The 57,180-nt window shown below is 43.6% G+C and carries 56 protein-coding genes and 2 tRNA genes (2 of these 58 running past the window's edge); 34 read left to right on the top strand and 24 right to left on the bottom strand.

Translation table 11 applies throughout. The features are described 5' to 3' along the window. Positions 1-214, top strand: partial view of a caspase family protein gene (locus LEP1GSC058_RS12100; protein ID WP_016549776.1) — the 3' end only. It extends 2,057 nt beyond the left edge of the window; the window shows 214 of its 2,271 coding nt (coding positions 2,058-2,271); the start codon falls outside the window, past its left edge; it ends in the stop codon at positions 212-214. Between the two features lie 11 nt (positions 215-225). Here LEP1GSC058_RS12100 and LEP1GSC058_RS12095 read toward each other — a convergent pair whose 3' ends face one another. Further along, positions 226-2,154 (bottom strand): gamma-glutamyltransferase family protein, encoded by a 1,929-nt coding sequence (locus tag LEP1GSC058_RS12095; RefSeq protein WP_039948347.1) that lies wholly within the window; start codon positions 2,152-2,154, stop codon positions 226-228. A gap of 409 nt (positions 2,155-2,563) precedes the next feature. Between LEP1GSC058_RS12095 and LEP1GSC058_RS12090 the strand changes: the two genes are divergently transcribed. Next, the gene (locus tag LEP1GSC058_RS12090) at positions 2,564-4,084 is read left to right on the top strand and encodes a hypothetical protein (RefSeq protein WP_016550309.1); all 1,521 of its coding nucleotides are present in this window, start codon (positions 2,564-2,566) and stop codon (positions 4,082-4,084) included. 23 nt (positions 4,085-4,107) lie between these two features. Here the strand turns inward: LEP1GSC058_RS12090 and LEP1GSC058_RS12085 are convergent, their stop codons facing one another. The 4 genes from LEP1GSC058_RS12085 to LEP1GSC058_RS12070 form a co-directional block, all read right to left on the bottom strand. Further along, a complete protein-coding gene (locus LEP1GSC058_RS12085; RefSeq protein ID WP_016550971.1) occupies positions 4,108-5,226 on the bottom strand; it encodes a hypothetical protein in 1,119 nt (372 codons plus the stop codon). Positions 5,227-5,277: 51 nt separating this feature from the next. Continuing rightward, positions 5,278-5,565 carry an acylphosphatase gene (locus tag LEP1GSC058_RS12080; RefSeq protein ID WP_016549327.1) on the bottom strand — a complete coding sequence of 96 codons (288 nt, stop codon included), beginning with the start codon at positions 5,563-5,565 and terminating at the stop codon, positions 5,278-5,280. A 64-nt stretch (positions 5,566-5,629) separates the two neighbouring features. Next, positions 5,630-6,049, bottom strand: a complete 420-nt coding sequence (locus LEP1GSC058_RS12075; protein WP_016550479.1) for a globin domain-containing protein — start codon at positions 6,047-6,049, stop codon at positions 5,630-5,632. Next, complete coding sequence (locus LEP1GSC058_RS12070; protein ID WP_039948609.1) at positions 6,046-6,531, bottom strand: RNA pyrophosphohydrolase; 486 nt, start codon at positions 6,529-6,531, stop codon at positions 6,046-6,048. Before LEP1GSC058_RS12070 ends, LEP1GSC058_RS12075 begins: the two co-directional genes overlap by 4 nt. Before the next feature lie 265 nt (positions 6,532-6,796). Here LEP1GSC058_RS12070 and LEP1GSC058_RS12065 point away from each other — a divergent pair, with 265 nt between their 5' ends. Beyond that, positions 6,797-7,228, top strand: a complete 432-nt coding sequence (locus tag LEP1GSC058_RS12065; protein WP_016550693.1) for an SET domain-containing protein-lysine N-methyltransferase — start codon at positions 6,797-6,799, stop codon at positions 7,226-7,228. 53 nt (positions 7,229-7,281) lie between these two features. Here the strand turns inward: LEP1GSC058_RS12065 and LEP1GSC058_RS12060 are convergent, their stop codons facing one another. Next, a complete protein-coding gene (locus tag LEP1GSC058_RS12060) occupies positions 7,282-8,352 on the bottom strand; it encodes an alpha/beta hydrolase (RefSeq protein WP_039948346.1) in 1,071 nt (356 codons plus the stop codon). Between the two features lie 310 nt (positions 8,353-8,662). Here LEP1GSC058_RS12060 and LEP1GSC058_RS12055 point away from each other — a divergent pair, with 310 nt between their 5' ends. From LEP1GSC058_RS12055 to LEP1GSC058_RS12040, 4 genes are all read left to right on the top strand, one after another. Then, complete coding sequence (locus LEP1GSC058_RS12055) at positions 8,663-9,262, top strand: tyrosine-type recombinase/integrase (protein WP_016549375.1); 600 nt, start codon at positions 8,663-8,665, stop codon at positions 9,260-9,262. Between the two features lie 144 nt (positions 9,263-9,406). Beyond that, positions 9,407-9,742 (top strand): STAS domain-containing protein, encoded by a 336-nt coding sequence (locus LEP1GSC058_RS12050; protein WP_010415527.1) that lies wholly within the window; start codon positions 9,407-9,409, stop codon positions 9,740-9,742. Positions 9,743-9,770: 28 nt separating this feature from the next. Continuing rightward, complete coding sequence (locus LEP1GSC058_RS12045) at positions 9,771-11,279, top strand: ArnT family glycosyltransferase (RefSeq protein WP_016550289.1); 1,509 nt, start codon at positions 9,771-9,773, stop codon at positions 11,277-11,279. Positions 11,280-11,282: 3 nt separating this feature from the next. Beyond that, positions 11,283-11,921: an SGNH/GDSL hydrolase family protein gene (locus LEP1GSC058_RS12040; RefSeq protein WP_016549983.1), complete on the top strand. Its 639-nt coding sequence runs from the start codon at positions 11,283-11,285 to the stop codon at positions 11,919-11,921. 14 nt (positions 11,922-11,935) lie between these two features. Here the strand turns inward: LEP1GSC058_RS12040 and LEP1GSC058_RS12035 are convergent, their stop codons facing one another. Then, positions 11,936-12,427 (bottom strand): acyl-CoA thioesterase, encoded by a 492-nt coding sequence (locus LEP1GSC058_RS12035; RefSeq protein ID WP_039948344.1) that lies wholly within the window; start codon positions 12,425-12,427, stop codon positions 11,936-11,938. Positions 12,428-12,510: 83 nt separating this feature from the next. Then, entirely contained in the window at positions 12,511-13,554 is a 1,044-nt protein-coding gene (locus LEP1GSC058_RS12030) for a hypothetical protein (protein WP_039948343.1), read from the bottom strand. A 117-nt stretch (positions 13,555-13,671) separates the two neighbouring features. Between LEP1GSC058_RS12030 and LEP1GSC058_RS12025 the strand changes: the two genes are divergently transcribed. Then, positions 13,672-13,929 (top strand): LIMLP_16025 family protein, encoded by a 258-nt coding sequence (locus tag LEP1GSC058_RS12025; RefSeq protein WP_010415511.1) that lies wholly within the window; start codon positions 13,672-13,674, stop codon positions 13,927-13,929. A gap of 75 nt (positions 13,930-14,004) precedes the next feature. Beyond that, a complete protein-coding gene (locus tag LEP1GSC058_RS12020; protein WP_016551006.1) occupies positions 14,005-14,823 on the top strand; it encodes a penicillin-binding transpeptidase domain-containing protein in 819 nt (272 codons plus the stop codon). Positions 14,824-15,210: 387 nt separating this feature from the next. Here LEP1GSC058_RS12020 and LEP1GSC058_RS12015 read toward each other — a convergent pair. After that, positions 15,211-15,282: transfer RNA gene (locus tag LEP1GSC058_RS12015), tRNA-Pro, on the bottom strand. A 72-nt stretch (positions 15,283-15,354) separates the two neighbouring features. Continuing rightward, complete coding sequence (gene sixA / locus LEP1GSC058_RS12010; protein ID WP_016550271.1) at positions 15,355-15,837, bottom strand: phosphohistidine phosphatase SixA; 483 nt, start codon at positions 15,835-15,837, stop codon at positions 15,355-15,357. Positions 15,838-15,936: 99 nt separating this feature from the next. On the opposite strand from sixA, the gene LEP1GSC058_RS12005 reads away from it, so the two are divergent. The 3 genes from LEP1GSC058_RS12005 (at position 15,937) to LEP1GSC058_RS11995 (ending at position 19,302) form a co-directional block, all read left to right on the top strand. Then, positions 15,937-16,866 (top strand): ABC transporter ATP-binding protein, encoded by a 930-nt coding sequence (locus LEP1GSC058_RS12005; protein WP_039948607.1) that lies wholly within the window; start codon positions 15,937-15,939, stop codon positions 16,864-16,866. After that, a complete protein-coding gene (locus tag LEP1GSC058_RS12000) occupies positions 16,841-17,689 on the top strand; it encodes an ABC transporter permease (RefSeq protein WP_232224686.1) in 849 nt (282 codons plus the stop codon). The genes LEP1GSC058_RS12005 and LEP1GSC058_RS12000 overlap by 26 nt, the downstream gene beginning before the upstream one ends. Before the next feature lie 89 nt (positions 17,690-17,778). Further along, on the top strand, positions 17,779-19,302 hold the full coding sequence (locus LEP1GSC058_RS11995; RefSeq protein ID WP_016550559.1) for an HDOD domain-containing protein: 1,524 nt from the start codon (positions 17,779-17,781) through the stop codon (positions 19,300-19,302). An 18-nt stretch (positions 19,303-19,320) separates the two neighbouring features. Here LEP1GSC058_RS11995 and rsmA read toward each other — a convergent pair whose 3' ends face one another. From rsmA to LEP1GSC058_RS11955, 8 genes are all read right to left on the bottom strand, one after another. Next, positions 19,321-20,202, bottom strand: a complete 882-nt coding sequence (gene rsmA / locus LEP1GSC058_RS11990) for a 16S rRNA (adenine(1518)-N(6)/adenine(1519)-N(6))-dimethyltransferase RsmA (RefSeq protein WP_016550196.1) — start codon at positions 20,200-20,202, stop codon at positions 19,321-19,323. Next, entirely contained in the window at positions 20,174-22,084 is a 1,911-nt protein-coding gene (locus tag LEP1GSC058_RS11985; protein ID WP_016550994.1) for a ComEC/Rec2 family competence protein, read from the bottom strand. Before LEP1GSC058_RS11985 ends, rsmA begins: the two co-directional genes overlap by 29 nt. A 92-nt stretch (positions 22,085-22,176) precedes the next feature. Beyond that, on the bottom strand, positions 22,177-23,154 hold the full coding sequence (gene trpS, locus LEP1GSC058_RS11980; RefSeq protein ID WP_016550386.1) for a tryptophan--tRNA ligase: 978 nt from the start codon (positions 23,152-23,154) through the stop codon (positions 22,177-22,179). Next, entirely contained in the window at positions 23,151-24,992 is a 1,842-nt protein-coding gene (locus LEP1GSC058_RS11975; protein ID WP_016549451.1) for a hypothetical protein, read from the bottom strand. Before LEP1GSC058_RS11975 ends, trpS begins: the two co-directional genes overlap by 4 nt. A 3-nt stretch (positions 24,993-24,995) precedes the next feature. Next, on the bottom strand, positions 24,996-25,586 hold the full coding sequence (locus LEP1GSC058_RS11970; RefSeq protein ID WP_016550844.1) for a LolA family protein: 591 nt from the start codon (positions 25,584-25,586) through the stop codon (positions 24,996-24,998). Positions 25,587-25,618: 32 nt separating this feature from the next. Further along, positions 25,619-26,578 carry an electron transfer flavoprotein subunit alpha/FixB family protein gene (locus tag LEP1GSC058_RS11965; RefSeq protein ID WP_016550093.1) on the bottom strand — a complete coding sequence of 320 codons (960 nt, stop codon included), beginning with the start codon at positions 26,576-26,578 and terminating at the stop codon, positions 25,619-25,621. 11 nt (positions 26,579-26,589) lie between these two features. Further along, a complete protein-coding gene (locus tag LEP1GSC058_RS11960) occupies positions 26,590-27,351 on the bottom strand; it encodes an electron transfer flavoprotein subunit beta/FixA family protein (RefSeq protein WP_016550694.1) in 762 nt (253 codons plus the stop codon). A gap of 97 nt (positions 27,352-27,448) precedes the next feature. Next, the gene (locus LEP1GSC058_RS11955) at positions 27,449-27,745 is read right to left on the bottom strand and encodes an LIC10362 family protein (protein ID WP_016549855.1); all 297 of its coding nucleotides are present in this window, start codon (positions 27,743-27,745) and stop codon (positions 27,449-27,451) included. Positions 27,746-27,993: 248 nt separating this feature from the next. Here LEP1GSC058_RS11955 and LEP1GSC058_RS11950 point away from each other — a divergent pair, with 248 nt between their 5' ends. The 9 genes from LEP1GSC058_RS11950 to LEP1GSC058_RS11910 all read left to right on the top strand — a co-directional run bounded on the left by LEP1GSC058_RS11950 (position 27,994) and on the right by LEP1GSC058_RS11910 (position 37,313). Beyond that, positions 27,994-29,178, top strand: coding sequence for an acyl-CoA dehydrogenase family protein (locus LEP1GSC058_RS11950; RefSeq protein ID WP_016549413.1), 1,185 nt, complete (start codon positions 27,994-27,996; stop codon positions 29,176-29,178). A 157-nt stretch (positions 29,179-29,335) separates the two neighbouring features. Next, positions 29,336-30,427, top strand: a complete 1,092-nt coding sequence (locus LEP1GSC058_RS11945) for an LIC_10091 family lipoprotein (RefSeq protein WP_016550399.1) — start codon at positions 29,336-29,338, stop codon at positions 30,425-30,427. A gap of 11 nt (positions 30,428-30,438) precedes the next feature. Next, complete coding sequence (locus tag LEP1GSC058_RS11940) at positions 30,439-31,581, top strand: CapA family protein (protein WP_039948339.1); 1,143 nt, start codon at positions 30,439-30,441, stop codon at positions 31,579-31,581. A gap of 204 nt (positions 31,582-31,785) precedes the next feature. Further along, entirely contained in the window at positions 31,786-32,622 is an 837-nt protein-coding gene (locus LEP1GSC058_RS11935; RefSeq protein WP_232224685.1) for an aldo/keto reductase, read from the top strand. A 102-nt stretch (positions 32,623-32,724) separates the two neighbouring features. Continuing rightward, positions 32,725-33,621 carry an alpha/beta fold hydrolase gene (locus LEP1GSC058_RS11930; RefSeq protein ID WP_016549731.1) on the top strand — a complete coding sequence of 299 codons (897 nt, stop codon included), beginning with the start codon at positions 32,725-32,727 and terminating at the stop codon, positions 33,619-33,621. A gap of 190 nt (positions 33,622-33,811) precedes the next feature. Further along, a complete protein-coding gene (locus LEP1GSC058_RS11925) occupies positions 33,812-34,633 on the top strand; it encodes a hypothetical protein (protein WP_016550220.1) in 822 nt (273 codons plus the stop codon). Positions 34,634-34,751: 118 nt separating this feature from the next. After that, the gene (locus LEP1GSC058_RS11920; RefSeq protein ID WP_039948338.1) at positions 34,752-35,108 is read left to right on the top strand and encodes a PilZ domain-containing protein; all 357 of its coding nucleotides are present in this window, start codon (positions 34,752-34,754) and stop codon (positions 35,106-35,108) included. Between the two features lie 96 nt (positions 35,109-35,204). Next, positions 35,205-35,984 (top strand): GNAT family N-acetyltransferase, encoded by a 780-nt coding sequence (locus tag LEP1GSC058_RS11915; RefSeq protein WP_016551015.1) that lies wholly within the window; start codon positions 35,205-35,207, stop codon positions 35,982-35,984. A gap of 234 nt (positions 35,985-36,218) precedes the next feature. Continuing rightward, complete coding sequence (locus LEP1GSC058_RS11910; RefSeq protein WP_039948606.1) at positions 36,219-37,313, top strand: hypothetical protein; 1,095 nt, start codon at positions 36,219-36,221, stop codon at positions 37,311-37,313. A 102-nt stretch (positions 37,314-37,415) separates the two neighbouring features. Here the strand turns inward: LEP1GSC058_RS11910 and LEP1GSC058_RS11905 are convergent, their stop codons facing one another. The 3 genes from LEP1GSC058_RS11905 to LEP1GSC058_RS20025 form a co-directional block, all read right to left on the bottom strand. Then, positions 37,416-40,760: an efflux RND transporter permease subunit gene (locus tag LEP1GSC058_RS11905; RefSeq protein ID WP_016551050.1), complete on the bottom strand. Its 3,345-nt coding sequence runs from the start codon at positions 40,758-40,760 to the stop codon at positions 37,416-37,418. 174 nt (positions 40,761-40,934) lie between these two features. After that, complete coding sequence (locus LEP1GSC058_RS11900) at positions 40,935-42,035, bottom strand: DegT/DnrJ/EryC1/StrS family aminotransferase (RefSeq protein WP_016550253.1); 1,101 nt, start codon at positions 42,033-42,035, stop codon at positions 40,935-40,937. 165 nt (positions 42,036-42,200) lie between these two features. After that, positions 42,201-42,428, bottom strand: coding sequence for a hypothetical protein (locus LEP1GSC058_RS20025; protein WP_016550867.1), 228 nt, complete (start codon positions 42,426-42,428; stop codon positions 42,201-42,203). A gap of 162 nt (positions 42,429-42,590) precedes the next feature. Between LEP1GSC058_RS20025 and LEP1GSC058_RS11890 the strand changes: the two genes are divergently transcribed. Then, positions 42,591-43,619, top strand: coding sequence for a helix-turn-helix transcriptional regulator (locus LEP1GSC058_RS11890; RefSeq protein ID WP_016549687.1), 1,029 nt, complete (start codon positions 42,591-42,593; stop codon positions 43,617-43,619). Positions 43,620-43,631: 12 nt separating this feature from the next. Here LEP1GSC058_RS11890 and LEP1GSC058_RS11885 read toward each other — a convergent pair whose 3' ends face one another. Next, positions 43,632-44,054, bottom strand: coding sequence for a VOC family protein (locus LEP1GSC058_RS11885; protein ID WP_016550231.1), 423 nt, complete (start codon positions 44,052-44,054; stop codon positions 43,632-43,634). Between the two features lie 513 nt (positions 44,055-44,567). On the opposite strand from LEP1GSC058_RS11885, the gene LEP1GSC058_RS11875 reads away from it, so the two are divergent. Continuing rightward, entirely contained in the window at positions 44,568-44,903 is a 336-nt protein-coding gene (locus LEP1GSC058_RS11875; protein ID WP_016550025.1) for an LIC10421/LIC12816 family protein, read from the top strand. 114 nt (positions 44,904-45,017) lie between these two features. Here the strand turns inward: LEP1GSC058_RS11875 and LEP1GSC058_RS11870 are convergent, their stop codons facing one another. Then, on the bottom strand, positions 45,018-45,278 hold the full coding sequence (locus tag LEP1GSC058_RS11870) for a hypothetical protein (RefSeq protein WP_016550635.1): 261 nt from the start codon (positions 45,276-45,278) through the stop codon (positions 45,018-45,020). Between the two features lie 124 nt (positions 45,279-45,402). On the opposite strand from LEP1GSC058_RS11870, the gene LEP1GSC058_RS11865 reads away from it, so the two are divergent. Further along, entirely contained in the window at positions 45,403-46,959 is a 1,557-nt protein-coding gene (locus LEP1GSC058_RS11865) for an LA_3751/LA_3752 family putative glycosyltransferase (protein ID WP_016549468.1), read from the top strand. Positions 46,960-46,983: 24 nt separating this feature from the next. Here LEP1GSC058_RS11865 and LEP1GSC058_RS11860 read toward each other — a convergent pair whose 3' ends face one another. Beyond that, a complete protein-coding gene (locus LEP1GSC058_RS11860; RefSeq protein ID WP_016550454.1) occupies positions 46,984-47,895 on the bottom strand; it encodes an NAD-dependent epimerase/dehydratase family protein in 912 nt (303 codons plus the stop codon). Positions 47,896-48,096: 201 nt separating this feature from the next. Between LEP1GSC058_RS11860 and LEP1GSC058_RS11855 the strand changes: the two genes are divergently transcribed. The 10 genes from LEP1GSC058_RS11855 to LEP1GSC058_RS11805 form a co-directional block, all read left to right on the top strand. After that, positions 48,097-49,050: a helix-turn-helix transcriptional regulator gene (locus LEP1GSC058_RS11855; RefSeq protein WP_016550495.1), complete on the top strand. Its 954-nt coding sequence runs from the start codon at positions 48,097-48,099 to the stop codon at positions 49,048-49,050. A gap of 186 nt (positions 49,051-49,236) precedes the next feature. Further along, positions 49,237-50,130 carry a 4-(cytidine 5'-diphospho)-2-C-methyl-D-erythritol kinase gene (locus tag LEP1GSC058_RS11850; protein ID WP_016550910.1) on the top strand — a complete coding sequence of 298 codons (894 nt, stop codon included), beginning with the start codon at positions 49,237-49,239 and terminating at the stop codon, positions 50,128-50,130. 10 nt (positions 50,131-50,140) lie between these two features. Continuing rightward, a tRNA-Gln gene (locus LEP1GSC058_RS11845) sits at positions 50,141-50,216 on the top strand. A gap of 24 nt (positions 50,217-50,240) precedes the next feature. Beyond that, positions 50,241-50,999 carry a sugar phosphate nucleotidyltransferase gene (locus LEP1GSC058_RS11840; RefSeq protein WP_016549860.1) on the top strand — a complete coding sequence of 253 codons (759 nt, stop codon included), beginning with the start codon at positions 50,241-50,243 and terminating at the stop codon, positions 50,997-50,999. Continuing rightward, positions 50,996-51,931, top strand: a complete 936-nt coding sequence (locus tag LEP1GSC058_RS11835) for a ribose-phosphate diphosphokinase (RefSeq protein WP_016550612.1) — start codon at positions 50,996-50,998, stop codon at positions 51,929-51,931. The genes LEP1GSC058_RS11840 and LEP1GSC058_RS11835 overlap by 4 nt, the downstream gene beginning before the upstream one ends. 18 nt (positions 51,932-51,949) lie before the next feature. Further along, positions 51,950-52,579 carry a 50S ribosomal protein L25/general stress protein Ctc gene (locus tag LEP1GSC058_RS11830; RefSeq protein ID WP_016550507.1) on the top strand — a complete coding sequence of 210 codons (630 nt, stop codon included), beginning with the start codon at positions 51,950-51,952 and terminating at the stop codon, positions 52,577-52,579. A gap of 43 nt (positions 52,580-52,622) precedes the next feature. Beyond that, positions 52,623-53,186, top strand: a complete 564-nt coding sequence (gene pth, locus LEP1GSC058_RS11825; protein WP_010571095.1) for an aminoacyl-tRNA hydrolase — start codon at positions 52,623-52,625, stop codon at positions 53,184-53,186. Between the two features lie 250 nt (positions 53,187-53,436). Further along, on the top strand, positions 53,437-55,404 hold the full coding sequence (gene ftsH, locus LEP1GSC058_RS11815) for an ATP-dependent zinc metalloprotease FtsH (RefSeq protein WP_016550123.1): 1,968 nt from the start codon (positions 53,437-53,439) through the stop codon (positions 55,402-55,404). Beyond that, positions 55,401-55,880, top strand: a complete 480-nt coding sequence (locus tag LEP1GSC058_RS11810; RefSeq protein WP_016549905.1) for an EVE domain-containing protein — start codon at positions 55,401-55,403, stop codon at positions 55,878-55,880. The genes ftsH and LEP1GSC058_RS11810 overlap by 4 nt, the downstream gene beginning before the upstream one ends. A 9-nt stretch (positions 55,881-55,889) precedes the next feature. Then, on the top strand, positions 55,890-57,180 hold the 5' portion of the coding sequence (locus LEP1GSC058_RS11805) for a 7TM diverse intracellular signaling domain-containing protein (protein ID WP_039948335.1). The gene runs 746 nt beyond the window's last position; the window shows 1,291 of its 2,037 coding nt (coding positions 1-1,291); the start codon lies at positions 55,890-55,892; the stop codon falls past the right edge of the window.

The following is a 57,180-nucleotide window of genomic DNA, read 5'->3' as shown; positions in this document are numbered from 1 at the left end:
GGAATCCATTATAACCGGCCATGGACTATTAACGACGAGCATATTGGAAGCTTTCGAAGGAAAAGCAGGTAAAGCAAAGACCATGTCCGTAGGAGAATTAATACCTTACATTAACCGAAGGGTTCCCGAGATTGCTAAAGAGTATTTTAAAAAAGAACAATATCCTTATACGGCTCAACATGGACAAGACTTTCCAATAGCTACGGTAAAGTAATACTGCGACTTTCATTCCCCTTCTGCCCAAGATTCTTTTCTAGGGTCCGCTCCTCCGAAAAGTTTACCGGTATTCGGGTCACGCATGGAAACACAAGGTGCTCCAAAATCATACTCCCATTTTTCACGGCCCTTGACGTCGTAACCTATCGATCTAAGAGCGGAGGCTTGCTTGTCGTAGATATCTTTTTCCAACTCGATTCGTCCGGGAGAATAGGTATGCGGAGAAAATGAATCCGGCCAGTTTAAAGATCGGAAACGAGGCGCGTTAACTGCCTCTTGAGGGTTCATCCCGAAAACGACTATATTTAAAAAAGTCTGAACAATGCCTTGTGTTTGCATATCGCCGCCGGGCGTACCTAAACTCATTAAAAATTTTCCATTTTTGAATACCATAGAGGCATTGGGAGTGATCGTAGGCCTTTTTCCGGGAATCAAAGAGGAAGGATGAAGCGGATCTAAACGAAATTGAGTCATTCGAATTCCTAAGGTTAAATCACCGTCGATCATCGGAGACTGAGGAAAATCGCTAGGAGTTAATGAGAGCGAATTTCCTTTTGAATCGATGATACTTAGATACGTCGTGTCTCTTCCGAATTTACCGCTTCCGGTTTTCTCCCAAAAATTGGGAGTCATAATAGAATACTCTGTTTTAGCAATGTATTCTTTGCCGTAATTTTCTTTAAATTCGATATCTAATCCTTGAGTCGAAAGTCTTGTCGATTCAAAAGCGAAAGGATTACCGTGGGGAGGCATTTTAGCGAAGGCAAATTTTCGAAGAAGCGTTCTTCTGCTTTCCGCATATCCTTTACTAAGCAATCCTTTGATTGGAACATACGTAAATTCAGGGTCTCCGAAATATTTTTCCCGATCGGCCATGGCCAGCTCGATCGCTTGTATCACGGTATGAACATATAGAGGGGAATTATGGCCCATCGATTTTAAATCGATGCCATCCAATATCTGAAGAACGATGGGCACTACCGCACCTTGGTTCCAGGTCCTATTGGCGAATATTTTATAAGATCCGAATGTACCCGTTAGAGGTTCCTCCCAACCGCCTGCGTAACTGGTGAAATCCTCTAAAATCATAGTTCCGTCCTGTTTTTCATGAGCCTCCACAATTTTTTTCGCGATAGGGCCTTTGTAAAAATAGTCGCGAACCGCCTCCAAGGAGGATTCCCGATTCTTACCTTCTTTCTTCGCTGCGAGCTCGGCACCTGCTAGTTCTCGAAATGTTTTTGCTAAATCGGGACGGGTAAATCTCTCGTTCAGGTGTAACGGTCTCCACCATCTACCGTGCATGTAGATTTGAGCATTATAGGGTAGTAATATCGAAAAACCGAGTCTTTTGAAGAAATTCATATTAACGTTTCGTAATAAAATTTTATGAACAGGGAAACCTTCTTCGGCGATTCTGACAGCGGGCTCGCTTATTTCGGAAAATGACATAGTTCCGTATTTCTTTAAAAGCGATATGATTACGTCGGGGGAGGCGGGGATTAGTTGTGAAGAATATTTCAACGTTGGAACGGTTTTATAACCTCTTGATTTAAAATATTCTATTGTTGCTTTTGCCGGGGCCTTACCGGCGCCTATGTAGCTTTCTACCTTTCCGGTTTGTGCATTGAAATATAAAAGGGGTGCGACCCCGGGAAACGATGCCTCCTCTCCTTGGGTTACGTTTAAAACTAGTAGCGCGGCGACGCCTGCGTCCGCTGCGGTTCCACCTTTTTTCAGTATGTCGAGTGCAACCTTGGTCGCAAACGGATGACCGCTCGCTACCATTATGGTCGATCCTTTTGCGACAGGACGATCCTGGTGATAAGGGTCCTGCCATTTCATTACATCGGTGGGATGATAGTTTACGATGTAAACAAGCGAAAATACGCTTACTATAATAGAAACCGCATATATTATTGATTGGAGTAAATTCTTCATATTGCCGCCGTCATCGGTAATTGACCGAAGTAAATGAGGCTTTTTTATCGAATGAATTCAAGCTAATTCTATGCAGAATATAGATACGATTTTCGCTTTTATAATCTTCAAATTTGCGTATAAGAATTTCCTTTCAGGATTATCGTTAAAATAATTCCCGCTTACGAAAAGTTTGTGCCGAAGTTTATTTCTGATTTTCAGTAAATGCCGCGTTCGGAGCGGTTAAAAAGAGGGTTCAGGGCCTATGTCTCTTATGAAAGAATTAGTAGTTTAAAATATTATAATCTAATCCTTTCGTATTACAAAAAAGATTAGGATGTTTAAAAAAAGAGATAAACGAATGAAATTTTGAAAGCAACTAAGGCAAAACTGGTGTTAAATGGAGTGGGGAATCAGGGAACCTTCGCTAATGAAAGCCGAAACGATCGAATCTTCTGCGAAAGAAAACATCGCGAGGATGAACCATCCGAGTCTGCGAATGGAGTTAAAAATTCATTCGGGACCGCGCTCTTATTTTGATACGGAAACGGAAAGTCTATTAACGTTATCGAGAATTAATTCCCGCCCGGAAGGTTTGTCGGACGGAAAGCTTCCAACATTGAATGCGGAGATTGATTGGGATCGTAAGACGTACTCCCGAGTGGAATCGCTATTAAAGGAAGGTTTGGTTGTTCTGGTTCCACGAATAAAGTATCGTAAGGAAAAACGCGAAGGAGAAGTAGTATTACATCTCGTTTCGGCAAAAGGAGATACTGTTCGCGATCGAGAAGCGTTCAAAAATTTAATCCTGGAAATTCATCGTCGATCGGCCTGGGCTGTCAGAAATTATACGATCGAAAATCAAACTAGTCGAAACCGCAAATTGGACGTTCTTTTAGACGAGGTTCTTTCCGGAAAATGGATCGGGCCGCGCCGTTCGTCTAACGAAGTCTTAATCGGCTATTTGGAAAGAATTCGCATGCCGGAACTTATTCGCGACGATGCGGTGGCTGAAGCAGAGGAACAGATCGACGCTTTTATGAGGGAAGAAGGATTCGTAATTCCCACCAAGAATTTCGGCTACGTGTATGTGCCGGAGGCCGAAGCGGATTCTCTTTTTAAAAAAACGAAAAATCTTTATAAATATCAATTACTACCGAAATTGACCAATGCGATTCCTACGCTTGAAAATGAAATACGAACTTATCGAGAATCTTTCTTGGACGTTTCTTACGATGAATTAATAGAAGCTCCTATACTCACCAGAGATAGGATGTTCGTCGGGGAATGGCATAAATTTTCGCAAACGATCGTTTCTTCTTTTGAATCCGATATCTTGGCGATCTTGTCTTCGATCGGTACGAAGGCAATCGCATCGGAAGAATATAAGAAGGAGATGGAAAATCGCAAAATTGATCGAAGTTTGCGCCAAGCCCTTCCGGGTGCGGATCCGCCGATGGCAAGATTCTTGAGATTGGAGGGCGCCGATTTTTCCGGAACAAAACTTCCTAAAAGTTTGGAGGAAGATTCGGAATTTCTTAGCATCGTATACTTTGGAGCAAAAGGACCTTGTCTCTGCGTTTGTCCTAATTCGGAAGCGACAGTTTTGGCAATTTTCGGCCAATTAGAGGATAAATATTCCTTTGAGTCTGAAACCGCGTTATCATTTCTCTTAATGATTTATGCTAGGAGAAATCGAATCGGAACTTGGTTTAATAAAGAAGCGTTTCGTGAGGCCTTTTGCGGAGCCGCTTTGGCTTGCTTGGGGAAGAAAGTTCCGTGGCTGTATCGTATGGCTTTTTTTGTCGGCTTTAGAGAATCTCTTTTATCCGAGGTATTCCACGTTCTTTCCGTGCTCGACTACGACCAACTGGACAGAAAATTGGAAGGAGAAAATCAATCTCGAAGAAAATACGATACACTTAGGCAGGAATTTTTGAAAGTAATTTGATCTTACCGGTGGATCGAATCGCTCTACTCTAACAATTCCGCTTTTCCATAAAGCGGTGCGATCACGCGAATTTGATCTTTCTTATAATCCAACGCGTACAAAGTAAAACTAGTATACGGTTTATATTCGCCGTCCTTGCTACCGTTCACTATATGGGGATCTCCCAAAAAATATGCATAGCCATTCTTAACGATCGGGAAGGAGCCGAGATAAGACGATTCGAATCTGCGTTTAGCGATCAAATCGACGACCACTATATAACTGGATTTTCCTTCCGAACGTTCCGTAAAGGCAACCGACTTGCCGTCCGTCCCGACGCTAAGACTAAATTGCTCCTTCGAATTCCCGTCTGTCTTTGGGGGATAAAAAGGTCTGTCTAACTTAACTAACTCGCCTTGCGAAGCCCCTAAAATGTACAGCTTATTTTCCTTTTCGGTGGCCGCACGAATGACTACAAGGTCGTCTATTAAGGAATATACATCTAGAATTTGTAATTTTTCTTTTCCAGTTTCGATCCAAGCTAACGTCGTTATTATACCGGTTTCTGTCGAAAATTTATGAATCGGTACTCGAGTCGAGTCTTCACCGTGCTCCGAATATTTGACCTCGTTTCCCACTAGATAAACGTAATTTTGATCGGCGGATATAAACGGCTGAAGTCCGGGTGTAACGCTTACTTCCTTTTCTTTCTCGTAATCAAAGACGACGGTTTCCCATCGTTCATTAGTTTTTCGCGAAAACAAAAGCCAAGGCTTTCCCCTAAAAAAACCAGAATTTCCCGGAAACGCATCTTTAGAACCGACAATCGTCTTGCCTTTCCCCGATGTTAGGTTGAGTAGAAAGAGCTCACTACGAGTTTTAAATAATATATAATTCTGCTTACGAAATATCGGAAGTCCTTTCTCCAAGGCACCGGTGTAGATTAGCTTCGTTTTTCCGTTGGTCGGAGAAACGGAGACCAAACGAAGAATTCCTTTATCTTCCTGAACAACGTAAATAGGAGAAAGCGGTTCGTTACCGGATTGAATTAGATTGACTCCGACTATGCCGGAATTTTGAAAGAATAGTAAGAAAAATAACAGACCTTGGAAGAAAAGATTAACTTTACCTTTTCGGAGAAACGCCTGTTTCACCTTCTTCATATAGGCCATTCTCGCCTCAAAGAATCGATTCGTCAGTAATTTAATCCGTTGCTAACGCTTGATTTCAAAGGTTCTAAAATTCCCTTTAGCCTCTTCCCATTGGATCGTTGCTTCGACGACTTTAGCCTTAGATGGACCTCGTTGGACCGCCTTATACAGATCTTCTATAAAAACTTTGTCTCCTTCAACGATGACTTCGACTTCGCCCGAGGGAAGATTCATCGTATATCCGGTGAGCCTACATTCCTGTGCTCGTTGTAAAACGAAGTAGCGAAACCCCACCCCTTGAACGGCTCCTCGCACTCTAATTTTCGCTCTCGTTTGATTCTTACTTGCCATTCGCCCTCCTGAAAAAGAATATTCTAAGAATCAGCGTCGAATTTGAAACAAGAAATCCTTTGTTTCATGCCGTATTCACCATCCAAGCCGAGAATCCTTGAAGAAATTCCCAAATAATATCTTTTGATTCTTGATCCACTTCCCAATCTTGAATTGCTTCCCGATAACAAGAAAGCCAAGCTCTTCGGGATTTTTCATCTATAGGGAAAGGCAGATGTCTTGCCCTCATTCTAGGCGCCCCGTATCTTTCTACATAATAAGGCGGTCCGCCTACTACTTGAATTAAAAAGTCGGCGGACTTTTGTATGCTATGCTCCAAATTTTCAGGAAACATCCAAGCAATAGGACTGGATGGTATTTTTCGGTAAAAATCGGCGACTAGGCTCCGCAATTTTTCTTCACCTAACTTTAAAAAAAGCGTGCGAAGCCTTGGATCCGGAGCAGGAGGGCCGGAGGGAGGTATATGAATGGAATGCTCGCTCAAAGTATGGACCCTCTTGATAAGTAAGATCTAATCTTCGGTTCAAATTCTGCGACAAGCCTTTCATAAACGTCGCGTTTAAATGGAACGACGGTCGATAGGCACTCGTGAACGGGAATGAAACGGACTCTTTCGAATTCACGTTCATGCACGTCTAACCGACAATCTTCTGCGATACCGTTCCAATAAATTAGGAACCATTTTTGTGTTTGTCCTCTGAATTTCTTTAGATGCTTATTCAGGCTAAGGCTTTCCGGGAATTCGTATTGTATCCATCCGGGGTATTCATAGATTATGATACCGTTTTGAATGCCGACTTCCTCATAAAGTTCGCGTTGCGCAGCTTCTTCCGAACCTTCCCCTTCATCTATTCCCCCTTGCGGGAATTGCCAGGACCCCAGGAAGTTAGTTCGCTCCCCTACCAGCACCTTTCCCTTCGAATTAAAGACGACCATTCCGACGTTCTTTCTATACGGTTTTTCCATTCTATAGGAAGAAAACATCGTAGATGTTTATGAGACAAGCGGTTTCCCTTTAAATGGTTTTCCGTATCGATTGAATATGTCTATAAGTATCAGGGGGTTTACCTATTATCGATACCTCACTTAAGTAATTCGAAGCGATGATGCGAGTAGATACCTTATAGTAAAACATAGATACGTCAATAAATGAATAGAGGATAGACAAAGTGAAGCCGTCCTATTCATTGGGACAAAAGCTATTATCTTTTAGGAGGATAGTATTTCGAAGATGCAAGTGCAACGTAAAGGTAGTCGCCGTCGAATATTTATTGAAGCAGACTTCGAGATTCGGGAATCTCATATTCCCGGTATAGGAATGGGTCTTTTCCCAAAGGAAGACGTTCAAAAAGGCGATACGGTCGGCTTCTATACCGGTCGAGTTTTGGACGATAAATCGGCAAACTCGTCCAAATATTGCGAATCGAAATACTTACTTTGGATCTGTAAGGATCATTGGATCTACGGAGAAGGTAAAAAATCCAACTACACCCGTTATATTAACCATAGTACAAAACCGAATATTAAATTAGTTGTATCTACTCGATGGAAAACCGCCCGCTTCGAAGCTCTTCGGAAAATCCGCGCGGGAGAAGAGCTTTTCTTCGATTACGGCGACGAGTATTGGATTAACGTAGATATTTCCCCGGTGGAGCGGAACTAGGCATATTCAATTTTCATGGTCAGAGGACTACCCATGAATTTATCCTAGTTCCGCTATGCGGCAACCGTTTCTCGGTCTTCCTTTTTTTCGTACAAAGCCTTGGATTGACCGATATGTTTGAAAAAGAAGGCAAATCCATTAATTAAATCGAATATAGCAGGAATGGTCTTTAGGGAAATTCCGACGTCTCCATGCGAAATTAACGGAGTTAAAACGAGCTTCACTCTCTTACTTGACAACGCTTCAGCCATAATTACCGCTTCCGCCGGCGGAACTACCTTGTCTTCAAGTCCGTGGACGATTGAAATCGGGCAAGATATCGACTCTAATTTATCCTTTACTTGTAAATCCTTTAAGAACGAGGCTTTCTTTCCCGCGTTGTCTAAAATTTTACGCCAAACCTCCTGTCTGTATGTGGGATTGTCTCTTAGCTCTTCGAAAATTTTTCGATTTATGGATTTTATGGATTCGAGTATCCCGGGCAATTCCAGCATCTCTCGTCCATAGCTTCCGTCCAAAACGCATGCCTTAATCGCTTTCTCAACTTCCTTGTTATCGCCGATTCCATATTTTATAAAATTATAAAGTAAAATCATTCGACCATACTCGTCTCCGTCCGGGGAGGTCATTAGGTAATCCAAAGTGGACGTGACATCGCAATAGGCGCCGATCGTTAAAATGGATTCGATACGATTTGAAATTTTAGGGTTAGAGGCCGCGATCAAGCCCATGCTTCCGGAAAATGAAGGAGCAATATAGGAAAGTTTTCCTTGGGGACAATAAACGGGGTCGGAAGAAACGTTTACGATCATATCTTGTATAGTATGAATCGTTTCTTTTTCGATTCGAAATTCGGTCACTTCTTTCAGTAGAGGAGAAATTACGGTATAACCGACGGCACAGGCGGCTTGGCAAACCGCGGCAAATCTTGGATCTTTATTCCCTAAGTATGCCAGACCGTTGACCGCTAAGATGGTCCCCTTCGAATCGTTTTTAGGCGTGTAAAGAATTGCAGGGATCTCTTTGTCGGGTAATGAAAGTAGTATTTCGGTTTCTTTCACCCGTGGTGGTTCAGAGCTTTGACAATGGAGAGCAAATAGTGCGGCTTCCAAGAAATTTTTCATAACTCGTATCGGACTAAGCTTTGGTTAAAAGACGATAACATTTCCATGACGTTTTTCGAATTTGCCCGGGGTTTTACGGAAAAAAAGGAAATTTTGTTACAACGGGGATTTCACGCGCTGATACCGAGATAAATTGCAAGTAAAATTCAAGATTTACCCCGGAATAGTAATTCCATTGAAAGGGGGTTTCGTTCGTCGGTAATGGCTTTTCCGCGAGACTTCGGCAATTTCGCTTAAATTTTACTTTTCTTGACTCTTCATTTTTAGATATTCCATCAAAAAGCAAAAAACTAATTTATAGGAAATTGAAATGGTTTCATCAGAATTTTTCCGTAAACCGGATCGATCTGAATTTGAAGATGAAAATTACTCCGGGTTTCTATCTAAACCGGACTTGCGAAGACTTTTTGATGCAGCCAAAAGTAATGAAAATCATTATCTTTGGCTGCGGATGATTTATTCTTTCGGTCTGCTTATAACCGAACTGGTTTTTATTGAGGTTCGGGATTTAGACTGGGCGACAAATCAGATTACGATTAAGCATTCCCAAAAATTAAGGAGTAGAACTCTCCCGATCCCTATTTCTCTGCAAAGAGATTTATGGTTCGCTTCGCGGGGCAAATCAGAAAATGCATTCTTATTTTCGGGTAGATCCGGACGGATTCACCCGCGAACCATTCAGAAAATGTTTTCAAAGTTAGAGGCAGCGTGCGGGCTTTCCGTAAGCGTAATTCGATTACGAAGATCGCTTGGGGTCCATTTAATCGAAGCCGGCTGGGGGGTGGAAAAAATTCGAGAGCATCTCGGTTTTTCTTCGAAGAGATCCGTTCAAGAATTGCTGGGTCCTGCGAGAAATCCTCAAGTCGGAAAAATGTTTCCATTAGAGGAAATTCTGGGGGCTGCAGCGTAAGTTGGAATAACCGGAAACCCTAAAAATTTGTTGTAAAACCCCATTTCCTCCCTATTTTAGTCTCGGACGAGCGTTTCTGATCCCTTTTTTAAAGAGGAAAGATTGATTGGGACACGCTTTTCCAGACGTTAGCGGGAGCCTCACTTGGAAATTAAGACCAAAAAAATCGGGAAACATACCCTCGTTCAATTGGACGGCCGGTTAGATATTACCCATTCCGACGAGGTTGAGGCAAAACTCTTAGACGACGTTCAAGCGGGTTTAGGAGATATCATAATTAATTTGCAAAATATCTCGTACATCTCTTCATCAGGAATCAGAATCTTCGTTGGAATGGTGCGCGAGTTAGAAAAGCAAGGTCGCAAGCTCAAGCTTTGCTGCATTACGCCAAACGTAAAAAAAGTGTTCGATGTAGTGGAATTACTGGATTTGTTCGAGGTTTTCGAAACCGAGCAAGAAGCAGTCGCAACGCTTAAATAAATTTATAGGGGGACCGTAACTGGAACCGATGAAGTCCCCTGAATTCCAGTCTAAATCCGACCGAATCTCGGAAATAGTCTCTCTCTTCGGGTTAGCCGTCTTATCGGTTCTTTATTTATCCGCATTCCAACTTTCTAAAAAAGAATTTCCGCCAACTTGGCCGGACGAAGTCCTTTTTTATTCTCCATCGATGGATTTTGCGACTCATGGGACGTTTCGCACCGTCGTTCTCGAAGGCTTGATTCCCGGAATGGAAAGTAAGACACTTTGGATGCCCCCTTTATTTTTCATTTTAAACGGGACGGTTCTTTCCTTTTTCGTAGGAGGAATCGAAGTTCTTCGTTTATTTTCAGCGCTCGTGTCTCTCGGTTCCGTTTGGTTGTTTTGGTTTTTGTTAAAAGAAATCGGTTTTTCATCCCGAGCAAGATTAGGCGCTTGTCTATTGCTCGTTACGGATCTGCTTTTTCTTAGAGTCGGTTGGATGGCGCGAATGGAGGCGCTCTGTCTTTTTTGGGCGCTGGCATCCATTTTCTTTTTGGCAAGAAAAGTCAGCTGGAACGGAGAAACGAAGAATAGTCTTACTTATTTGGAAGGTTTTGGATCTGGATTTTTTTTAGGCCTTTCTTTTTTGTCTCATCCTTTCGGCGCAGTATTCGGAATTCCAGCGCTCTTTCTAATTCATCGAGCCAAGGCCTGGAATATTTGGACATTTTGGGCGGGTGGAGTTCTTCCGTTAATCGGTTGGGCGATTTGGATTCATCCCGATTGGGAATTATTTATCATTCAATTTGGAGCGCAATTCGGAAGAAAGAAGGAACTGCTACAAACGTTTTCTCCATTAACGAAAGTGAAAGTTCTATTAGGAGGATACGAGAGTCCGGGTTCCCGTCTTTGGTTTTACGTAGCTTTGCTATTCGGAATATGGGTAGTCCGAAGAGAATTGTTAGAAAGGAGGAATTTAGCGTTCTTCTTATTGCTCTGGTTATTTACGATTATAGCTTTTTTATTTCTTTCAACGGAATATTATTACGTAATGTATCTGTGCCTCCCTCTCTCCGCTTTAGGCGGTTTTTTCTTTGAACGAATCAGAAGTAGAAGAATCCAATACGTAGCGGGGTTACTGGTTTTTTGCAATCTGTTCATCCTATTTTATGCATATAGAAAAATCGGCTTTGCAAATCCGGAATTCGATTTGAACGCGAAATTTTCGCAAGCGATATTAACCGAATTAAAGGGTTCCAAACGGGTGTATCTTCAAGCGATTCCGGACCCGTATTTTCTTCTCGTCAAAGGGTTACCCGACTCTACGATACTCGAATTTATTCCGGGAGAATTACCGATTTCGCCGGATGAGTTTCTTCCGACTTTGCAAACGATCGACACCTTTGTATTTTCCGAAGGCCAAAAACGAAACGAACATGTTCAGCGGTTTCTTGAAGAAAACTCGAATAAGTTTAAAATGAGAAGCGTTTCAGTAGAGCCGTCGACTCCGAGAAAGCTTGTAAAAGCGGAAGCGGTAATTTATCTCAGAAGATAAACCATGAAACGATCCGAATTCATCGTAACCTTGCTGTCGTTTCTTTTATTCATCGATTGCTATTCCGAAAAACATGCGCAGGATTTGACCGCCTTACTTCCGCAGGGTGCCAGCATTCCCGTTGCGATAATCGGTGATTCCTTGTGCGAGCGATCGCAAGCATTTGATTTGTCGGATGGATTGGGTTCTCATTTTCAAGTCTTGAATGTTTGCGTAACCGGCAGTACCGTACCGGATTGGTTGCAAAATGTGGATCGCGCCCTTACGAACTCTCCAAAAATTGTCATCATCGAATTGGGAACGAACGACGTTTCCTCCTATCCCACAAGTCAATTCCCCGCAAATTACGATCGACTCTTGTCGAGCATTTCCCTGAAAACGGATGCGATCATACTTGTAACTGTGCTTCCGCCGCCTTTAGATCCGGGTTTTAGAACGGCAGTTTTGCAGATCAATACGTATCTGAAGTCGCTTTCTACCGCTCATCCGATTGCGGATATGGAAACTCCTTTTTTGCAAACCGAGAACACCATTCCTCTATATCCTCAAACCGATCCGATACATCCCGATCCGGCAGGCATTGCGATTATGAAAGCGGTCTACATAAAGCAAATCGGAAAGATCAGCGGGCTTTCTCTTTGACGTGAGCCGGAATTTTACCGACTTCCTTTCTCTTTAATTTTACGGAGAAGTTCGCGGTTTGATTCCTGTCTTAAAATTGCGTTCTCATACCTCCTGATTTCAATGCTACTTTCCGGTTGAAGTTTCGGAATCGGGCAGGGTTTTTTATTTTCATCCAGAGCGACAAAAGTTAGATATGCGGTCGTTGCCCTCACGACGACACCGGTATAAGGATTTTCTTTAGAGACTTGTACTCCTATTTCCATCGAAGATCTTCCGGTAAAATTTACCGACGCTTTCAGAATGACGTGATCTCCTACCGAGATCGGTTCCAAGAAATTCAGTTTGTCAACGCTGGCCGTCACTGCCTCTCGGCCGCAATGCCTTTGTGCTACCATGACTGCAATTAAATCTATCCAAGACATCAGGACTCCCCCGAAGAGGGTCCCGTAATGGTTTGCATGGTCGGGCATTACGATATGTCTTGTTTCTACGGCAGAATCGCGGGGACTTTTAACTATTTCCATAAAATACTAATATGTTAACGGTTTGATTCATCTCCGTTTCGGACAAGAAAAGAATCGAACGGATTCGAAGTCAGGATTCTTAACTATTGAAAGGAGCAATCCAAGACAAAGTCGTTAAAGACCTGCGATACGTACAATTTATCCTTATATGGGATTGCCGTGCTTCCTGCGGAAATTTCTTCTCCCGAATTGGCATATATTTCTTTGAACGTATCGTCGGGATTAATAACGAAAATCTGAGTCGGGGACGGATAGTCCTTATTACGAAGATGTCTTAAAAACTTCCATGTGGAATGGTGCCCGACAACGAAAATTCTTCCCTTTTCGTCGGCCTCAAGATTATCAGTTCCGGTATCGACGAAGATTTTCTTAGGCTCGCCTAAAATAATTTTTCCCGAACTACGATCTACCGGAAATTTAAAGACGGCACGATCCATAAAGCCGGAACGATAAAGAAATTCTTTGCCATCCGTCCTTTTTATCAATAAAATTCCATTTCCATAATATAACGGATTTCCTAAAGACGACCAGGATTTTCCGTTATAGAGGGATATTTCCGATCTAGCGCTCCGGAATAAGTCATCGAAGAAATAGCGGAGCTTCCCGCCCTGTCCGTGATCATTCGAAACATAAATTTCGTTTTCCGATTCAACAAACAAATCGTTCGGACTGGTAAGCAGCGGATCTTTTAAGGTTTGGATATGTTTCCAAGTTCCTGTCGGAGTTTTTTGATCCGGCGGAGACGTTCTTTCGAAGATTTCGATGCTATGTTCTTGAAAAGGAATTATGTGAGAAATTACGTAAAGCCTATATACTCCACTCTTTATTAGAAGACTAATTCCATGCGGATGAAACGGTTTCGGATAATCGATCGCTAAGGGAATTGGTTTCGGCGAAGGATTTGCAGTATTCAAGACGTAAATTTTTCCTTCTTGGTCGCTGATTCTACGTTCGTGTGAAGATACATAAAGCAGTCCTTCCTTTCGATCGATCGCAATATCTTCGGGGCCCGGCATTCCCGAGACTTTGCTGCAAGCCGGGAGGGGAATCGTTTTCAGTTCGGCAGAGCAAGAAATAGATAAAAAGCAGAGTAGAATGGATATTTTGGATAGAAGGCTATTTTGCATGGGACTTAGGATTTAAACCAAAAACCTTCGTGGCAATCCAGATTCGACAAAACGCTATAATTTTCTGCTTGCATTTATTGTGCGCTGCATAAAAATATAAAAAAAGGAACGTGCTGGATGGATAACCAAAAACTTAACGATCTTATAAACGCGGGAATCGGCGCAGTTCAAACATCGAAAGAGATCTTCGATAAACTCCTGGAAGACCTAAACGAAGGAAAGGAGAAGGTCGAACAACGCTTTGATGAGTTACGCGCCCAAGGTGAAAAAGACCTTAGCGACAGCGCCTTGAAATTTAAAGTTCCCCTAGCATGGGGAATCGTGAAATTCGAAGAAATTCGGGAAAACCTTCTCAAACAATTCTTAAATAAATAACTTTGAACTTTCGTTTCCGCCGGATTCGAATCCTACCTTCGGATAAATATTTTATCCCAGATAAACGGTAAACAAGTGTCTATAATCAGGTTTCTACTGCCTTGGATTCTCGTCTTTGCAGTTAGTCGGCCGATTTTATCGGAGAGGATTCTCGCAAACCAGCACGAGCTTTTGCTAGTCTCTAATTTCCTTATAAATCAAAATAAGATCCCAGAAATAAAAACATACGGGGACGAGGCTTTTACGAAAGTCCGATTTTCCCCCGCGTCCACTTTCAAAACATATTTAGCTCTTTCTTTATTAGAAAATAGAATTATGGATCCGGAAGCAAAAATTCTATGTTCCGATTCTCATATCCCCGGTTCTCCCCGAAGTCTGAATTTGCGCGAGGCGCTATTTTACTCTTCCAACGATTATTTCTCGATACAGTTTCCTAAACTTGGTCGGAAGAAATTAGAAAAAACTTTAAAAAGGATCGGATATGGGCAAATGCCTGATAAGCCCGATCCGTCCAAAAAAGGAAAGCTTCCTTATAGCTGGTGGACGAACGAGATGGGTTTAAAGCATGGGGGCGGCCTTCGATTGCTTCCGGAAGAGGTTCATAGTTTTTGGGTTTCGGTTTTTTGGAAAAGAGGCCGAGGTGTTTCGGAATCCGTTTATCGATCCTGGATATCCAGCTTATTCTGGTCGGATTGCCCGGAACGAAACGGAACTATTTTCGGAAAGACAGGTTCTTGGGAAGGGAGCTATTGGTTTCAGGGAATTTTAATTTCGAAACAAAGTCCCGATTCTTTAGCCGTTACGATATTAAGTAAATCCAAAGACGCGAATAGAACTGCCACAATAAACCGATTTTATGAAATTATCGGATGTAAAATGCCTCCGTTAGAATAGCGGATTTTCAATTCTCAAGTTCATTTGGCCGAGAAGTCCCCGCCCTTCCTGGGCGGGGGCCGGAGCGCAGCGGCGGAATTGCCGTAATTTCACAAAATTGATAATATGACAACCTTTTTCTACTCGGGGCAATTCTGTTGGAGCTCCTACCGATTTCTATACGCAAATTTCGGACTGAAAAGCGCCCAAGCGTATTTACAGATTCGAACAAGCTCAAACTCATGTAGGAATATTATAAAATTGTTATCAAATAATTCGGAAAAAATTGAATCATTTATTGAACGACAAAATCGATAACGGACGAAAGAATTTCAGTACTTTCGAAAGGTTGTCTGCACTGGAAAGCTTTGAAATCGGCGGGAAAATTTTGAACGCAGAAAGAAATCTTCGGAGTGACTGGATTCGAACCAGCGACCCCTTCCCCCCCAGAGAAGTGCGCTACCACTGCGCTACACCCCGATTCTCTTTCTTCTTTGGATGATTTTTCGAATTTAGGTGGAGTGTAAACCCAATTTTAGGTCCGACTCAAACTCAACATAGAAAGTCCGGAGAGACGAACCAAATAATCTGTCCTCCTAAGAATTTCTCCCTTGGAACATTCACTGCTAAAGCCGATCCGGGCGTAAACAGGAACGATTTTCCGACGCCGGATATTCCTAGCAATTTCTCCGAGAAAATACTCACGTCAGGACTATGTCCAACGATCAAGATTGCATCCGAATTCGAGTAATCTTTTAGTAATGAGCAGGTCTGAGCATATTCTTCCCCAGGCTGCAGATATTCCAATGATTCCGTTTCCTCGTTCGGGCGTAAAATTTCCGCATAGATTTTGGCGGTTTCCGCGGTTCTAATGAAGGGACTATGGTAGATTTTTTTTATTTTAAAGCCGGTTAAGAAAAATCGCGCCATCTTTTCGATGTCGGCTTTTCCTTTGGCAGTGAGAATTCGTGAGGAATCTTTTCCGTCAGGAGAAGCCGGTTCAGCTTCTCCATGCCTTGCAATTATAATCTTCATGGAATAAAAACCGGATTCAACCTTTCGTTTTCCGGAAAAAGATTGCCGGGGTTTCGACTGGAACCTATCGTTCTCGGCACTTGGTCTAAGGATTTTCTGATGTCCCAATTTGCAATTGAAATCGAAAGCCTTCGTAAAAATTATCCTGGCGTACAGGCGCTTCGAAGTATTCATTTAAGTGTTCCTCGCGGGGGAATTTTCGGCCTTTTAGGACCGAACGGCGCCGGAAAGACGACGTTAGTAAGAATCCTACTCGGTTTTTCTCGACCGACTAGCGGTGAATGCAAAGTTCTCGGTGAATCCCCTTCTCCGGCAGTTCGCGCACGCATAGGATATCTTCCGGAGCGTATGGCGGTTTCTCCCTTCTTAACGGGTAGGGAGTTTCTGGAAGCGAGCCTTCGACTTGCGTTTTTCAAGGCAAAGGAGGCAAAAATCAAGAGTAAAGAACTATTAAGCGAATTAGGTTTAGCAGATGCCGCGGACCGAAAAGTATCAACTTATTCTAAAGGGATGTTACAAAGGCTGGGCTTGGCGCATGCATTGGGCGCAGAACCGGAACTCCTACTATTGGACGAGCCGGGGACCGGACTTGATCCTGCCGGCTATAAGGAATTTAGGGACCGAATTATAGCGGAGAATGTAAAGCGAGGGGTTACCATCTTAATTAATTCCCATCGTTTGCCGGAAGTGGAGCAAATCTGTACTGAAGTAGGTATATTACATAAAGGTCAAATTAAAGCTCAAGGACGGCTTGATGAGCTTAGGCAGGGCAAAGATAGAATTCGCATACGCCTTGAAGCGGATGCGGGATTAGAATCGTATTTGGAAGGAATTTCTTTGGATTTTAAAAAGGACGGTAAAGAATGGGAGATTCGACCCAAACCGGAGATCGACGTGCGTAGACTTCCCGCGGAGCTAGTAGAAAGGGGAGCGGACCTCTTCCTTTTTGAAAGGAAAACCGAATCGTTGGAAGAAGTTTTCCTTCGTTTAACGGGGAGCCTCGATGCTAAAGAAGAGGCGAGTCATTAAAATGAATCTAAAATCGAAACAATCGTTTTCATTTTTTTTCGTTTCTATGTTCTTACAGCTGCCTGTCCTAATAAAGCTAACGCTTCTACAGGTGCAGCGTCGGAAGGCGCTATTCTTCCTATTTTCGCTTCTTGCGTTTTATTTGTTAGGGGAATGGTTTTGCACCAGCACATTCGGCGATAATATCACGAAGGGCGTATCAGTCGGGACGTATTTTACTCTCTCTTCGCTTTGGGTGACGGTCTTTCTGGTAATGATGACTTCAGATTTGTTGCGTCAGGACCTCGATTCCCAGGTTCACACTCTTTGGTTGAGTAGACCTCTCGATCCTTTGGTATATTTGGCGGGGAAAGGGATTACGTTGTTAATCTTGGTTATGCTGTTTTTGGTCGGAGCGTTTGCCATCCATTCGGCCTTTGCAATGGAGATTCCTTGGGATTTTTTACTCTATCAAGGAGTGATGTTTCTATCTTACGGTTTTTTAGTGGTCTTTGCTTTATTAATCACTTTGACTGCCAATCAAACGATTTCCGTTTTATTGTCCTTCGGATTACTTCTCGGCACGGCCATTTTAGATTTCATCGTATATAACGGTGTGGTGGACGGGTCCGCTGAATTGGCCGAAAATCAAAAGCTTTTTGTCAAAATTGCGTATTGGGTTTTACCGCAACTCGGTACCGTTTATTACCACTCCGGAAGACTTTTGGAGGGAAAAGTAGAAGACCCATTTTCTTACGGACCTTATTCTTTTTTACAAGTCGGCGCCTGGATTTTGCTTTTGAAGGCGGCTTTGATCGGAGCAACTCGTCGCAAGGAAATTTAAGAAAATCGGTGGTTTTAGCATTAAAGTAATCTGGAGTTGACAAAACGTTCCGAAAAATATGATATAGGGAACTGCCTTCCGTAGCGAAAATGAACATAAACTGGTACCACTTCGAAAAAGAAGGATACTATCTCAGCGTACGTAACGTAAACGAGCGTATCGAAAGGCTAAACCCTCTTTATATTCGAATTACGACATTAAACCGAAACGTAGACAAACTTCTGAACGTTTTGCTCGATCGTTATCTGGTCTATCTGGACGCGATATCTCTTAAGGAATCGGTTTTTTCCATTCTACGTGAGAGCGTAATGAACGCCGTTAAGGCCAACTCCAAGCGGATATTTTTCTCCGAAAATAACCTGAATATTTCCGATCCCGAGGATTACACCAAAGGGATGGCGAATTTTAAAAAGGAGATGATTCGAGATAAAGAGCGATACGCCGAGCTTCTTGAAAAAGTCAAATTTCATTGCCTGATTACTATGGCTTTCAATCGATCGAGCTTCCTGATGCGCGTTTCCAATAACGCGCCGATCATTGCAGAAGAACTGAAGAGGGTTGAAAATAGGATCGGCAAGAGCCGTGAATACAATGATCTAGGAGAGGTTTTTGCCGATCACGCCGACGACTCCGAAGGAGCCGGACTCGGGCTTGCGATGTCGCTTCTCATGTTGAAAAACGAAGGAATCGAAGGGGACTGCTATAAGCTCAAAGCGGAAGGGGCAGTCACTTCCGCTTATATAAAAATTCCCTTGGATTTCAAACACCGGAATGTTTCTTATCAGAGGACGGTCGAAATTATCGCCGAAATCGATAAGCTTCCTACGTTTCCGGAAAATCTAAATCAGATCATGAGTCTGATCAGTAAACCCGATTCGTCCATAACGCAGATTACCGAGTCCGTTTCAAGAGACGTTTCTCTTTCGACAAATATTCTGAAACTTGCCAACTCAGCTTCTTTCGCTCAGGGAAGAAAAGTGGAAACGCTCGACGAGGCGATTAAACGAATCGGACTTTCTGAGTTAAATAATATTCTTCTAAGTCTTGGCACGAAGAAAATACTCGAAGAAAGGTATAAAGAGTTCGAACAGATTTGGGAGCGATCCAGCTTATCCGCGTATATCTGCCGAAGGTTGGGAGAGCGTATGGGTTGGAAAAAAACGTTCTTAACCAATTTAGTCTGCGCCGCTTTACTTCATGACATAGGTTTGGTTCTTCTGCTATCATTGGAACCTGAAATCGTGGCCAAATTGACGGAACTGACCGGAAAAAACCTATTAGCATCGACGCTCGGCTTGGAAGAAGCTGCATTAGGAATTACTCATACTTCGCTCGGTAGTATGATCTGCGAGAAGTGGAATTTCTCGGATACGATCCGAGTCGCCGCCGAATATCATCACCGGCCCTTAATGGCCAAAAAGGAATCTCGAGATGTAGTCTTTGCCGTGTATCTTTCCGATTGGATTATCGATTGTTACGAGGGGAAGGCGGATCCTGCCGCGATTCACTGGGAGGTACTTCTACATTTCGGGTTTAAAAAAGACGAGGAATGGAAAGAGTTCGGCGATAGAATTATAAACGAATATAAGGCGTTTCAGCGCCAGTCTCGATAGGGCTTCCTAAGGTTTCCTTTAATTGAAAGGAAATTTTTCCGCTACGAGATAGAAATCCTCCTGCTTCAACTCTTCGGGTCGCTTATCGATCGATATTTCCGCCGATTTTACGGCGAGTGAAAGACGGGATCTTAAAGAATCTTCCTTATCCTGAAAAGGAAATTCTCCTTTCGGATAAAATGATCTTATCGGGGCTTCTTTTAAGGATGAACTCAGTTTTTTCCGCTTTCCCCAAAACGCGACTCGACATAGCAATTCAAGCGCCTGATAATACTTCCTTTCTGCGAACCGCGGCGCCGATTTAAAACTAAGGATCGAGGAGTCTATATTCGGAGCAGGGTAAAAGCAACCTGCTTTAATCCTTTTCCGTAATTTAAAAATTCCATATGCTCCGGCGTATATTCCGAGTGAAGAAATTTCTTTCGTGAGGCGAACGGCAAATTCCTTTTGTACGAGGAAAACGGCGCCCTTTAGGCCGTTCAATCTTTCCAATGCGAGGATAATAAGCTCCGACGTTATATAATAGGGGAGGTTTCCAAAAAGAAAACAATCTGTGTCGGGCGGCAATCGTAAGGTTTCTCTCGCGTCTCCCCGAACAATTTCCGCACCGGGAAGGAAATGTTCCAGCCATTCCGCATAAACAGGATCGATCTCATATAACCTCAATTTCTTTTTGAATCGAATCAATAAGTGAGAAAGAGCGCCCAACCCCGGGCCGATTTCCAATATGATTTCAGAACTTTGCAGAGCTTCCGGGTCGGCGCTATCGATTAAGCTTTGAACGGCTTTCGGGTCGATGAGAAAATTTTGTCCCCACTTCTTTAACGGCGCAGAGGATTTTGATTTTAGGAATTCCCGAAGGACGGATGTTTTAAAAAACGGGTATTCCGGGAAGCTCATTGCTTCCAATAAACTCCCAGCCGGAACCGATTCCAAGCTGTTTTCGAACTTTATTCCATTCCTTCGCATTATCTAATTTGCCGAAGCGCGGACTTAACAAAATAATTCCTCGGCCTTGTTGCGTAAATTTTACCAGACTAAAAACCGAATCTTTTCCGACTTCGAACCGTATGAGTTGTCCAGGTTCCGTCGGAAGGGAAAATCTGTTTCTCTTCGGAACGATTTGCCAGTTCGTGAGATTACGGGAAGAAAGCGATTTTTTACCGCCGTATTGGAATCGCGCGTTTGTTCGATGTCTAAAGCACGATAGAATCCAGCGCATGCAGGATTCGTCTTCGATATAAACGTTCTCGATCGTAGTTTGCCCTGAATTTTCTCCGCAGAAGAGTTGGGCGTCTTTTCCGAAAGATTTATAAAATAAATTCGAGCTGTATTTACATTTCCCTCCCAAAACTAATTCTTTTTCGTTTCTAATTACAAAGCTGAATTTGTCCCCGTAGAATATCGGCGGTAATCGAACGTATTGAGACGAAACGGCAAGAAGATAATAGAATCCAATGCAGAAAATCAATAATGATAAACGCATTAGAAGAATAGGATCGACAATTTTTCGAATTATGCCGGATTTTTTAGGAACAATCGACAGGTTCAGCGAACTTTTTACCTCTTCGCGTATCGGTAGAGATCGAATGAAGAACAAAAATACGATAAATAAAACCAAAACGACTAACGCTAGTTGCTTCGATTCGCCTCGGTAGATTTTCGAGAAGGTAAGCTCGTTCTCGCTCCAAAACACGGTGATCTTTCCGAGAATGTTGATTAATATTTTTACCAATAACCAGAGACAATCTTTCAGGTAAGGGATCGATAAGAATTCTATAAGCAATGCGGAATATAATAACGGGAGTAATATTCCGCATAGAGGAACTAAGAGCAGATTTATTCCCAGTGAACCGAAACTAAAGGTTCCGAAGCATGCGACCAATGTCGGAAAGGTGCCCAGCCCTGCCGCGAAAGAGAGCGTTAGATTCTCCCGAAAGAAAAACCCTATTTTTTTCAATGCCCCGGTGTCCTCAGTGTCTTGAGGAAAGCAAAGATCTAAACACGGTTTCAAAAGTAAAATCGACGCGACTGCGCCGAACGAAAGGAGAAACGATACTCCGAACGATCTTACAGGGTCCCAAAAGTATAAAATTCCTGTCGAAGCTATGAGTAAATCCGACGGACGCGTTCTCCGAAAGAATAGAGTTTGCAAAAGAAGAAAGGACGAAAATACCCAGGCTCGCGCCAAAGATACCGGAAAACCGAGCAACGAGAAATATAGAAGCCCGAGCAGAATCGGTATGACTCGAGGGAAAAAATATCCTAATACGGGAAAATGTTTTAGAACGGCGAAGACGCAGCCCAATAATATTCCCAAATGAAGTCCCGATGCTGCGAAAAGATGGAGTATGCCTCCGTCTTTAGCGTCTTGTTTAAAATCCTTGTTTAGATTTTTTGCATCTCCCAGTACTAATCCCAGGGAGATTTCCTTCTCTAACCCCTCGACGTTTGCCGATTCCAGCAGTTTTCCGACGAAAGCACTGGACTTATCCTTCCAAATTTTCGATTCATTTAAGAAGGGTGCGGTTCTTTTAGTAAATCCGGATATAAGGAGAAGAAAAAAGAGTAGGATACCCCAACCGAAGGAGAGAGCCTTTTTATGAATCGGCTTTAGAAAGGAAACGAAAACGATCGAAATACATCCGATTCCGGTCCATACGAGCAGAAAATCTACGAATAAGAAACGACAGAATTGGCTAGATAAAATGCCGAGAACTAAATACGAAAAAGAAGAGGACGGGATCCAGTCTCGATATTTTTCCTCTAAAAACCGTATCATGAGGGAAACGGTTCCCGGATTAAAAAGATTACTTACATTTTTCCAATTAGTCGAAGAGACAAATTGTTAGTCGGAAGAAAGACTACGAGGATTTATTTTACGGTGCCGATTCCTATTCCCATCTTGTTTCGCACAGTATCAAGAATTGGAGTCGCAGCATTGCGAGCTTTATCGGAGCCTTTTTTCATTATATCCCTAACATAGGTCGGGTCGGCCGCTATTTTTTCCCTTTCTTTTCGGTAAGGAGCAAAGTAATCCAAGACTTGTTCCAATAGGGCTTTTTTCAAATCGCCGTAACCCGTGCCGGGTGTAACGAATTTTTCCTTTAGTCGCGCTTTGTTTGCATCGTCCAGGAAAAGGGAATGAATCGTATATATTAAATTTTTATCATAATCCTTAGGATCGTCGATCCCGGCGGAATCCGTTACGATTCCCATCACCGCTTTTTTGATCTTCTTTTCATCGTCGAAAAAATTGATCGTATTACCGTACGATTTGGACATTTTCGCTCCGTCCGTTCCGGGTACAATCGCGGTGGATTCATCGATTTCCGGGTCGGGTAATTTAAAGGTTTGCCCGTATTGCGCATTGAAGCGCTCCGCAATATCTCTAGTAAGTTCTAAATGCTGCTTTTGATCCTTTCCCACCGGAACTCTGTCGCTGTTGAAGGCGAGAATGTCGGCGGCCATAAGAACGGGGTAAAAAAATAAGCCGCCGCTCGGCGTAATTCCTTTTGCAACCTTATCCTTAAAAGAATGAGCTAACTGTAGTTGAGGAACCGTGATTGACATCCCTAAATACCAGGCTAATTCAGTGACTTCCGGGACGGAGGATTGAATCCAAAAAGTGCATTTGTCAGGATTGATTCCGAGAGCGAGAAAATCGCAGACGGCATCATAAGTATTTTCGGTGTGATTTTTTGCTGAAGAGAAAGTCGTCAATGCGTGCAAGTCTGCCACAAAGCAGTATAGGTCCGATGAATTTTGATATTCGACTAACTTCCGTATAACGGAAAAATAATTGCCTAAATGTAATTTTCCGGACGGTTGAACACCGGTTAAGATCCTCATACTTCCTCCGAGGATTCGTTTAGCGGCGAGCCTCCCTCAAACGGCTTGCCGGATAAACGCTCGTATTCGGCACGAAGAGCTTTAAGTTCGCCGTCGATTTTACGATGGGCAGTCAATTTATTTACGGTGAATTTATCCTTGTAAATGACCGCGTAATTGAATAGGAGCTGGGCCATATCTACGAAAACATATTCGAGGGATTTATTGTTTAAACGATTTCCGGACACGATAGTCGAATCGTAATAAGGAATGAATCTATGAAGAACTTTGATTTCATCGATGACTTTTTCCTTCGAGGCCAGAACTCGATCGTTTAACTGACCTTTGACCTCGTAATCTTTTGCGAGCAAATGATTTTCCACAAGAACGTTGATTTTTTCCGCGAATTTTCCCATAAATGCTGAGGCTTCGCCTAATAATCGCAAAAGATTAAGCGTAATCTGGTCTTCTACCGCACTGCCGGAAGTGTTTTGATTAAACGTAGCGAAGGTATATTGGAAACTCGGATATTTTTTATTGAATGCATCCAACTGGCGGAGTAGATTATTGATTTCCTCAATTTCTCCCTTAAACAAACCGGTTTGCATGATGATCACGTCACGGTTATGGTTTTTCGTTCCGATTTTAACCATTCCTTCCAGAATCGGAGAGTAGCAGGATTGAAAATCTCTTAGTAGTATATATATAAGTTTATGAGGCATTCCCTTGAAAGAGGATTTGAACGCCGCCGAGTTCATATTTTCCGGCATATGGTGAGCGAAATAATCGTCCACTACTCCGTTTAGGAAGTCGAAGGAAATTTTGCCGTTCTCATCTATTTTAAAATATCTTTGTCTTAGATTTTGAAGTTCCTCTTTTTTATTTCCACGAGTGATTATGTCGTCGGAGAGTTTAATAAGAGTGGTGTCCACTTCCTTGGTAATATCAGGGGAACCTTGGAATTTCATTTCGTTGATTGGCGGAACGTTTAATGAATCTATAATCTCTTCCCATGTGATCACTTTTCGATTGGAAACCACGTAGAAAGCACGAATTGCGTCCGTTAATTTCGGTTTTCCGGTTTCCAAATTCAATCCATAATTCAATCCGGATAAAATGGACGGTAGTTTGACTGAAAGTTTTTCGTCTTTTTTTACGAGATCGGGCACGTGGGTTAAAATGATATCTTTCGCATCGTCTCGGGATAAATGTCTAGCATAGTACATCTGCATCTTTAAGGATCGATTCAAAAAGATTTCGGGCGAGATTTCGTCGATAAAGAGGGAATCGAGAGAAATAAAGTTATTAAAGAATTTATTAAAATTTAATACTACGTTATATACTAATGGGCGCCAATGTCTCCAGCCCTGGCTTTCGGCCAATCGAAGCGCCTGCAAGGTCGAGATGATTTGGTCCTCTTTCAAGGCTTTGAATAAACGTTCTACCGACGGCGCGATTTTCGAATTCCGACCCAAGAATCCGACTTCGACCGTTCCGGTCTCTTTCGCGAACTTGGTGATTGCCGCATTTCCGCCGAATAAATTCGCTAAAAATCCTAGACCGACTGCGCCTGAGTCGTTCGTTTTGCGAACCGGTTTAGGCGGCGTTTTAGAAGAGGATGAAGCAGGGAGATTTGAGGATTGCTTAGCGGCCTTTTCATCTTCTTCCGTTCTCCGGTTATCTTCCCGCTTTTTCTGCTCAAACTCTTCGTCGACTTTCTTCATCAAGTCGATTCGAATAAAGATATCATTCGATTTTTGTATTACTTCGTCTATCTTCTGCTGATGTTCCGGAGAACGAGGTTTACGGTAAAGATCCGCGAATATTTTGTGGGCGTCGGTGCGCGATGTTGCAGACAAAGCCTATTCCCTCTCGTTGAGCGGGTTCTCCACGATTTGTGCATTTGAAGGTGCTCCAAAATTGAAGAGTGAAGCCGATAATCCTACGTTTGTTTGGACTCCCGAAAAGGCGATAGAGGTATATTCTCCGGAGCCCTTATGCTTCATCCGTAAGGATCTTGGAGTATTGTCAGGTCCTAAGGTCACGACGATTTCTTCGTAAGTCCGATTAGGAGATTTTAGGCGAAGAGAGCCGCCAACCGGTGTGACTTCCTCGTAGCCGGATAGCAATCCTCCGATTCCCCCGCTCATTCCTTTTAAATCCTGTTTGCCCACAATTCCTCTCGAAGGAGAATAAAACCAGAGAAAGCGACCATTGGCAGCTATAACTCTCCCGTCAGAGAATTTGACGTGTAATTGATTCGGTTTTTTGTACGAAAGTGTTCCGGAAAGTTCGTTATTGATGGTTACGCTAGCTCGGAAACTGGAAATTTCATTCATTTTTCCTATAAGTGCGTTTAAACGGTCCCGACCCGGATCCGGTAAAATAGAAGTGCCGCAAACCAAAATGGCCGCGGCACTTAAAAAGGATATAAACCCCTTGGATGAAACCATAATTGTTCTTACTATGGCTTCATTAGACGAAATTATCCAAGTACTTTTTTGAACTCGTCGGTAAGAGCCGGAACGACTTCGAAGAGGTCGCCTACGACTCCGTAGGTAGCCACTTTAAAGATCGGTGCATCTCCGTCCTTATTGATTGCGACGATATACTTGGAAGAGCCCATACCGGCCAAGTGTTGAATTGCACCTGAAATGCCGCATGCAATGTAACAATTAGGAGAAACGGTTTTTCCGGTCTGTCCAACTTGATGGCTATGAGGAATCCAACCAGCATCAACAGCTGCGCGAGAAGCTCCGAGAGCCGCGCCTAAAACGTCCGCCAATCCTTGAAGAATCGGCCAATTTTCAGGACCTTTAATACCGCGTCCACCGGATACGATGATGGAAGCTTCCGCTAACTGGACTTTGTTTCCACCGCTTAGATCGGAAGAAACAATCTTCACTTTCGCGTCGCCTGCAGAAGGCGATGCCGCTTCGACCGCACCCGCGCCTGCTTTTTGACCGACTTCTTGCGAGTTAGGGCGAACGGTGAAAATAGAGATAGGGCTGGTAACTTTAAAGTTTCCGTATGCCTTACCGGAATAGATCGGTTTCTTCGCTACGACTTTTCCGCCGTCAACGGAAAGTCCTACCACGTCCGCAATGATTCCTGCTCCGACTTTTACCGCTACGCGGGGAGAATAATCTTTTCCTTGTGAAGTGTGGGGTAAAAGAACCACGGATGGATTCTTATCTTTGATCACACCTGCAACTAGATTTGCCCAAGTTTCAGCGTTATACTCGCCGGCATTTACGGTTAAGATTGAATCCGCGCCGACTGCAGCTAGTTCACCGGCAAATTTCTCCACTCCGGATCCGAGTAGAACGGCGGTCACTTTTCCGCCTAGGGCATCCGCGATCTTGCGACCTGCGGAAGTAATTTCTCTGGAGATCTTTTTGAGTTCTCCGTCTTTGAGTTCGCCTACGATTAATACGTTACTCACGGGTCTTCTCCTTAGATAACCTTAGCTTCTTCGCGAAGAGCTTTCACAAGCTGTTCTGCAAATCCCTTAGCGTCCGCTGCTTCCAGCTTGCGACCAGGAATACGAGGAGGAGGGGGTTCAAGACCGACGATTTCAATCTTGCTCGATGGATTACCCAGGTCGGCGGGAGATTTACTTTCAATCGGCTTCTTCTTAGCAGCCATTAAACCTTTAAGGTTCGGATAACGAGGTTCGTTAAGGCCTTTTTGAGCGGTGATGGCGACTGGAAGAGTGGTTTCGACGATTTGCGTTCCACCTTCCACTTCTTTAGTTGATTTAACGTTTGTTCCGTTAATTTCCAAGCTTACGGCAAAAGCTATATGAGGAATTCCCAATGCTTCAGCGACTTGAACGACAACTTGAGAGCTGTCGGAGTCGATCGATTGGCGTCCTCCGATAATTATATCGGCGTTTTCCGATTTTGCAAAATTAGCAATTAATTCAGCAGTCAAAACGGTATCGAAAGGAACGTAGTTGTCCACTTTGATCTGTACCGCGCGGTCTGCTCCCATTGCATAGGCTTGGCGGAGGGACTCTTGAACGCGATCGGGACCGAGGGAAACTGCAATAACTTCCCCTCCGTTTTTCTCGCGCAATCTGAGACCTTCCTCGATGGCGAATTCATCGTACGGAGAGATAATCCATTTAATTCCGGCTTCGTTGATGGATTTGTCCCCGACTTTAATATTCGTTTCGGTGTCAGGCACCTGCTTCACTAAAACGATGATCTTCATGGACCTGGGTTCTCCAATAAAAATAGGGCTATAAACACGAAATTTCCAAAAAGCTCGGATGCAAACTACTTTTTTAGCTTATTTTGGGAAATCTCCCTCATCGAAACAGAATGAACGTTCTACTCCAATAATAATCCCAGACTAATCCTCCGATGATTACCAGAACATTCATGTCGGATTTAAGTAGAAACGTTAATCCCCAAAAATAAGGAAGAAGTAAGAAAGAACCGAAGAATAAGAACCAGTAAATCGACTTGGGAGAAAATGGAGAGGCGAAGGATTGCAAAAAAGCCTCTCGTAACCCGTTTAAAGAATACTCGTTCAGTCCTTTATTTCTGGATCCTAAAAAGAAAGAGAGAATACAAATACCAGTTAATACGACAGAATATGCCATTCAGGTTCCATCCTAACCCGGAGCGAGACCGATAAAATGCCGATGGCTCGGTTTTGTCTCGGAAGCCGGAAAAAAAGAAAATGCGGTTTTCTAAACCGCTCTTACAATAGGATACTAGGGCAGGGTGTCCAGTCCCTTTTAAGCCGAGACTTTCGCGTCGATGCGGTTTGAATTATGATGAAAAAATCAAAGAAAGAAGATTCGTTGGATTCCGTTAGCGACGGAAAAGTAGGAAGAGAGGTTTGCGTATGAAAGGCGTATTAGACAAGAGTTTTGATTTATTCAATCCTACGGAGAATCATCTCTCCTTGCGGGAAAACGTAGCGATGTTCGCTAAGCAAAGTTTGGACGAACAGGCAAAAGAGCACGACGATGGAGAACTATTTAATGCGCCCCTTTTCCGCCGACTTGGCACTGAACTAGGAATTTTCGGCGTAACGGTTCCGGAGGCAGACGGCGGCATGGGTTTGGATCCTGTAGCAAGCGTCATCATTCATGAGGAATTTTCCGCATACGATCCCGGATTTACCCTTTCCTACTTAGCTCACGAGGTGCTGTTTGTGAATAATTTCTACTACAGCTCCAACGCTCTTCAAAAGCAAAAGTATCTGTCGAAAGTCTTATCGGGAGAATGGATCGGCGGGATGGGCATGACCGAACCCGGGGCGGGAACCGACGTACTCGGAATGAGTACGATAGCCGTTCGTCGCGGGGACAAATACATTCTGAACGGCACAAAACAATATATTACGAACGGAAATGTCGGCCAGGTTTTTCTCATATATGCAAAAACAAGCAAAGACGCAAGACGCACGACCGCCTTCATCGTGGAAAGCGCCTTTCCCGGATTTAGCGTGGGAAAAAAAGAGGAAAAGATGGGAATGCGATCTTCTCCCACAACTCAATTAGTTTTTGATAATGCGGAAGTTCCTGCTGAAAATCTAATCGGCGTGGAAGACGGCGCTTTAGTTCACATGATGAGAAACCTCGAAATCGAGAGAGTTACCTTGGCAGCGCAATCCTTGGGAATCGCAAAACGCTGTGTCGAAGTCATGTGCGATTATACGATTCGCCATAGAGAAGCCTTCGGTAAAAAACTCATCGAATTCGGTCAAATCCAAAGACTCGTAGCGGAATCCTATGCCGACTATCAGGCTGCCCGCGCATTAGTCTATGATGTTGCGGCAAAAATTCATCCGGAAAACCGCAATTCGCTCGGAGCGGCATCCGCAAAGCTCGTCGCTACGCAAATGGCGGAAAGAGTTTCCAGAAACGCGATCCAAGTTTTGGGCGGCTACGGCTATTGTCGTGAATATCCCGTGGAAAGATTGCATAGGGACGCGATTTTACTTTCTATCGGCGGGGGAACCAACGAAGCCATGCAGAAGAATATTGCAGCGGATTTGAGGGCATTATACAGTACATCGCATTGATATGACCTCCTCTATATCGGAGAGGGTAGCGCCTCTCCGAGTAGAAATCTCTCTAACTTTCGACTCGTAAAGTTCTTCCCCCCGTAACACCTCTTAATAAGTTCTGTTTCGGAGCCTGGGAAATCAGAGACCGGCTCCTAATCGATCGAGGGAAATCATGACATTCAGAAAAAAAACCGCAGAGAATTTACACGCGAGTTTTTCCTCAAGAGTCTATAAAACAATCTTTCTCATATACCTATCGTTTTCCGCGGCGACTTGCGGAACGCTTTCCGTTACCGAGCATAAATATTCTTCCAGCAATCTAAATCGAGACGTTTTGACTTTGGATGAAACGGATCCGTTACCTGCCGATCGTAATCTTCACGCCGATCATTATCCGGCTTCGAACGAAAGAAGATTGGATTTATTTCGTTCGAGTGTGGAAGGACTCGGAGGCGGTTATATCGGAGTAGGAACGGACCAAAATCTTACACTCGTTGCCTGGGCAAAAAGCGAGTATGCATTTCTTGCCGATTTTGATCCTGTAACCGTTGCGATTAACCGAATTCATTTGTATTTTTTTGAAATTTCTCCCACTTATGCGGAATTCGAGGCGCTATGGGATGGAAAGAATAAAAAGGAAACTCTCGCAGTTTTGGAAAAGAGATTCTCCGCAGACCCCGAATTCAAGGTGATCAGTAAAGCATACGAGATTGCGCTTAAGAAAGGCGGCGTTCCACAAAGGCTTGCCGATCTAAAGAAAATGTCTAAAACCTTCGATTTTAAATCCTTTCATAATGATTCCAACGATTATACTTATCTGCGAAATATGGTTTTGGAAGGACGCATTCTTGCGATCGACGGAAACTTATTAGGGATGAAAACATTCCGGGCAATCGGTGAAAAAGCCACCAAGATCCGCATACCGATCCGTATCCTTTACACTTCGAATGCCGAGGAATATTTCCGGTATCCGGACGATATGAGAAAGAATTTCCTAAGCCTTCCGACCGACGAAAAAAGCATCGTCATTCGCACTCTGACGAAAGGAGCTAAGGTTTTCGGATTTCCGGACGGAGAAATGTTTCCGAAGGATTATCCGTTTCATTATAATGTTCAATCGATGGATAATTTTAAGATCTGGCTAAATAAACCGGGCCCTCTTTCCACCACCGCAATCTTATCCAAAAGAAAGCAGATCGTGAAAGGGTTTTCCATTATCGAAGGAACTCCGACTGACGATTCCAAGAAGACCGCGCAAAAATAAATCCTTAGCCGATGATTCGATTATTTATGACGCTCCGAAAAGTTTTCTTTTTCTCATCAACTTTCGGGTTACTGTTAGTTTGCTCCGCGACCGGCGGCCAAGTTAGGTCCACTTCTCCAAACATATTACGAATGGTAGCAGTCGGAGATATCATGTCGCATCAGACTCAAATGGATTCGGCCTATGATAAATCCTGCGATTGCTGGGACTTTGGCGGAGTCTTCGAAGAGATTGCTCCAATGATTTCCGAGGCGGACTTGGCAGTGGGAAATTTGGAAACTACATTGCCAGGAGATCCGAAACAATATACCGGATATCCTCAATTTGGTGCCCCCGATTCCCTTGCGAAAGCGATTCGAGATACCGGGTTCGACCTTCTTTCTACTGCCAATAATCATTCCTGTGATAAGGGTAAAGAAGGAGTGGTTCGGACCGTTACGGTCTTAGAGGAGTTGGGTTTAAAACATTTAGGAACATATAGAACTCGGGAAGAATATGAGAAGAATCGAATTCTTAAGGTGCAAGTCGGCGATTTTGATTTAGTATTCCTGGATTATACCTATGGAACAAACGGTCTTGAAATCCCCGCCGGAACCGTCGTAAACCTAATCGATAAAACCAGAATTTTAGAAGACATCGCGTTGGCTAAAAAAAGTAAACCGGATGGAATCATCGTGATGTATCATTTCGGTACGGAGTATCTGCACGAACCGGACGCATTTCAAAAAGAAACTGTGGATTTTACTTTGGAAGCGGGCGCCGATATCGTATTAGGCGGTCATCCTCATAGTTTGCAGCGATTCGGAAAGAAAATGATTAAGGACCGCTTTGGAATTGAGAAAGAACGATTTTTCATCTATTCTTTAGGGAACTTTATCTCCGGGCAGGATCGTCGATACGTAGACGGCGGAATCGTTTTAAATTTCTCCCTTTCCAAAGAGACTGGAAAACTTTCGATTACGGATATTTTCTACGAACCTATTTGGGTATATATAGACCGGACCGGATCTAAAGGACCTAAGTTCAGATTGCTTCCCGTTCGAAAATACTTAAAAAACGACCAACCGCGAAAACTTCCGGAAGCGGCCTTTCAAAGAATGTTACAATTTTACAAGGATACTAAAGAAGTATTGGGGCCTCCGGGTCCAAAATAATCGATTTTCGGATTTTAAACTTGTTTTTCTTTCCGATTTAAGCGTTTATTTTTTCCGAAGGTTAGCCGGTAGGAAATGAGGCGCTTATCTAGAAAAGATTTTTTCGGAATAGGTGCAGGATTGCTGGCAACGCATCTTTGCAGAAAATTTGAAAATCTTTTTTCTCTCTCGGCCGAAACGAGAAAGATCGAAGGGAGACCGACTATGCTCTTGCGGAAAATTCCCAGCTCCGGGGAAACAATTCCGGCCATCGGCCTAGGAACCTGGCAAACTTTCGACGTTACGTCAGACGACCATTCCCTCGCTTCTTTAGATGAAGTGCTACGGGATTTTCTGCAAGAGGGAGGAACGGTAATCGATTCTTCTCCTATGTATGGGAGAGCCGAAGAAACCGTCGGAATTCTTTCTCAACGGTTAAGCGAACCCCAACGCCGAAAGATATTTTTTGCAACGAAAGTGTGGACGAAGGGCGAAGCAGCGGGGCGGGCTCAGATAGAAGCTTCCTTTCGAAAAATGAAAGCGGAAAAAATCGACCTTTTTCAAATACATAATCTTTTAGATACGTCCACACATTTAAAAGCGCTTAGGGATTTGAAGGAAAAGGGAAAGATTCGGTATATCGGTCTGACTCATTTTACTCCTTCCGCATTTGCCGAAATGGAACGGATTGCCGAGAAAGATAGAGTGGAATTTCTTCAAATTCCTTATTCGATCATGACACGGGAGGCGGAAAATCGTCTTTTACCGTTTGCGGCTCAAAAGGGGATCGCGGTCCTCGTCAATCGACCTTTCGAAGAAGGTGGGCTGTTTCGAAGAACTAGGGGTAAAATACTCCCGGAGTATTTTAGGGAATGGGGATGTGATTCCTTTGCTCAGGCTTTTCTAAAATACATTATTTCTCATCCGGCAGTCACTTGTGTAATTCCCGCGACGGCGAAACTTTCCCATCTACAGGATAATATGCGGGCTGGATTCGGAAATTTGCCGGACAATTCGGAAAGAAAACGCTTCCTATCCAATTTACTCGAAGCCCTGGAATAGAAATTTCGGTTTTCGCTTTCGAACGGATTGCTGTGAAAAGGAAATTTTCCTCTTTTCAAGGAAAACAAATGCCCTAGAATATTCCCGCCTGGAGAATGAACTATGTCGGAAAAATTATGGAAGACTCATGCACTCGCGTGGAAGGCAGCGGGAATATTCTTCGAATGGAAACGGAAGAAAATCTTTTATAGAACAGGTGGAAGTGGCGAGAATCTTTTGCTTTTGCATGGATTTCCCACTTCTTCCTGGGATTGGAAAAACCTATGGGAAAGTCTCACTTCTCGGTACCATGTAATAGCTCTGGACTATCTCGGATTCGGATTTTCGGATAAACCGAAAGGAGGCCATTATTCGGTGTTTCAATACGCCGACCAGGCGGAAGATTTGCTTCAGGATTTAAAGGTTAGTGAAGTTCACCTTCTTGCCCATGATTTGGGCGATACGGTTGCACAGGAATTGTTGGCTCGATTTCGGGAAAAGTTGGCAGGACAAAGAATTGGAGGCCCGGATTTAAAATCAGCATTCCTGCTCAACGGCGGAATATTTCCGGAAACTCACCGACCTAGAACTATTCAAAAATTGTTGAATGGTCCGTTCGGGTTTCTCTTTTCGAATTTACTAAACAAATCCTCTTTCGAACGTAATTTGTCCGAAGTCTTCGGCCCGGAGACAAAGCCTACTAAAGAGGAGCTGGACGGTTTTTGGGAATGCGTGAGCAACGGAGGAGGAAGGGCGGTTTATCATAAACTCATTCGATATATAAGAGAACGAAAACTCTTTCGAGAAAGATGGGTCGGCGCGATATTGGACTCACCCGTACCGTTTGCATTCGGAGACGGATTAATAGATCCGGTGAGTGGAATACAAGTCGTCCAAAGGTTAAAACAATTCAGACCGGAAGCAAAGATCTATGAATTTCCTAAGATAGGACATTATCCTCAAACCGAGGCTCCTGAGGATGTGCTTAAAGCATATTATAACTTTCGATCGCAACTTTAAATTATACTGACGGTTCTTTATTTCGCGATCGGGGCGAAATAGAAACGCATGTTCATTTTGTTGCAACGTTCGACATCATTGCCTTCGTTTGCCTTATTTTGAACCGGCGGAAAGGATATTTCATTTCTATTATTTCCTTGAAAAAAAGGAAATTCCTGTAAGAATGAAACTAAAGTGAAAGAAACCTCTGATGCCGAAAGTCGCTTACAATAATCCGCGTTTCTTCGACTTCCTATATGATGATTTTCTCTGCGCCGTTGTGGATTCGCATGTAGTAAGTTCAGGTGTACTATTTCATTCTCTCACTAAAGAAAGCGTCTGGGAATTGTTCGAAATCACAGGAGTGCTTTCCGAGCTAAAGAAAAAAGGATATCATTCGCCTAAGTTAGATTTATCCGGAACGGATGATCTGTACCAACGAGTAGTTCTTACCGAAGGCGGAGAAATTCTGATTCATCTCAGACTGAGTATCCAAGAATATCGGATTCAAATTAACGACTACTTCTTCAAGGAAAAATATCTAGTCATCAACTGGCTGCAAACACGTCATCCGAAACATCCGGATCGGGTAAAAGCTAGATTGTATCCGGGGCAGGATATGCCCGGTCTCGGAATATTTCCGGAGATGGCGGATTTTATCGGATTTTTAATCATTTCGCTGCGGCTGAACGGAGCGGTCGTGCGCCCCGAATATTTCCACGACGCGGTACTCTTCTCCAGAAAATTCCAATTTTTAGAGGTAGAATCGAAGGCTCTCTTTAAGGCCTTGAGAAATGCATTTCCGAAACATTCAATCAGAGCCGTTTCAACCTTATTACAACAGGGCAAAGTAATAGATCAGAAACGAGGGGTAATCGAATGGAAACCGGTAGAAATGATTTTCTTTTTAGAAAAAACCCTATCTCATTTTGTTTTTAACCGTAAGTTCGAAAAAAAAGTCTTTAAAGCCACGGAAAGCTATAAGCTTACCTTACAGGAAGGGGCCGAGGAAGAGTTAGGCCTAAAGGCTTAGGCGATTTTTCGAACATTTGTTTTGAAAATATTTTTATTTTAGATATAATTTTATTCTCCCGTCTCATTAGCTATTAGGTTAGCTTTGGCCAGGTTTCGGCTTTTTTGGAGGAACGCGGATGGAGAAGAGAAAGCATATACGTGTTGTGCCTTTTCACAACCAGCCGGTTCAGGTTCAATTGATGGGGAATGGATTCATAGAAATCCTCATCGCTCAAGACTTGAGCGAAAATGGAATAGCAATACGTGTTCCTCATCATTTCGACGGCTGCGATATTCATTCCGCCGTGGAATTAGTCGTTTCGCTGCCCGGATATAAACCGTTCAAAGCCATGGGACTCATTAAACACTTAGCCCCCGCTAAAGAAGCAGCCGGCTTTTTTGGAGTTCAATTCACTCAATTAGATCCAAAAGGAAAAACGTTTTTGGGTGATTTTGTAAAAAAATTAGTCTCTCAGCGCAGAATGGCAGGTTAATAAGGCCAGTCACCGGAATTTCTTTCCCTCGTAATCCGACTGTAACGAAAAGGAAGGATAGATGGAACTATCCTACAGAAAGGAAGAAGGACAACAATGGGATCAGGATCTGTCCAAAACAGGCTAAAAACAGAAAGAAAACTCGAGGTTAGAATTGCCGAGAATCAACTCGAAATCGAGAGAACATTGGCCCTGCGCTATGATGTTTTCAATCTTGAGTTAGGCGAGGGTTTACCCCAATCTGCGGCGACTCGTAAAGACCGCGATGAGTATGATCTTTTCTGCGATCACCTAATCGTAGTCGATAAGAATCGCGACGATATGATCGTAGGAACTTACCGAATTCTAAGGAGAAGCGTTGCAAAAGCGAATCTAGGTTTTTACTCGGATAACGAATTCGATATTACTAAGATTTACGAACTCGAACGCGAACCTGCGGAAATCGGTCGTAGCTGCGTTCACCCGGAATATAGAGACGGTTCGGTAATTTCTCTTCTTTGGGGCGGACTAGCCCAATACATGAAGAAAAATAATATCGGGTATCTATTCGGATGCGGCTCGGTTCACAGTACCGATGTGCAGACTGCAAACGACGTATACGCTTTCCTAAAAGAGAAAAAAGCTCTTGCCGGTTCGACGTTCGATGTCACTCCGCTGCCCGGTTTTGAAATGCCGGATTTCGACTCGAATTATGCGCCGGAAGATATTAAGGAAGTAACGAAAAGAATTCCTGCCTTGATTAAAGGATACATTAGAGCGGGTTCGCTCATTTGTGGAACTCCTGCATTAGACAGCGTATTCAAAACGACGGATTTCTTCATTCTCTTCGATATCAAAGATATTGAAGCTAGATATAGCAAACATTACCTCGAATAAAAATTCTAAGGTTATTCTTGTCGGGAAACAATCGAGCGTAGGATTTGATGTTTCGACCCGAGCGGTCGGAAGGCAATTTAAACCACGGAATTTCCCGATTTCTCGGGGATGATCGCCCTTGACCTGGCATCCATCCCCGATTTCCTTTACTTTACTAGGTTGAAACTATTTGGTTTCGGTCAATTTGCAAACCGAAGTAAGGTGCCGTGCCTTTATCCGATTCCACTATTTGAAATGAACCAAATTGATTTTCAGCACCCATCCTTTCGCGACCAAATCCGCTTTTATTCCCTCGTTTGTGTTGCGGCCACTTTAATGATCTCCGGATATATGTACGGGTTTTCTTCTTATTATTTAGGATGGTTTGCTTTTGCAATTTCCGCGTTCTCGGTGGCCGGTAACGACGCCGTTCAAACTTTAGGAACTTTTATCGAAAGTAAAAAATCCGTTCGTTGGATTTATAAAGTAGCCGCACTCGGTGGCTTACTGACTTTAGTTTTTTGTTATGCTTGGATCGTAGATTCGAGAGAAATACACTTTAATCGTCTGGATGAATTCAAACCGGTTTCGAACTTTAACCTTCTCCAACTAATAGCGCCTCTTATCCTAGTCGTAATTACTAGGATGCGGTCTCCGATCTCCACGACGTTTCTAATTCTGGGATTGTTCGGCGGCCAAAATATCGAAAAGATGCTCAGCAAATCTTTTTTAGGATATATGATCGCCTTCGGAACGGCGGTTGTTGTCTGGGGAATTCTGGTAAAAATCGATTCTAAAGAATATACCGAGGATCATACTCCCGATCCTAGAACCGAACGTCGGTGGGCTATTCTTCAATGGTTTTCCACGCTTTTTCTCTGGGGCGCCTGGCTTGCTCAGGACGCGGCAAACATCGTGGTCTATATTCCGAGACAATTGACGGCGCTCGAATTGATGGCGGCAGTTTCCATCTTAATCCTCGCGCTCGGCGTCATTCTTTACATGAACGGCGGAACGATCCAAGAAATCGTAACGGAAAAATCGGACATCCAATGGTCCAAGGCCGCAACTATCATAGACCTGGTTTACGCCTGTATTCTGCTCTTTTTCCAAAAGTGGAGCGACATGCCTATGTCCACGACATGGGTGTTTTTGGGAATGCTTGCAGGGCGGGAGATTATTTTGAACTTTCTGACATACCGGGACGCTCCTTATTTGGAAACGTTCCGCAAGGTCGGAAAGGACGTTTTATTGGCGTCGCTCGGGATAGCGATCAGCATTTTTGTTTTTATTCTTGCCTCCCAAATATACCCGGAAGGCAATTCCATTTTGCCTAAGCTTCTTCGTTGATTCGCTGAAAATTTTTTCGAATCGCTTGCCAAAGATCGTTAGAAAATTAGAATTTTCTAACGATCTTTTAGTTTCGTTCGCGGCAGTTTTTCGAATGCCGAGTTATTTTTTCTTTTTAGTCGTAGGTTTCTTTAAAGGTTCTTCAACTGCTTTGGCCCACTGGGATAAATCGGCGGCTTTATTATGATTATTGTGAACCGTCGTCGATTCTGCATGAGCAACGGTTGCGCCCATATCCGGACGGAATTTGCTTTCGATCCATTCTCTAAATCGATCGATTCCTCCGAAAATAGAAGGAACGACGATCAACGTTACCAAGGTGGAAAGGATCAAACCTCCGATGATTGCGATTCCCATTGCAGTCCTTGATTTAGCTGCTTCTCCCAATCCAAGTGCGATCGGTACGGTTCCCATGATCATTGCGAGAGAAGTCATTAAGATAGGCCGAAGTCGAACGAGTCCCGCTTCGAAAATCGCCTCATCTCTCGTAATTCCCCTATCGCGAATCGCCTGCATGGCATAATCGACGAGTAGAATCGAGTTCTTTGCCACTAAGCCCATTAGGAGAATCAATCCGATCATCGAGAATAAGTTCAGCATTTCTCCGGTAATGAATAACGCGAAGAAAGCACCCGAGATTGCCGGAGGGATCGCAAAAAGAATCGTCACCGGGGTAATGAAGGATTCGTAAAGCGAAGAAAGGACCAGGTAAATGAAAACCAGGGCCAAACCGAAAGCGACAAGAATGTTCACGATCAATTCCTTAAAATCTTCGGACTGTCCTTGGAAGTTGAAGCGAACTCCGGCAGGCGGTGGAAGTTCCTTCGACATGATCTTCGTAGCGCCTTCCGTAGCGCTCTGGATGGCTCCCCCTGGCGCTAGGTTCGCGTTGATCACGATTGTCCTGGCCCTATCGATACGATTGATTCTGGCAGGACCCACCGTTTCCTTCCCGGAACCTATCGCATTCAAAGGAATTAATTTATTCGCGATATTCGGAACCTTCGTTTGGCCGTAAGCCGCTCTTAGGTTTCTCTGATCGGGATGCAAACGCATCCGAACGTCGTACTCGATTCCTTTATCGTAAAATTTACTAACCGTATCTCCCGCGATTTGGTATCGAAGTTCGGCGCCGGCAACTCCAGGCAGTACTCCTACGAGCTGCATACGAGTGTTGTCCAAGGCGATTTGGTATTCCGGTTTTCCTGCGCGAAAATCGGTATCGATGTCGGCTAAGTCAGGAATGGCTTTTAGGCGATCGATTACTTTTTTTGAATATGCTTCCATCTCGGCCAGGTTATCCCCTTTAATCACGAGCTGGAAGGGATATTGCACTCCGCCGCCGACGGCAGAATAGTCTGAAACTGCAGGTCGAGCGTATGCGTAATTCTTTAAGATATCCCGAATCTCATCCTTGATCGCAACAGTGGTTTTTTTCCGTTTTTTGGAAGATACCAATGCGATCGCTAAGGTTGCGCTGTTGGGCTCGCCTCCGTCCGGTTTACCGATCGTGATGGCTATCTTATCCATCTCCGGAAATTTTTGCAGGTCTAATAGAACTTTATCCGCAACTTCTTTCGTACCTTGCAAACTGGTGCCCGGCGGAAGATCCAACGTTACGAGAAATTCCCCCTGATCGTTTGCGGGTAAAAACGTTTTTTTCACGAAAGAACAACTTACGAGAGAAAGAACGAAAATCAGAAAGGTAAGCAAGATGACTTTTCCCGGATGCGCCAATGCGAATTTCATTGTGATTCCGTAGATTTTTTCCAGCCAAGTTTGAAACTTATCGAAAGCTTCCACGGCCTTGTTTCGCTTACTATGATCTAGTTTTCCGGCAAAATATGCTGAAAGCATCGGCGCGACGAAGAGACCGTCGAACAACGAAATGATCATTGCAAATACTACCGTTAAGCCGAATTGTTTGAAGAATTGTCCTACGATTCCTGATAAAAACCCGACAGGAAAGAACACTGCGATTACTGTCAGGGATGTTCCTACGACCGCTAGGGCGACTTCCATAGTTCCTTTTTCGGAAGCTTCCAATACGTTATGGCCTTCTTCCAATTTTCGGAAGATGTTTTCTCGAACGACGATCGCGTCGTCGACTAGAAGTCCGACTGCCAACGAAAGAGCCAATAAGGTCATAACGTTTATCGTAAATCCCATGATCCACATCAGAATAAACGCGCCTAACATCGAATTGGGAAGCGCGAGTCCCGTAATCACCGTAGAGCGGAAGTTTCCTAAGAAGAAATAAACCGTGATGACCGCTAGTAGCACTCCCAGAACGATGGCCTCGGTTACGTCTTCAACGTTGTAACGAATCCAGCGAGAACCGTCCCTTATGAGTCGAATCCTCGGATTTCCGGCGATAGGTTTAATATCTGCGTTGAGCTTATCGATCCGTTTGAGAACTTCGTCCGCTACCGCAACGGTATTACCGCCGGATTGTTTATAAACGTCGATGAAGAGCGCCGGCTTTAATTCCTTTTCTACCGCTTCCGTCTTTTTAGAGGAAAAGAAATTTTTGATTTTTCTAAAAGTTTGAGCGGTCCAGATAAACGGGTGCGCAAACAAGGCAACGTCTTCTTCTTCGACAACATCGCTTTTAGAAGCCCAAAGATAACCTAAGGTTTCCTCATCTTCGGTTCCGTCTCGCACGGATCCAAGTTCCTTGATTAGGACGGAGTTTCCCACATCGCCTCCGAAGGAGACGATCGTGTTCTCAATCTGAGAGATGGATTCGTATCTTCCAAGGGTTCTATAGGAAGTCTCTTTCGCCCCGGATTCGAATTTACCCACGGGAGTATTCAGTCCGGCAGATTTAAGCCGACCCGCGATCACCACCATCGGCATTTGGTACGATGTTAATTTGTTTCGATCCAGCTCGATTTGGATTTCTCTTCGTGTTCCTCCGACAAGTTTCACCGAACCCACGCCGGTGATTTGTTCCAGTTTCGATTTAACCGTTTCTTTGGCTAGATCATATAACTGCGCCTGTCCTAAATCAGCAAAAACCGCGAGTCGAACGATCGGCTGATCTGCGGGATCAAAGCGAACGACTTTCGGCTCCTTGATCCCGTCCGGAAGTTTAGGGCGAACCAATCCAACTTTATCCCTGAATTGTTGCTCGGCATATTTAATATCCGTAGAAAGGGTAAATTCACCGAAGACGACCGAGACTCCCTCTTGATTTCGAGAGGATATTTTCTTTAAACCGGAAATGGAAGAAAGTTCTTCTTCCAACGGTTTAGAAATCAACTCTTCGATTTCTTCAGGGCCTGCTCCGGGATAAATGGTGGTAACGGAAACGACGGGGATATTTACATCGGGAAATAAATCGACCCCCATCCGAGACAAGGATACCAATCCCGTTAAGAGCATCAGGATCACTAAACTGGTGATAAAAATCGGGCGTTTAATGGAAAGAAGTGCGATATTCAAAGGGCCCCCCGGATTCGAATTCTTTTCTTAGATTAGAAAGGAATTCGAACGATTCAAGAGTCCATTTCGCGGTTTTATCTTTTTTCGGAAAGAATTATCGGGAAGAGGACGGAATTTTAAAACTCCTTTGAATATCCCAAGTTATGTCTTGAGACAAAAGATTTTATTTCCGAACTAATAAATTCTGCGAATCGCCTGAGAAATTCTTTGGATATTATCTTTTGTCAGGTTCGGATAGACCGGAATACAATGGCCTCTCTGAAACAGCCTTTCTCCGTTCGGAAAATCCGAATTTGATAATTCTAAAATATGGTGAATCGGCTCATCCATCGTTCTTCGAGTACCAATTTGGAGAGACCGAAAATATCTTTCCACTTGCTCGTAATTTCCGGGAGCAAGAATCACGAAACGATTAAAGGTTTCCGAGGCTGGATCGTTATAATGCGAGGAAACTTGAGAACCCTGTAGGGACTGCAAGTAAATTTGAGCAATTTTACGTTTCCGTTCCAATATCACGCCCAAATTGGAAAGTTGTTCGATGCCCAAGGCGGCTTGGTAATCGATCATATCGTAATCCATCCGAGGCTGGCAGTCTTTTCGGGGATATGGATCCTTGCCGTTTTTTCGAGCTCGAATTTTCTTAGATATCGAATCGTCGTCCGTACAGATCAAAGCTCCGTTTCCGGTCGTGATCAAATACTCCACGGATAATCCGCAAATGGAGAGCTTGCCTTGTTTTCCCGGAGTAAACGTCTCGGTTCTCGCACCAACAGCTTCGGAGAAATCCTCGATAACCGGAATTTCCTTAAAATCGTACTTTGAAAAGTCCACTAAAGATCCGAATGTATGATCGACCACAATCGCCTTTACGGAAGAATCTTCCGATGAGGAGGCAACTCCGGCAGCGCTAATATGGAATGAATGTCTTTCTAGATCGATAACTACCGGTTGGGCTTGAATGAGAAAAATTGCGTCGAGTGCAGCTAAGGGAGCGTACGTGGAGAGAACCACTTTATCCCCCGGCTGAATTTCCAGGGAAAGAAATGCAAGATGGTATGCAGCCGTTAAGCTATTTGCAGAAATGACATTCTTCGTTCGAAATGTGGAGGAGAAGGCCTTTTCGAACTTAGAAGTAACCGACCCTGTTGAGAGGTGATCCTCTACTAGCGCCTCTAACACGGTTTTGAGGTCCTCTCTAGAAAGAGTAGGCTTATTGTACTCAATATCCGTTTTCTTGCGGTTGGCTTTATCTAGAACTTCGGTTTCCGTACTCATTGACCGTCTCAGGTTCCAATTTCTATATTATGTCGCATTATAGTACATGTACCTAGCTCGTAAAGATTTTTTTCAAATTCATACAGAAGGCATGAAATCGGGTACTGAAACGGAAACTTTAACGGAGTACCGAAGAATGTCTAGACAATTTTTGCGACCTGAAATTTAGGTCTCAGACTTCGATCCAAAGAGTTTATTTCGGAGTCCTATCCAAATTTCGGGAAGGTATGCACCGACTACGATCAGTATTAATCCTGTATAGGTCCATTTGTTGAAGTACGATTCGCCTGAAAAACGGAGTGTGGCCACATTGATGATCGTCGTCCACCAACCCAAAACGATTAAAATCAAGCCTGCAATGTTCGGTATGATGTATCCTATAATTTTTGCCATAGCGATTCCTACTCTATTATCAATTTATCCCTTTCGGGCATTCGGAGTTTTTCCTTTCTTTCCCGTTCTTCAAGCGGTTTTTTATGCAGGAGGGAGTTCCCCCGCATTTCGGAGATTTTGGTTGCTAGGTCGATACGATAGCCGATTCTCTGATCCTAGACTATGAAAGAAGAAGAATTTGATAATGATCTCGAACTTGGAATCGAACCCCGGGAAATGAATCCTACGGAGTCTCGGCTCCTTACCTTGCTCTTTAACTTCTTTCAGTTTCAGGAAGGGTTAACCCTTTCATCCTTAAAGGAGATCATGGGAGAATTCTACGATAACGAAAACAAGGATTCGGACCGAAGAAAGCTTTCCCGCGATATAGAAGAGTTGGAAAGCCTCGGTTTTCGAATTCGTTATTATCCCCAGAAGAATTCGAAAGACTTCGTTTACATTTTGGAAACGGATCCTTTAGCAAAATCGCTTAAATTTTCATCCGACGAACTTAGGGAAATTTCCGCCGTTTTACTGGAGGCTTATTCACAATCACCTCGTTACGAATTATATACGGCCGCACAAAAAATCTTTGCAGGTGAATTAGGGGCCTTTCCGGAATTAAAGGAAGATCCGAAAGATATTTCGGATGAATTAGGCGCAGTCGCATTTTCCATTCTGGAGGCGCTTAAAAATCAGAGCCCTCTAAAATTGAAATATTATAAAACCTTTCCGGAAGAATCCTATACTTTAGAAGCGGATCCGATTCGTTTATTAAGAAAAGGGGGAGAGGACTATTATCTCCTCGCATATGACCGATCCGAAAAAGTTAAGAAGCGTTTGATCCTTCCAAAGATTTTGGAAGCCGAGATTCTGCAGGGCGATCTACTCTTTCAAAAAAAAGGAACCCATCGGGAAACTTGGGAGGACCAGGTCGTGCATGCCGGTTTATTTCCAGTGCATGAACCTAAGTTAGTGATTTGGACCTGTAGATCGGATGCGCTTCTCAAGGCTAAACTTTTTCTCGCCGGAATTCCATACTCGGAAAACGGACAAACTTTGCGCTTCGAGTCTACCAATCTGGACGGTCTACTTCCCTTCCTTTGGAAAGAAGGGAGTAGTTTGGAAGAAATTCAACCGAAAGATTTGGAGGAATTGTTTCAGAAATCGGTCCATCTCATATTAGAAGAGTATAAATCCGTCGGGAAATGACTCGAATCTCTCCTACCATTCTCCGGTATTTTGCATGCTCTTCCAAGGCTCGGCAGGTTCCAAAGACTTTCCTCTTTGCAACAGCTCGATAGAAATCAAATCGGGAGAGCGGACAAAGGCCATCCGACCGTCGCGAGGCGGACGATTGATGGTGATACCTTTCGATCGCAATCTTTCGCAAACCTCATATATATTTTCCACTTCGAATGCTAAGTGACCGAAATTTCTTCCGAAGGTATATCGTTCTTTTTGATCCCAGTTATAGGTCAGTTCGATTTCCGGCGCGTTAGGTGATCCTTCGGATAAAAACACCAAAGTAAATTTTCCTTCAGGATGTTCGCTTCGCCTGGTTTCTTTCAATCCTAGCTTGTCGCAGAAGAAGTCCAAGGCCGCATCCAAATCTAAAACGCGGATCATCGCATGTAAATAACGCATTTGCTCAATCCTTTTCGTGAGAATCTGCTACCAAAATGTTGAAATAGCCGTATCGGAAAAGCCATCCTCGCGCAAATTCACATTTTTCGAAAATCCCCGAAAAAGGGGTGTTTTGACCTCGTTTTTGGCCACTATTTGGGCATATTGCTTAATAAATGTGCCCAAAAAATAAGCAATTTCGATTTTTTCTTTCTGCTTTTTTCTTGAAAAATCGGACTAACTAGACGAAGATTGTATCAGAAGGAAGCAAGCTTATATTGCCGCTTTCGAATTCGCCTCTTTTATTTGCGTTACGCATTGGAAGAGGCAGCGTAATGTGAAGTTTCTGAAAATTATACAAACATAATAAACGATATCATTAAGCGTTTGAAATGTCGGGTTCGTTTAACAATTTGAATTGATTTTTCCTTTTTTCGATTTTTTTGTATCATTTGGAAAGCGGCATAGGTCTTATGGATATAAGCGATAACGAGAATTAAAAATATAAATAGTTCACCGAGAGGTTTCAAATTCATGAAAGTTAACAAAATCGTTTCTCTACTTCTGGTCGCTGGATTCTTAGCTGGCTCTTCTATCTTCGCAGTTTCGCAAGACACCGAAGATCGTCTGCTGGAGCAAGCCCTAGTTTCGGCTGCCGTTACAAAAGAACAGAAAATTGCCGTCGGGACATACCTGAAAGCGCTTGCTCAGCAAAAAACTGAGCGTGCGGAAGAGTTAAGAGCTCTTGCAAAACGTTCTACTGGCGGAAAATTCCTAGCTAGTAATGCTCAATCGGAAAAATTTCTGAAACAAGCTGCAGCTTTGGAAAGAGAAGCTCAAAAGACTCAAGAATTCTTGAACAATCTTTAATCGTCTCAAATCCTCAAAATCCATTATCATTGGAGGGCGTCTTTTAGACGCCTTTTTTTATGGGGAACCGACTTGCCGGTTCTTGAAGTTTCCCTTCCGTGAAATTCCGCAGATTTACTGTCCGGAAATACTTTTCTGCTTCGGGAAGCAGCTCATCGCAAAACCTTCAATCATATAACAAATTGCATCTTTCGTTTCGCAACGGAGACCGTCATTATAACTGGTTCCGGTGATTTCCAAATCGATCTGCTTGCAGACCATTTTATCTCTCGGAGCTGCGACCGGGAGAGTCGGATTTGAGGTATCCTGGGCGAGGATTCCAAAGTAACTACCGTAAAGATAAAAACTAAGAATGAAAAGGAGAGATTTCTTCATTTGCGTCCTCTTGTTTGGTAGGCAGAACGTATTTCTCCGATAAAGCGCGTCAACCTATTTGACAAAAGGAACTTTCGATTAAAAAAAGATTGTCCCTTACCTTTTGAACTCTACTTTTACACCCGTGTCGTTTTTTCAGCACAGCTATTTTCGAAAAACTCCGATCATAATCCTACTTCTGACGCCTCTTCTTTATCCGATTCTTCTGAAACCGTCCCAACAGCTTTATTCGGATCATCTGGCCAAATTTATTTTAGGAGAATCCATTCATAGAAGCGGCTTCACTTCCGGATCTTTGGACTTACCTTCCGCAAAGTTGGACCCGGAGTCCGAATTTTGTCCCACGGAGTGTATTCGTATCCGTGAGAAAATCGTAAGCCCGTTTCCGGTCGCGCTCGGGTATTTTTATGCCGCGATTTTACCTTGGGGAGGGATCGATGGGATTTATATAGTCATTGCGTTGATTGTCGCGGTCACTCTCGTTCTGCTTTCAATTTTATGGGAATGGGATCCGTTATTCTTATTCATTCTTGTTTTGGGATCTCCGTTCGTTATTAACGGATATTTTTTCCCTGACGTTGCAATTGCCTCCTTTTTGTTTTTTTTGGGGGCGTTCTTTATACTAAAAAAATCTTTGCGACCGCTTCCTTATTCGTATTTTTTTGCGGGTTTCATCTCCGCTTCCGCCGCCTGGTTTCGCGTGGAATCGATCGCCTTTACCGTCTCGTTTTCACTTTTTTTATTGCTTGGACTGCGGCAGAGCGGTCAGCCGAGAATTCCAATATTCTCTTATGTGATCGGCGTTTGCGGCGGATTACTTCTTCTGATTTTCGTCCAAATGCAAATGTACGGTATGCCTCTTGGACCTCGTTTTTCTTTCAATCAACCCACGATGTTTTTGCAACCTTTGGAAAAGCTATATATTTATAGAGGTTTGCTCTTCTTTAGCTACGGACGTCCCGGGTTTTTTACCTACATGCCTTTATTTCTGTTCTTCTTTATATACTCATTGTATTTTATATTTTCCGCAAAAGGGGTTTTTCGAAAGAAGGATCCGAAGAATTCCGATCTTAGCCGAAATTTATTGATTCAGTCGGGAGCCGTCGCATTCATCGGATCGGTACTAGTCGCGCCAAACGACGGAATCATCGACTTCGGAACCAGATATCTTCATCTCGCTATCCCAAGCTTTGCGGGTTTTGTCATGCTCGTTCTGAAAGAGTCTTCGGGATACCGGCAAAAGCTTAGTATGTCTTTCGTAATCGTCTCGGTTATTTATTCGACGGTAGTTACCGTCTCTTATACGCAGATTCTTGCTAAGTACGGCAAGCAATCGACGGGAATGCATAAGCTATATGAGGAACAAAAACCCGATATAGTCGTCGTTCAAATCAGGACGTACACGCAGATTATGGGCAAAAATTTTTTTGAAACTCCTTGTGTTACCCTTTTTGACTCCGTCGCATTGAATAAATTTTTCTCGAAGAATGATCCGAATCAGTTCGCAAAAATATTATTTGTTCAGGCAAAAGTGCTGACTGATCCGGATGCCGATCCGAATCGACCTTTCGAGAATAATGCGTATTATGATTCGGTAAATAGTATATTGGGGAAAACGTTCACGCCCGCTCTTGTCGAAAATAAACCGGACATTATCGTCTTTTCCATGAAAAGAAAATAATGTCCGACGCTTAGCTATTTCTCGTTAATTGGCGCTTAGGAATGTTTGTTTAAGGCCTGATTTATAATCCGAATAAGTGGGTTTCCAGCCTAAGGATTTAAGTTTCGAATTCGAATTTCTTGCCGATCGAGTCGCTGCTCGAACCGGGTCTTTACCTTTCAACAAATTCGCGAGGAATACCGGGGCGTGACCTATCTTCTTTTTGCCCAAATAAGTTCCCGCTTCGTTAAAGAACTCCTGCATAGTGACCGGGGTATCATCCACTATATGATAGATCTCTCCCGGTTTACCGGAATGTAAAACTTTTAGAAACGCGGCGGCAACATCGTCCACGTAAACTACATCCCAATAATTTAATCCGTTCCCCGGGATTCTAAAGAGGCCGATTTTTATATCGCGAATCAAATCCTGAAACCATCCTCCAGGACCGTAGATATGAGATGGACGGAGCACGATTGCGGGAAAGCCTTTCGTTTTATAAGCTTCGATCAACATCTGCTCCGAAGCTTGTTTCGTTCTTCCATACTCGGTTTCTACGTTCAAAGGTTTCTCTTCCGAAAGTAACTCTCCGTTTGCTTCTCCGACGACCACCGTGCTGGCAAAAATAAAGCTTTTTAACCCTAGATCTTTAACGGATTCGAAAAGATTTTTCGTTCCTTCGTGATTCACCTTCCATAGAAGTTGCTTATTTCTTTGCGTAGCGATTTCGGCGGCGAGGTGGATGACCGAGTCGAACTTGATTCCTTCTAAAGCTTTCTTTAGAGATAAAGGATCTCCGAGGTCCGCGAAAATCGGCTGGAGTCCGAGTTTACGCGAAGTGGAAGCGGAAGATTCGCTTCTTACCAGCGCATATAATTCATGCCCCCCTTCTTTTTTTAAAAGATCTACGATTCGCTTTCCTAAAAAGCCTGTTGCGCCTGTGATTAATATTTTCATCGATACACTCTTACGCCCGAGATTCGGGCGACGAACTATGATATTACACCGATTTTAAGCTGTCACGCTTGAACGAATCTGCTCCGAGTAAAAAAATCTCGCATATTTCAAAGAGTAAGGTCAGGGACCAAAATCTTTCGGAAAATTCATTCGATTTTTCAGATTGCATGCGATCCTTTTTTTAAAGATACTGGTTTAGATATGAATCCTACTACAAAGAAATTGCAGACGAAGTTGGCATTGATCCGGTTGCTAAAGGAAAATCGTAGGATGAGTTTAGAGGACCTTTCCAGATACTCCGGTATCAAAGAAGTGTCCGATTTGAAAAAAGAATTAGGTAAGCTTTATATGGTCGGCTCCTATCCTTACACTCCCGATCAGCTTGTGGAAATCGATTACGACGGAGAGACAATCGGGATAAGGCTGCCGAATAGGATGGACGAAGGTTTAATATTGAGCGTGAGAGAATGGGCGATCTTGCGCACTTTGCTTCTGGAAGAGGAGCAAAAAGAAGTAAGTTCCGATCGACGTCGTATTCTAAAGTCCATTTTGGATAAGGTCCATACTATTTTACCTTCTTCCGGAATCCTAGACGCGAAGGATTTAAAACTCCGAATATCGGAAGCGATTAATTCAAATAAAGCCGTCGTGCTCGAATACCAAGCTCAAGGAGAAGCTACGCCGATAAAAAGAAAGGTGGACCCCTGGGCGTTATTCAGTTATCGGGAAGAATATCTTATAGGATATTGCCATACGAGAAACGCTCCAAGATCGTTTCGACTGGATTCTATTTTAACTTTTTCGGTCGCAACGGATGGAGCCGTTCAAGTTCCCGATCAAGAAAGAAGAAAAGCTATTTCGCATTTAAAGGAATTCTTGGAAAAAACGGGCGATGACGGTTCTATCGCGGAGATCTACCACACTCCGGAAGTTTATTTTAATCTGCACAAAAGGCTCGGATTAGAACGGACGATAGAATCCTTAGAACTAGGCGGGAATACATTCTATTTATCGAAAGCCAGAATTAAGAATGAAGATTGGTTTTTAAGTACTTTGAAAGGATTCGGTTCTAACGTTGTTATCAAGTCTCCGATATCATTGAGACAAAGAATCCTCGCTTATTGGAAAGAGCAAGTAGGGGCGCCCAAAAGCTAAATTCACCGATTGGCATTGACGGTTTTTTTCGGCCCATTGTCCGAATCGAATTCGGTAAGTTGGTTCGGCGGTTCGCAAAATTCTTCCGTTATTTTTTGCAATTCCCTAAATTCTCAATCTTCTTCTCGGATCTAAACTTGATAATGAATTGACTCGGGATCGAGAATTGTCCAAACAAGAATTACTTTGCTATCTCCGGCTAAGATCAATCTAGGGTTGGAAATCCCTTACAGAAGACCAGACGGCTATCACGAGATTCGTAGTATCTTTCTCCGAATCAATTGGGGGGACGATATCAGGATTGCTCCTATCGATCCCGGTCTCTTTCAGCTCATATCTGAAAATCAAATCATTGAAGAGAAGCGTTCGCTTTATGACGAAGTCTCCGAGAAAGGGGATCTAACTAAGAATATTCTTTATAGAACCTATCAAAAAATCCGATCCCGGTATCGGGAATTGCCCGGAGTTCGGATTCATTTAACAAAAAGAATCCCGCCCGCTGCAGGGTTGGGCGGCGGATCTAGTAATGCTGCCTCGCTATTATCTTTCTATTTCGGCTTAACCCAGGAATTCAGTTCGGACGGACTCTCCCATCTGGCTGCCGACATAGGTGCGGACGTCCCTTTTTTTCTAAATGAAGGCCATGCATTCGTTTCCGGCAAGGGAGAAGTCTTAGAAGATATAGAAATTCATTCCGGCCAGGGAATTTTGGCGCTTACTCCCGAGATTTTGTCCACGGCTGAAATGTATGCAGGTCTCAAAAAACCTTTACAAGCCGACCCTCCCTCGAAAAACTGGATTTCTCTAGCCAAAGACGTCGGATTTGCTCTGAAAGAAGGAAATTGGGCGGATTTGGAGGGAAAGCTCGTAAACGACTTCGAGCCGTTAGCCTTCCAAACCTTTCCGGAACTCGGGAGATTGAAGAAGCGCTTTCTGGCAAACGGAGCCAGCTATTCCTCGATGACCGGTTCCGGATCTTGTATCTATGGATTGGTTCAAGGATTGGAGATACGGGATGAACTGCTTTCAAAAATGAGAGCGGAGTTTCCAGGTCTTACGTTTGTAAGCTTTAATTATTAAAGATAGAAACTGGGCCGTCGCCAAGTGGTAAGGCAGCGGTTTTTGGTACCGCCATTTCCTAGGTTCGAATCCTAGCGGCCCAGCCATTGTTCTACTTCACCGGATAACGAATGAATATCTCAAAGGAAGCTGTTGCCGTGGTTCTCGCTGCAGGCAAGGGAACCCGCATGAAAACCGACCAACCTAAGGTCGCGGTTTCTTTGAACGGAAAACCACTCCTGATCCATGTCATCGACCATCTACGCGAGTCGGGGGTCGGTGAAATCGTCGTCGTAGTCGGTTATAAAAAGGAAGAAGTTCAATCTCTCTGCGCGGGAATTCCCGATTTAAAATTCGCAGAGCAGAAAGACCAACTCGGAACCGCTCATGCAGTTTTGAGCGCCGAGCATTCCATCAATGGCCATAATGGTCCGATCTTAGTGGCCTGCGGCGATGTCCCTATGATCACCGGCGAAACCTTCCGCTCTCTTATCGCAACTCATAATCAAAACGGGTTCTCCGCAACTCTACTCTCCGCGAAAGTGGATAATCCCACCGGTTACGGACGAATCGTTCGCAACGAAAGCGGGGAAGTGATCGCAATCGTGGAAGAAAAGGACGCGGACGCCGAACAAAAGAAGATCGATGAGATCAATACCGGAACCTATGTTTTCAATTCCGAGGCTTTGTTCGATTCGCTACGTAAGATCGGAAATAGCAATGCTCAAGGCGAATATTATCTCCCGGACTTGGTAGCTTTGTATAAGAAGGAAGGAAAGAAATTGGGCGCAGTTGTGCTGAAAGACAGCGGTGAAAGCCAAGGGGTCAACTCTCCCCAAGATTTAGAGGCTCTCTCGGCAATCCTAAGAGGAGAAGTTCCTGCAAAATGAGCCAATTAGCCGTATTCTCAGGATCGTCCAATCGCACCATTACTGAAGAGATCTGTAAAGAGCTTCAGATTGCGCCTGGCAAAATCAATTTACGCAAATTTTCCGACGGAGAAATCGCCGTCAAAATAGAGGAGAATGTGCGGGGCCGGGATATATTTCTCATCCAATCTACTTCGGCTCCGGCGAACGATCATTTGATGGAACTCCTACTGATCATGGACGCCCTACGAAGAGCTTCCGCAAACAGTATTTCCGTAGTAATGCCTTATTACGGATACGGTCGTCAGGATAGAAAGGTGGAACCTCGCGTTCCGATTTCCGCCAGAGTGGTAGCTGACCTGATCGAAGTTCAAGGCCCGACTCGAATGATTACTATGGATCTTCACGCGGATCAAATTCAGGGATTTTTTAAGGTTCCGGTGGATAATCTCCATTTTAACCCCGTACTAGTAGAATATTTTCGTAATAAAAAAATCGATGATTTAGTCATCGTTTCGCCGGATTCGGGCGGTGCCGAACGAGCAAGGTCTTTCGGTAAAAAAGTGAACGCTACTTTAGCAATCATTGATAAACGTCGTCCAAAGGCGAACGTTTCCGAAGTAATGCATGTTATCGGAGAGATAGAAGGAAAGAATTGTATCCTTCTGGACGATATGATCGATACTGCCGGTACGATCTGTAAAGCGGCGGATGCTTTGTTAAAGAACGGAGCAAAAAGCGTCTATTGTGCCGCGAGCCACGGAGTTCTATCGGGAGAGGCGATCGATCGGTTGAATTCGACCCCGTTCGTAGAAGTCGTCCTTTCGAATTCCATTGAAATTCCGGAATCCAAAAAGATTTCGAAATTAAAAACCCTCTCGGTCGCCCCGCTTTTTGCCGCGGCGATCCAGAGGATCTCAACCAACCAATCAGTTAGCGATCTATTTAATTAGGAAACAAGGGTAGGAACCATGAGCCACAAAATTACCGTTAAAAAGAGAACGGAAACCGGCAAGAACGTCAATAATCGCCTTCGCGCGTCCGGAATGGTGCCCATAAACATCATCGGCAGCGGGAAAGCTTCTTCCGGAGCCGTTAACGAAAAAGAACTGGATAAACTTGTTCATTCCGGAATTCGTCAATCCACTCTTATCGACTTAGAAGTCGAAGGAGAAGGAACGCATAAAGTATACGTTAAGGAAATCCAAAGATTTCCCGAAATCGATCGGATTCGTCATGTCGACTTCTACAAAGTTGAGCCGGGCAAAAAGATCATCACTAAGATCGGAGTTCGGACGGAAGGACTTGCAAAAGGATCCAAAATGGGAGGTCAGTTCGACCACCTCATTCATGAGATTCGAGTTAAGACCATTCCTGAAGATCTGCTGGAGAGCTTGGTTATCGATGTTTCCGATCTAGATGTCGGCGATTCGATCAAAGTAAGCCAACTCAAGGTTCCTGCAAGCTGGGAAATTCTCGTAAACGGAGACCCTATCGTCGCTTCCGTTCTTAAAACGAAAGCTCTGCTCGCTCAAGAGCGCGCCGACGCTAAAGAAGCCGCCGATGCAAAAGCTAAAGTCACCAAGAAGGGTGGAAAATAATCAGGAACGTGCTCGGGTCTAAAACTTCGGAATACGGTAATCTATGAAGCTAATCGTCGGACTGGGAAATCCCGGAGACAAATATAATAATAACCGAGCGAATATCGGCTTCAAGATTCTCGACGTTATTGCGAATAACATTAACGTCGAGATCAAGACAAAGAAGAAAAAGTCTCTGATCGGAAGAGGAGACTTCGAAGGCGAAGAGGTAGTCCTACTTAAGCCTCAAACTTTCAGCGATTTGTCCGGAGAGTCCGTACTGTACATTGCTTCTTTTTTGAAAATCCAAGTCCAGGATATCCTGGTTATCCACGAAGACTGGACCCTACCCTTGGGTAAGATCGTGGTGGATAAAGGAGCAAACGGCACGGAAAACGCCGGAGTGAAATCGATCGTTCAATCGTTGCGTTCTCCTAATTTTATCAGAATTCGAATCGGAATCGGAAACGATATTTTCGACGGTTCCAATTTAGAAAGCTTTTTGAAGGAAGATTTTCAACCTTTAGAGAATTTAAGTCTGATTCAGATTATTAACGACGCGGAAGCTGCAATTCGATCCATCAGTCTAGGCGATATCGAAGACGTAATCGAAAAATATAGACTTTGATCAAGACCCATTTTCGCAAGGTTATGGACCTATTTTCGCTAGGTTCATAACTTAAAATGATTCCATTTTTCAACCCGGATTCTCCTTTACTTTTCCGGAAAAAACCTGATTCTGAATTAAAGGAACTTTTTGAGAGAAAAGAGTTTCCAAGCAATATCTGTCCGAATTGGATTTCGCGACTTCTAAACAGTTTTTTGGAGTCTAAAAATCGGACAACGGCGATCGGAAGGATCGTGGGGGTTAGAGCAATATGAATAACAATAATAAAGGCCTCAGATTACTAATTCTATTTATTGTGGGGATAGTCGTCGTCGCCTATTATGGACCCCAAATCAAAAACTACGTGGATCGAAGTCCTAAGTCGATTCCGTTCTCGCAATTTATGAACATGCTTGAACCCGACGGTTCAAAGCCGATCGGTAAACTTGTCAAGAACGCGAAGATCCCCGGCTGTGAAAAACTAATTATGGAACGGGATGTGGTAGAAGGTTGTTACGAACCTATGGATTCCACGTCTAAAGAGCCGGTTCGTTTTCGTACGACCATCGCACCTATCGATAAGGAACTTCTAACTTCCCTTCGTCGTTCCAATATGGATTTTGAATTCGTTTCCGCCGAAGACGGTCGCGGTTTCGGCATGTTGAGTTCCTTCTTGTTATTAGGAATCGTTGCAATATTCGTATTTTATTTCTTTATAATGCGCCAAGTGCAGTCGACAGGCAATAAGGCGTTCTCTTTCGGTAAATCGAAGGCTAAATTAACCGTCGATCCGAAAGTAAAAGTCAGCTTTGCAGACGTTGCAGGCTGCGAAGAAGCTAAAACCGAATTGGTTGAAATTATAGAGTTCCTAAAAGATCCGAAGAAATTTCAGTCTATGGGCGCTCGTATTCCGACAGGAGTTCTGTTAATAGGACCTCCCGGTACCGGTAAGACTTTATTAGCGAGGGCCGTAGCTGGCGAGGCAGGAGTTCCCTTCTTCAGCATTTCCGGTTCCGACTTTGTTGAAATGTTTGTCGGAGTCGGTGCATCCCGCGTTCGCGACCTTTTTGATCAAGGTAAGAAAAATTCTCCCTGTATTATTTTTATCGATGAGATAGATGCAGTTGGTCGCTTGCGCGGCGCCGGCTGGGGTGGGGGACACGACGAAAGAGAGCAGACTCTAAACCAAATGCTTGTCGAGATGGACGGCTTTGAAAAGAACGAAGGCGTTATCGTCATGGCTGCCACGAACCGTGCCGACGTGCTCGATCCTGCTCTATTAAGACCGGGACGTTTTGACCGCCAGGTAATGGTGGATCTTCCCGATTTAAACGGTAGAGAACAAATTTTAAAAGTTCACTCTAGAAAAGTTCCGTTGACTAGCGATATTTCATTGAACTCGATTGCAAGAGGCACGCCCGGTTTTACCGGAGCGGATCTTTCCAATTTAATCAATGAAGCAGCGTTGCTTGCAGCGCGCAAGAATAAGAAGAGAGTTACTCAAGACGAATTAGAGGAAGCTCGCGACAAAGTGATGATGGGACCGGAGCGCCGTTCTTTCTTTATTTCCGAAAAGGAGAAGGAAGTAATCGCTTATCACGAAGCAGGCCACGCGATTTTAGGAACTCTTTTGGCATATACCGAGCCAGTCCATAAAGTCACGATCATTCCTAGGGGAAGAGCGCTCGGATTAACTCAGTCTCTTCCTACCGAAGATAAGCACATTCATACGAAAGCGTATTGGTTGGATCAAATCGTAGTATGTATGGGCGGCTTTATCGCAGAAGAATATAAATTCAAAATGACTTCAACCGGATCTAGTAACGATATTCAACAAGCGACCAATATTGCAAGACGTATGGTTTGCGATTGGGGAATGTCCGAAAAACTCGGAACGATTAATTACGGTAGCGGGCATGAAAGTCCATTCGTCGGTCGGGATATGGGACAGAGTAATAAAACGACTAGTGAAGAATTTGCCGCTTTGATCGATAAGGAAATCCGTGAGATAGTTCAGACTTGTTTAAATAAAGGCCGCGAACTCGTAAGAAAGAATTCGACTAAGTTTGAAAATCTTGCGAAAGCGCTTTTAGCGAAGGAAACCGTGAATCACGACGAGCTTATGGCTATCGTTCATCCGGCTAACGAGGAATCGCGCAAAAAAACGGAAAAACCGGCTAAGAAAGAAAAGTCTTCAGGAATTCCTACTAAACCGGCTTATTCAACCGGGGTGGAATGAATTATTGGCTTTTTAAAACCGAGCCGGATGCGTTTTCCATTGATGATCTAAAAGCTTCTGCCGGGAAAACCGCTCCCTGGGAAGGCGTCAGGAATTATCAGGCTAGAAACTATTTAAGGGACCAGGTCAAAAAAAAAGACTTGGTTCTTTTCTATCATAGCAGTACAAAACCGACTGCGATAGTGGGTTTAGCCGAAATCGTAAAGGACGGTTATCCGGATCATTTCGCTTTTGACCCGAAACATAAGTATTATGATCCTAAGAGTAAGCCGGATGCGCCTACTTGGTATATGGTCGATCTGAAATTTAAAGAAAAATTTTCTCGCCCAATTTCCCTGGAAGAATTAAAATCCCACGGGAAACTGAAAGATATGGTACTCTTACAAAAAGGGGGCCGCCTTTCGATCCAACCGGTTAGTCGAGAACAATTTTTTTACATCTGCAATTTAGCCGGGGCAAAGAACCTTCCCGGTTGAGGGGGATTCTTGGTCAATTTTTTCCGGAAAGTCCGGAATGCGACTGTAGTTTGCTTTCTTTTCTTGAACATACCCTTCTATGTTCTGGGAGCGGAGGAAGTCCCACCCGTATTTTCACTTTCCAGTCATATGCAGGGTATTCCGTTAAATAAGTTTATGCTTATTAACTCCACTAACCGCGATAACATACAAAAAAACCAATCTCAGGCTATCGAAGAAGATCGCTCATGGAAGCCGGTGACCAAGGATAGTCTTTCATTAAGTTTTACCGATGAGATATTCTGGCTTCGATTTAAAGTAGAATCTCCGAAACAGGAGGAAAGTTTAAATTGGTATCTTGTATTGAACAATCCCGGTATGGAAGATCTTGCCATTTTTCAAAGGGAGGAACTCGGTCAAAGTACATGGCGTGAAGTAGGAAGAGATCAACGCATTTCTTATATGCACCCTGCATTCCTAATCGAGACGCATTCGAATTCAAAACACGAATTTCTCATTAAAGCTTCCAGTCGTCGTTCGATAGTTCTTAATTTTCAAGTTTGGTCGCCGCTAGAATTTTCGAGTCGAATACAAACCGAGAACTTACTTTTAGGAGTCTTTTTCGGTGCAATCGGAGTCATGCTGATCTATAACGGATTTCTCGCTTTCGTAGTAAAGGATTCTAGTTATTTTTTCTACGTTCTCTATCTTCTATTCTATGCTCTTTGGCAACTCGCAGTCTCAGGAATCGGAGCCCAATATCTTATCCGCGTTTCTCCGACAGGCTGGAACGATTACCTCGTCGGCTTCGCATTTCTTTCGGTCTCATTCTCGCTTTTATTTACGCGGTCTTTTTTACATATGGAACGGGAGACCGGCTGGAGGGATTGGGCCTTCCTTATCTTATCAGTTTTTGCTATATTAGGTTTTTTTGTTTCTTTAATTCCTTCTGCTTACGGTTTTATGATGAAGGCTGTTTCTTGGTATCCGTTTCTGGCGGCAGGTTTGGTAGTTTATTCGGGTTTTTTACGACTCCGTCGAGGATATCGTCCGGCTCGTTATTTTCTCCTAGCTTGGTCGGTTCTAATCGTCTCAGTTCTAGTTACCGCAATGCGAAACCTTTCTTGGATCCCGGATTCATTCTTTGCTCATTGGTCTGCCCAATTCGGCTCCGTTATCGAAATGACTCTACTCTCGTTTGCACTAGCGGATAGAATCAAGATTTTGGAAAAGGATTCTCTCCAAGCCAGACTGGAAAACTACGATAGCCAACTAAAATTGACGGAAATTGAACAAGAACTGAAAATTGCTCGCGAATTGC

Origin of the sequence: Leptospira fainei serovar Hurstbridge str. BUT 6 (genome assembly GCF_000306235.2) — a bacterium.
GTDB lineage: Bacteria > Spirochaetota > Leptospiria > Leptospirales > Leptospiraceae > Leptospira_B > Leptospira_B fainei.
Note: the sequence above shows the minus strand (reverse complement) of the source record. Positions and strands in the feature narration are given on the sequence as shown.

Coding starts and splice junctions, on each gene's coding strand:
- LEP1GSC058_RS12090 (WP_016550309.1), top strand. CDS start 2,564: ATGAAAGCCGAAACGATCGAATCTTCTGCGAAAGAAAACATCGCGAGG.
- LEP1GSC058_RS12000 (WP_232224686.1), top strand. CDS start 16,841: ATGCTAAAGAAGAGGCGAGTCATTAAAATGAATCTAAAATCGAAACAA.
- LEP1GSC058_RS12025 (WP_010415511.1), top strand. CDS start 13,672: ATGGATAACCAAAAACTTAACGATCTTATAAACGCGGGAATCGGCGCA.
- LEP1GSC058_RS11920 (WP_039948338.1), top strand. CDS start 34,752: ATGGAGAAGAGAAAGCATATACGTGTTGTGCCTTTTCACAACCAGCCG.
- LEP1GSC058_RS12095 (WP_039948347.1), bottom strand. CDS start 2,154: ATGAAGAATTTACTCCAATCAATAATATATGCGGTTTCTATTATAGTA.
- rsmA (WP_016550196.1), bottom strand. CDS start 20,202: ATGAGCTTCCCGGAATACCCGTTTTTTAAAACATCCGTCCTTCGGGAA.
- LEP1GSC058_RS11900 (WP_016550253.1), bottom strand. CDS start 42,035: ATGAGTACGGAAACCGAAGTTCTAGATAAAGCCAACCGCAAGAAAACG.
- LEP1GSC058_RS11955 (WP_016549855.1), bottom strand. CDS start 27,745: ATGGCATATTCTGTCGTATTAACTGGTATTTGTATTCTCTCTTTCTTT.
- LEP1GSC058_RS11810 (WP_016549905.1), top strand. CDS start 55,401: ATGAATTATTGGCTTTTTAAAACCGAGCCGGATGCGTTTTCCATTGAT.
- LEP1GSC058_RS11940 (WP_039948339.1), top strand. CDS start 30,439: ATGATTCGATTATTTATGACGCTCCGAAAAGTTTTCTTTTTCTCATCA.
- LEP1GSC058_RS11935 (WP_232224685.1), top strand. CDS start 31,786: ATGCTCTTGCGGAAAATTCCCAGCTCCGGGGAAACAATTCCGGCCATC.
- LEP1GSC058_RS12055 (WP_016549375.1), top strand. CDS start 8,663: ATGGTTTCATCAGAATTTTTCCGTAAACCGGATCGATCTGAATTTGAA.
- LEP1GSC058_RS12070 (WP_039948609.1), bottom strand. CDS start 6,531: ATGGAAAAACCGTATAGAAAGAACGTCGGAATGGTCGTCTTTAATTCG.
- LEP1GSC058_RS12065 (WP_016550693.1), top strand. CDS start 6,797: ATGCAAGTGCAACGTAAAGGTAGTCGCCGTCGAATATTTATTGAAGCA.
- LEP1GSC058_RS11830 (WP_016550507.1), top strand. CDS start 51,950: ATGAGCCACAAAATTACCGTTAAAAAGAGAACGGAAACCGGCAAGAAC.
- LEP1GSC058_RS12045 (WP_016550289.1), top strand. CDS start 9,771: ATGAAGTCCCCTGAATTCCAGTCTAAATCCGACCGAATCTCGGAAATA.
- pth (WP_010571095.1), top strand. CDS start 52,623: ATGAAGCTAATCGTCGGACTGGGAAATCCCGGAGACAAATATAATAAT.
- LEP1GSC058_RS12035 (WP_039948344.1), bottom strand. CDS start 12,427: ATGGAAATAGTTAAAAGTCCCCGCGATTCTGCCGTAGAAACAAGACAT.
- LEP1GSC058_RS11930 (WP_016549731.1), top strand. CDS start 32,725: ATGTCGGAAAAATTATGGAAGACTCATGCACTCGCGTGGAAGGCAGCG.
- LEP1GSC058_RS11995 (WP_016550559.1), top strand. CDS start 17,779: ATGAACATAAACTGGTACCACTTCGAAAAAGAAGGATACTATCTCAGC.
- LEP1GSC058_RS11960 (WP_016550694.1), bottom strand. CDS start 27,351: ATGAAGATCATCGTTTTAGTGAAGCAGGTGCCTGACACCGAAACGAAT.
- LEP1GSC058_RS12060 (WP_039948346.1), bottom strand. CDS start 8,352: ATGAAAAATTTCTTGGAAGCCGCACTATTTGCTCTCCATTGTCAAAGC.
- LEP1GSC058_RS12085 (WP_016550971.1), bottom strand. CDS start 5,226: ATGAAGAAGGTGAAACAGGCGTTTCTCCGAAAAGGTAAAGTTAATCTT.
- trpS (WP_016550386.1), bottom strand. CDS start 23,154: ATGAGGATCTTAACCGGTGTTCAACCGTCCGGAAAATTACATTTAGGC.
- LEP1GSC058_RS11875 (WP_016550025.1), top strand. CDS start 44,568: ATGAAAGTTAACAAAATCGTTTCTCTACTTCTGGTCGCTGGATTCTTA.
- LEP1GSC058_RS11970 (WP_016550844.1), bottom strand. CDS start 25,586: ATGGTTTCATCCAAGGGGTTTATATCCTTTTTAAGTGCCGCGGCCATT.
- LEP1GSC058_RS11860 (WP_016550454.1), bottom strand. CDS start 47,895: ATGAAAATATTAATCACAGGCGCAACAGGCTTTTTAGGAAAGCGAATC.
- LEP1GSC058_RS11890 (WP_016549687.1), top strand. CDS start 42,591: ATGAAAGAAGAAGAATTTGATAATGATCTCGAACTTGGAATCGAACCC.
- LEP1GSC058_RS12005 (WP_039948607.1), top strand. CDS start 15,937: ATGTCCCAATTTGCAATTGAAATCGAAAGCCTTCGTAAAAATTATCCT.
- LEP1GSC058_RS12080 (WP_016549327.1), bottom strand. CDS start 5,565: ATGGCAAGTAAGAATCAAACGAGAGCGAAAATTAGAGTGCGAGGAGCC.
- LEP1GSC058_RS11925 (WP_016550220.1), top strand. CDS start 33,812: ATGCCGAAAGTCGCTTACAATAATCCGCGTTTCTTCGACTTCCTATAT.
- sixA (WP_016550271.1), bottom strand. CDS start 15,837: ATGAAGATTATAATTGCAAGGCATGGAGAAGCTGAACCGGCTTCTCCT.
- LEP1GSC058_RS20025 (WP_016550867.1), bottom strand. CDS start 42,428: ATGGCAAAAATTATAGGATACATCATACCGAACATTGCAGGCTTGATT.
- LEP1GSC058_RS11840 (WP_016549860.1), top strand. CDS start 50,241: ATGAATATCTCAAAGGAAGCTGTTGCCGTGGTTCTCGCTGCAGGCAAG.
- LEP1GSC058_RS11945 (WP_016550399.1), top strand. CDS start 29,336: ATGACATTCAGAAAAAAAACCGCAGAGAATTTACACGCGAGTTTTTCC.
- LEP1GSC058_RS11885 (WP_016550231.1), bottom strand. CDS start 44,054: ATGCGTTATTTACATGCGATGATCCGCGTTTTAGATTTGGATGCGGCC.
- LEP1GSC058_RS11855 (WP_016550495.1), top strand. CDS start 48,097: ATGAATCCTACTACAAAGAAATTGCAGACGAAGTTGGCATTGATCCGG.
- LEP1GSC058_RS11870 (WP_016550635.1), bottom strand. CDS start 45,278: ATGAAGAAATCTCTCCTTTTCATTCTTAGTTTTTATCTTTACGGTAGT.
- LEP1GSC058_RS11835 (WP_016550612.1), top strand. CDS start 50,996: ATGAGCCAATTAGCCGTATTCTCAGGATCGTCCAATCGCACCATTACT.
- LEP1GSC058_RS12030 (WP_039948343.1), bottom strand. CDS start 13,554: ATGCAAAATAGCCTTCTATCCAAAATATCCATTCTACTCTGCTTTTTA.
- LEP1GSC058_RS12040 (WP_016549983.1), top strand. CDS start 11,283: ATGAAACGATCCGAATTCATCGTAACCTTGCTGTCGTTTCTTTTATTC.
- LEP1GSC058_RS11910 (WP_039948606.1), top strand. CDS start 36,219: ATGAACCAAATTGATTTTCAGCACCCATCCTTTCGCGACCAAATCCGC.
- ftsH (WP_016550123.1), top strand. CDS start 53,437: ATGAATAACAATAATAAAGGCCTCAGATTACTAATTCTATTTATTGTG.
- LEP1GSC058_RS11950 (WP_016549413.1), top strand. CDS start 27,994: ATGAAAGGCGTATTAGACAAGAGTTTTGATTTATTCAATCCTACGGAG.
- LEP1GSC058_RS11985 (WP_016550994.1), bottom strand. CDS start 22,084: ATGATACGGTTTTTAGAGGAAAAATATCGAGACTGGATCCCGTCCTCT.
- LEP1GSC058_RS11915 (WP_016551015.1), top strand. CDS start 35,205: ATGGGATCAGGATCTGTCCAAAACAGGCTAAAAACAGAAAGAAAACTC.